Origin of the sequence: Streptomyces glaucosporus, from assembly GCF_039533345.1 — a bacterium.
GTDB classification, from domain to species: Bacteria; Actinomycetota; Actinomycetes; order Streptomycetales; family Streptomycetaceae; genus Streptomyces; species Streptomyces glaucosporus.
In genome coordinates this window covers 337228-393010 of sequence record NZ_BAAATJ010000002.1, presented here as the reverse complement: position 1 = coordinate 393010, position 55783 = coordinate 337228, and the positions used below count along the sequence as shown (strand labels likewise).

The 55783-nt window shown below is 73.0% G+C and carries 52 protein-coding genes, 1 tRNA gene and 2 pseudogenes (2 of these 55 running past the window's edge); 30 read left to right on the top strand and 25 right to left on the bottom strand.

What is annotated here, in order from left to right; translation table 11 throughout:
* From ygfZ to ABD358_RS03945, 6 genes are all read right to left on the bottom strand, one after another.
* On the bottom strand, positions 1 to 622 hold the 5' portion of the coding sequence (ygfZ, locus tag ABD358_RS03970; protein WP_344629391.1) for a CAF17-like 4Fe-4S cluster assembly/insertion protein YgfZ. The gene continues 350 nt to the left of window position 1, outside the view; only the first 622 of its 972 coding nucleotides appear in the window; the start codon lies at positions 620 to 622; its stop codon lies beyond the left edge, outside the window.
* Positions 623 to 631: 9 nt separating this feature from the next.
* Complete coding sequence (locus ABD358_RS03965; protein ID WP_344629390.1) at positions 632 to 1159, bottom strand: Fur family transcriptional regulator; 528 nt, start codon at positions 1157 to 1159, stop codon at positions 632 to 634.
* Positions 1160 to 1232: 73 nt separating this feature from the next.
* Positions 1233 to 1796, bottom strand: coding sequence for a heme-binding beta-barrel domain-containing protein (locus ABD358_RS03960; RefSeq protein WP_344629389.1), 564 nt, complete (start codon positions 1794 to 1796; stop codon positions 1233 to 1235).
* Positions 1797 to 2087: 291 nt separating this feature from the next.
* Entirely contained in the window at positions 2088 to 3065 is a 978-nt protein-coding gene (locus ABD358_RS03955) for a hypothetical protein (RefSeq protein WP_344629388.1), read from the bottom strand.
* Positions 3062 to 3886, bottom strand: coding sequence for a hypothetical protein (locus tag ABD358_RS03950; protein WP_344629387.1), 825 nt, complete (start codon positions 3884 to 3886; stop codon positions 3062 to 3064). Before ABD358_RS03950 ends, ABD358_RS03955 begins: the two co-directional genes overlap by 4 nt.
* Positions 3883 to 4722, bottom strand: coding sequence for a hypothetical protein (locus ABD358_RS03945; protein WP_344629386.1), 840 nt, complete (start codon positions 4720 to 4722; stop codon positions 3883 to 3885). Before ABD358_RS03945 ends, ABD358_RS03950 begins: the two co-directional genes overlap by 4 nt.
* 105 nt (positions 4723 to 4827) lie before the next feature.
* Here ABD358_RS03945 and ABD358_RS03940 point away from each other — a divergent pair, with 105 nt between their 5' ends.
* Positions 4828 to 5199, top strand: coding sequence for a DsrE family protein (locus ABD358_RS03940; RefSeq protein ID WP_344629385.1), 372 nt, complete (start codon positions 4828 to 4830; stop codon positions 5197 to 5199).
* 157 nt (positions 5200 to 5356) lie between these two features.
* Here ABD358_RS03940 and ABD358_RS03935 read toward each other — a convergent pair whose 3' ends face one another.
* From ABD358_RS03935 to ABD358_RS03910, 6 genes are all read right to left on the bottom strand, one after another.
* A complete protein-coding gene (locus ABD358_RS03935; RefSeq protein WP_344629384.1) occupies positions 5357 to 5644 on the bottom strand; it encodes a DUF1416 domain-containing protein in 288 nt (95 codons plus the stop codon).
* A gap of 57 nt (positions 5645 to 5701) precedes the next feature.
* Positions 5702 to 6544, bottom strand: coding sequence for a sulfurtransferase (locus ABD358_RS03930; RefSeq protein WP_344629383.1), 843 nt, complete (start codon positions 6542 to 6544; stop codon positions 5702 to 5704).
* A 455-nt stretch (positions 6545 to 6999) separates the two neighbouring features.
* A complete protein-coding gene (locus tag ABD358_RS03925; RefSeq protein WP_344629382.1) occupies positions 7000 to 7686 on the bottom strand; it encodes an LmeA family phospholipid-binding protein in 687 nt (228 codons plus the stop codon).
* A 121-nt stretch (positions 7687 to 7807) separates the two neighbouring features.
* The gene (locus ABD358_RS03920; protein ID WP_344629381.1) at positions 7808 to 8896 is read right to left on the bottom strand and encodes a hypothetical protein; all 1089 of its coding nucleotides are present in this window, start codon (positions 8894 to 8896) and stop codon (positions 7808 to 7810) included.
* Entirely contained in the window at positions 8893 to 9159 is a 267-nt protein-coding gene (locus ABD358_RS03915; protein ID WP_344629380.1) for a MoaD/ThiS family protein, read from the bottom strand. The genes ABD358_RS03920 and ABD358_RS03915 overlap by 4 nt, the downstream gene beginning before the upstream one ends.
* Positions 9160 to 9172: 13 nt before the next feature.
* Positions 9173 to 10201, bottom strand: a complete 1029-nt coding sequence (locus tag ABD358_RS03910; RefSeq protein ID WP_344629379.1) for an alpha/beta hydrolase — start codon at positions 10199 to 10201, stop codon at positions 9173 to 9175.
* Positions 10202 to 10329: 128 nt separating this feature from the next.
* On the opposite strand from ABD358_RS03910, the gene ABD358_RS03905 reads away from it, so the two are divergent.
* The 6 genes from ABD358_RS03905 (at position 10330) to ABD358_RS03880 (ending at position 17367) form a co-directional block, all read left to right on the top strand.
* Positions 10330 to 11154, top strand: a complete 825-nt coding sequence (locus ABD358_RS03905; RefSeq protein WP_344629378.1) for a winged helix-turn-helix transcriptional regulator — start codon at positions 10330 to 10332, stop codon at positions 11152 to 11154.
* Between the two features lie 24 nt (positions 11155 to 11178).
* Positions 11179 to 12204: a LacI family DNA-binding transcriptional regulator gene (locus ABD358_RS03900; RefSeq protein WP_344629377.1), complete on the top strand. Its 1026-nt coding sequence runs from the start codon at positions 11179 to 11181 to the stop codon at positions 12202 to 12204.
* A 90-nt stretch (positions 12205 to 12294) separates the two neighbouring features.
* Positions 12295 to 13281 (top strand): S1C family serine protease, encoded by a 987-nt coding sequence (locus ABD358_RS03895; protein ID WP_344629376.1) that lies wholly within the window; start codon positions 12295 to 12297, stop codon positions 13279 to 13281.
* A 16-nt stretch (positions 13282 to 13297) separates the two neighbouring features.
* Positions 13298 to 14038, top strand: coding sequence for a response regulator transcription factor (locus ABD358_RS03890; protein WP_344629375.1), 741 nt, complete (start codon positions 13298 to 13300; stop codon positions 14036 to 14038).
* Positions 14035 to 15453 (top strand): HAMP domain-containing sensor histidine kinase, encoded by a 1419-nt coding sequence (locus ABD358_RS03885; RefSeq protein ID WP_344629374.1) that lies wholly within the window; start codon positions 14035 to 14037, stop codon positions 15451 to 15453. Before ABD358_RS03890 ends, ABD358_RS03885 begins: the two co-directional genes overlap by 4 nt.
* A gap of 87 nt (positions 15454 to 15540) precedes the next feature.
* On the top strand, positions 15541 to 17367 hold the full coding sequence (locus ABD358_RS03880) for a serine/threonine-protein kinase (protein ID WP_344629373.1): 1827 nt from the start codon (positions 15541 to 15543) through the stop codon (positions 17365 to 17367).
* An 81-nt stretch (positions 17368 to 17448) separates the two neighbouring features.
* On the opposite strand, the gene ABD358_RS03875 is transcribed toward ABD358_RS03880, so the two are convergent.
* Positions 17449 to 17973, bottom strand: a complete 525-nt coding sequence (locus ABD358_RS03875) for a hypothetical protein (protein WP_344629372.1) — start codon at positions 17971 to 17973, stop codon at positions 17449 to 17451.
* 114 nt (positions 17974 to 18087) lie between these two features.
* On the opposite strand from ABD358_RS03875, the gene ABD358_RS03870 reads away from it, so the two are divergent.
* On the top strand, positions 18088 to 18933 hold the full coding sequence (locus ABD358_RS03870) for an arylamine N-acetyltransferase family protein (RefSeq protein WP_344629371.1): 846 nt from the start codon (positions 18088 to 18090) through the stop codon (positions 18931 to 18933).
* Positions 18934 to 19083: 150 nt separating this feature from the next.
* On the opposite strand, the gene ABD358_RS03865 is transcribed toward ABD358_RS03870, so the two are convergent.
* A complete protein-coding gene (locus ABD358_RS03865) occupies positions 19084 to 20898 on the bottom strand; it encodes a bifunctional metallophosphatase/5'-nucleotidase (protein ID WP_344629370.1) in 1815 nt (604 codons plus the stop codon).
* Positions 20899 to 21034: 136 nt separating this feature from the next.
* Here ABD358_RS03865 and mshD point away from each other — a divergent pair, with 136 nt between their 5' ends.
* Entirely contained in the window at positions 21035 to 21961 is a 927-nt protein-coding gene (gene mshD / locus ABD358_RS03860; protein WP_344629369.1) for a mycothiol synthase, read from the top strand.
* 901 nt (positions 21962 to 22862) lie between these two features.
* Here mshD and ABD358_RS03855 read toward each other — a convergent pair.
* Positions 22863 to 23069 (bottom strand): DUF397 domain-containing protein, encoded by a 207-nt coding sequence (locus ABD358_RS03855; RefSeq protein WP_344629368.1) that lies wholly within the window; start codon positions 23067 to 23069, stop codon positions 22863 to 22865.
* A gap of 28 nt (positions 23070 to 23097) precedes the next feature.
* A pseudogene (locus ABD358_RS03850) lies at positions 23098 to 23538 on the bottom strand (Scr1 family TA system antitoxin-like transcriptional regulator); the annotation flags it as partial.
* A 479-nt stretch (positions 23539 to 24017) separates the two neighbouring features.
* Here ABD358_RS03850 and ABD358_RS03845 point away from each other — a divergent pair.
* From ABD358_RS03845 to ABD358_RS03830, 4 genes are all read left to right on the top strand, one after another.
* Positions 24018 to 26231: an RNA degradosome polyphosphate kinase gene (locus ABD358_RS03845; protein ID WP_344629367.1), complete on the top strand. Its 2214-nt coding sequence runs from the start codon at positions 24018 to 24020 to the stop codon at positions 26229 to 26231.
* Entirely contained in the window at positions 26215 to 27369 is a 1155-nt protein-coding gene (locus ABD358_RS03840; RefSeq protein ID WP_425576234.1) for a CHAD domain-containing protein, read from the top strand. Before ABD358_RS03845 ends, ABD358_RS03840 begins: the two co-directional genes overlap by 17 nt.
* Positions 27369 to 27791, top strand: a complete 423-nt coding sequence (locus ABD358_RS03835) for an NUDIX hydrolase (protein WP_344629366.1) — start codon at positions 27369 to 27371, stop codon at positions 27789 to 27791. Before ABD358_RS03840 ends, ABD358_RS03835 begins: the two co-directional genes overlap by 1 nt.
* Positions 27792 to 27968: 177 nt before the next feature.
* The gene (locus ABD358_RS03830; RefSeq protein WP_344629365.1) at positions 27969 to 28391 is read left to right on the top strand and encodes an Hsp20/alpha crystallin family protein; all 423 of its coding nucleotides are present in this window, start codon (positions 27969 to 27971) and stop codon (positions 28389 to 28391) included.
* Positions 28392 to 28415: 24 nt separating this feature from the next.
* On the opposite strand, the gene ABD358_RS03825 is transcribed toward ABD358_RS03830, so the two are convergent.
* Positions 28416 to 29234 (bottom strand): class I SAM-dependent methyltransferase, encoded by an 819-nt coding sequence (locus tag ABD358_RS03825; RefSeq protein WP_344629364.1) that lies wholly within the window; start codon positions 29232 to 29234, stop codon positions 28416 to 28418.
* Between the two features lie 254 nt (positions 29235 to 29488).
* On the opposite strand from ABD358_RS03825, the gene mshA reads away from it, so the two are divergent.
* Complete coding sequence (mshA, locus tag ABD358_RS03820) at positions 29489 to 30814, top strand: D-inositol-3-phosphate glycosyltransferase (protein WP_344629363.1); 1326 nt, start codon at positions 29489 to 29491, stop codon at positions 30812 to 30814.
* Positions 30807 to 31376, top strand: a complete 570-nt coding sequence (locus ABD358_RS03815) for a type III secretion system chaperone family protein (protein ID WP_344629453.1) — start codon at positions 30807 to 30809, stop codon at positions 31374 to 31376. Before mshA ends, ABD358_RS03815 begins: the two co-directional genes overlap by 8 nt.
* Before the next feature lie 66 nt (positions 31377 to 31442).
* Here ABD358_RS03815 and ABD358_RS03810 read toward each other — a convergent pair whose 3' ends face one another.
* On the bottom strand, positions 31443 to 32807 hold the full coding sequence (locus tag ABD358_RS03810) for an MDR family MFS transporter (RefSeq protein ID WP_425576233.1): 1365 nt from the start codon (positions 32805 to 32807) through the stop codon (positions 31443 to 31445).
* Between the two features lie 273 nt (positions 32808 to 33080).
* Between ABD358_RS03810 and ABD358_RS03805 the strand changes: the two genes are divergently transcribed.
* On the top strand, positions 33081 to 33839 hold the full coding sequence (locus tag ABD358_RS03805; RefSeq protein ID WP_344629362.1) for a phosphoglyceromutase: 759 nt from the start codon (positions 33081 to 33083) through the stop codon (positions 33837 to 33839).
* Between the two features lie 1446 nt (positions 33840 to 35285).
* Positions 35286 to 36530 (top strand): extracellular solute-binding protein, encoded by a 1245-nt coding sequence (locus ABD358_RS03800; RefSeq protein WP_344629361.1) that lies wholly within the window; start codon positions 35286 to 35288, stop codon positions 36528 to 36530.
* Positions 36531 to 36908: 378 nt separating this feature from the next.
* Here the strand turns inward: ABD358_RS03800 and phoU are convergent, their stop codons facing one another.
* On the bottom strand, positions 36909 to 37610 hold the full coding sequence (gene phoU, locus ABD358_RS03795) for a phosphate signaling complex protein PhoU (RefSeq protein ID WP_344629360.1): 702 nt from the start codon (positions 37608 to 37610) through the stop codon (positions 36909 to 36911).
* A gap of 240 nt (positions 37611 to 37850) precedes the next feature.
* On the opposite strand from phoU, the gene ABD358_RS03790 reads away from it, so the two are divergent.
* Positions 37851 to 39299: a sensor histidine kinase gene (locus ABD358_RS03790; protein ID WP_344629359.1), complete on the top strand. Its 1449-nt coding sequence runs from the start codon at positions 37851 to 37853 to the stop codon at positions 39297 to 39299.
* Between the two features lie 5 nt (positions 39300 to 39304).
* Positions 39305 to 39976 (top strand): two-component system response regulator PhoP, encoded by a 672-nt coding sequence (phoP, locus tag ABD358_RS03785; RefSeq protein WP_486388647.1) that lies wholly within the window; start codon positions 39305 to 39307, stop codon positions 39974 to 39976.
* A gap of 173 nt (positions 39977 to 40149) precedes the next feature.
* On the opposite strand, the gene ABD358_RS03780 is transcribed toward phoP, so the two are convergent.
* Positions 40150 to 40815, bottom strand: a complete 666-nt coding sequence (locus ABD358_RS03780; RefSeq protein ID WP_344629357.1) for a DUF461 domain-containing protein — start codon at positions 40813 to 40815, stop codon at positions 40150 to 40152.
* A 611-nt stretch (positions 40816 to 41426) separates the two neighbouring features.
* Here ABD358_RS03780 and ABD358_RS03775 point away from each other — a divergent pair.
* The 7 genes from ABD358_RS03775 to ABD358_RS03745 all read left to right on the top strand — a co-directional run bounded on the left by ABD358_RS03775 (position 41427) and on the right by ABD358_RS03745 (position 48619).
* Complete coding sequence (locus ABD358_RS03775) at positions 41427 to 41909, top strand: CarD family transcriptional regulator (protein WP_031508181.1); 483 nt, start codon at positions 41427 to 41429, stop codon at positions 41907 to 41909.
* Between the two features lie 540 nt (positions 41910 to 42449).
* Positions 42450 to 43232: a 2-C-methyl-D-erythritol 4-phosphate cytidylyltransferase gene (gene ispD, locus ABD358_RS03770; RefSeq protein WP_344629356.1), complete on the top strand. Its 783-nt coding sequence runs from the start codon at positions 42450 to 42452 to the stop codon at positions 43230 to 43232.
* Positions 43222 to 43722, top strand: coding sequence for a 2-C-methyl-D-erythritol 2,4-cyclodiphosphate synthase (gene ispF / locus ABD358_RS03765; RefSeq protein WP_344629355.1), 501 nt, complete (start codon positions 43222 to 43224; stop codon positions 43720 to 43722). The genes ispD and ispF overlap by 11 nt, the downstream gene beginning before the upstream one ends.
* 116 nt (positions 43723 to 43838) lie before the next feature.
* On the top strand, positions 43839 to 44249 hold the full coding sequence (locus tag ABD358_RS03760) for a PPOX class F420-dependent oxidoreductase (protein WP_344629354.1): 411 nt from the start codon (positions 43839 to 43841) through the stop codon (positions 44247 to 44249).
* A gap of 77 nt (positions 44250 to 44326) precedes the next feature.
* Entirely contained in the window at positions 44327 to 45736 is a 1410-nt protein-coding gene (gene cysS / locus ABD358_RS03755) for a cysteine--tRNA ligase (protein ID WP_344629353.1), read from the top strand.
* Positions 45737 to 45798: 62 nt separating this feature from the next.
* Positions 45799 to 46752, top strand: a complete 954-nt coding sequence (rlmB, locus tag ABD358_RS03750; protein WP_344629451.1) for a 23S rRNA (guanosine(2251)-2'-O)-methyltransferase RlmB — start codon at positions 45799 to 45801, stop codon at positions 46750 to 46752.
* A gap of 133 nt (positions 46753 to 46885) precedes the next feature.
* Positions 46886 to 48619, top strand: a complete 1734-nt coding sequence (locus tag ABD358_RS03745; RefSeq protein ID WP_425576232.1) for a DoxX family protein — start codon at positions 46886 to 46888, stop codon at positions 48617 to 48619.
* Between the two features lie 204 nt (positions 48620 to 48823).
* Here ABD358_RS03745 and ABD358_RS03740 read toward each other — a convergent pair whose 3' ends face one another.
* From ABD358_RS03740 to ABD358_RS03730, 3 genes are all read right to left on the bottom strand, one after another.
* Positions 48824 to 49567: a nucleotidyltransferase family protein gene (locus ABD358_RS03740; protein WP_344629352.1), complete on the bottom strand. Its 744-nt coding sequence runs from the start codon at positions 49565 to 49567 to the stop codon at positions 48824 to 48826.
* 203 nt (positions 49568 to 49770) lie between these two features.
* Positions 49771 to 50187 carry a hypothetical protein gene (locus tag ABD358_RS03735; RefSeq protein ID WP_344629351.1) on the bottom strand — a complete coding sequence of 139 codons (417 nt, stop codon included), beginning with the start codon at positions 50185 to 50187 and terminating at the stop codon, positions 49771 to 49773.
* Between the two features lie 319 nt (positions 50188 to 50506).
* Positions 50507 to 51625: an ABC transporter ATP-binding protein gene (locus tag ABD358_RS03730; RefSeq protein ID WP_344629350.1), complete on the bottom strand. Its 1119-nt coding sequence runs from the start codon at positions 51623 to 51625 to the stop codon at positions 50507 to 50509.
* 194 nt (positions 51626 to 51819) lie between these two features.
* On the opposite strand from ABD358_RS03730, the gene ABD358_RS03725 reads away from it, so the two are divergent.
* A tRNA-Thr gene (locus tag ABD358_RS03725) sits at positions 51820 to 51892 on the top strand.
* 97 nt (positions 51893 to 51989) lie between these two features.
* Here ABD358_RS03725 and ABD358_RS03720 read toward each other — a convergent pair.
* Together ABD358_RS03720 and ABD358_RS03715 are read right to left on the bottom strand one after the other, a co-directional pair.
* Positions 51990 to 53258 (bottom strand): tyrosine-type recombinase/integrase, encoded by a 1269-nt coding sequence (locus ABD358_RS03720; RefSeq protein WP_344629349.1) that lies wholly within the window; start codon positions 53256 to 53258, stop codon positions 51990 to 51992.
* Positions 53251 to 53829 carry a helix-turn-helix domain-containing protein gene (locus tag ABD358_RS03715; protein ID WP_344629348.1) on the bottom strand — a complete coding sequence of 193 codons (579 nt, stop codon included), beginning with the start codon at positions 53827 to 53829 and terminating at the stop codon, positions 53251 to 53253. The genes ABD358_RS03720 and ABD358_RS03715 overlap by 8 nt, the downstream gene beginning before the upstream one ends.
* Positions 53830 to 53950: 121 nt before the next feature.
* Between ABD358_RS03715 and ABD358_RS03710 the strand changes: the two genes are divergently transcribed.
* The 3 genes and pseudogenes from ABD358_RS03710 to ABD358_RS03700 form a co-directional block, all read left to right on the top strand.
* Positions 53951 to 54190, top strand: coding sequence for a helix-turn-helix transcriptional regulator (locus ABD358_RS03710; RefSeq protein ID WP_344629347.1), 240 nt, complete (start codon positions 53951 to 53953; stop codon positions 54188 to 54190).
* A 140-nt stretch (positions 54191 to 54330) separates the two neighbouring features.
* A pseudogene (locus ABD358_RS03705) lies at positions 54331 to 55156 on the top strand (bifunctional DNA primase/polymerase).
* Positions 55153 to 55783, top strand: the 5' end (the start) of a protein-coding gene (locus ABD358_RS03700; protein WP_344629346.1) for an ATP-binding protein. It continues 1214 nt past the right edge of the window; 631 of the gene's 1845 nt are visible here — the first part of the coding sequence; its start codon is at positions 55153 to 55155; its stop codon lies off the right edge, out of view. Before ABD358_RS03705 ends, ABD358_RS03700 begins: the two are co-directional and overlap by 4 nt.

Sequence of the window (55783 nt, the reverse complement as noted above, 5' to 3'; positions counted from 1 at the left end):
GGTGGTCGGTCTCCAGGCCCAGCCGCGGGCGGTGGGCCTCCACGCGCAGCGCCTCCAGGGCCAGCGCGCCGATCACCGGGCCGTGGGCGGCGGCGAAGGACTCCAGCTCGCCGCGCGGCAGGAACACGTCCCGCCCGTAGGGCGTCTCACGGACGACGGTGCCCTCCGGGACCTCGGCGATGGAGCCCGCCGGGAGGTGGACCACGGCGTACTCGGCCGTCGCGTCCCTCACCTCGACCCGGTAGAAGAACTTCATGCTCTCCAGGTACGAGATCAGCGCGTCCTGGGCGCCCGGCTCGGTGTGGATCCAGACGGTGGAGCCGTCGTCGACGAGGTAGAGCGCGTGCTCGACGTGGCCGTTCGGGGAGAGGATCAGCGCCTCCGTGGCGCGGCCGGGCTCCAGTTCGCTCACGTGCTGGGTGAGCAGCAGGTGGAGCCAGCTCAGCCGGTCCTCGCCGGAGACGGTGACCACGCCGCGGTGCGAGAGGTCCACCAGTCCGCCGCCGTCCGCGAGCGTGCGCTGCTCGCGGAAGAGGTCGCCGTAGTGGGCGGCGACGCCTTCGTCCGGCCCTTCGGCGGGGACGGCACCGGGGAGCGACAGCAGAGGGCTCTTGTACGACATGCGACCAGCCTACGGCTCCGTGCCGGCCGCGCTCCCGCCCGTGCCGCCGGAGCCCTCCTCGTCGGCGGCGTGCCCGCCGTTCCGGCCGCTCCCGGCGTTCCCGCCGTCTCCGCCGGAGCGCTCGGCCGCGCAGCTCTGGCACCGGCCGAAGATCGCGAAGTGCTTCATGTCGGTGTCGAACCCGAACTTCTCCCGCAGCCGGTCGGTGAAGTCGGCGGCCAGCGACATGTCGGCCTCGATCACCTTCGTGCAGTCCCGGCACACCAGGTGCATGTGGTCGTGCCGGTCGGCCAGGTGGTAGGTGGGAGCGCCGTGGCCCAGATGGGCGTGGCTGACCAGCCCCAGCTCCTCCAGCAGCTCCAGCGTGCGGTAGACGGTGGAGATGTTCACGCTCCCCGCCGTGCGCCGCACCTCGGCGAGGATGTCCTCCGGAGTGGAGTGCTCCAGCTTGTCCACGGCCTCCAGCACGAGCTGGCGCTGCGGCGTCAGCCGGTATCCGCGTCTGCGTAGGTCGCTCTGCCAGTCGGTGCTCACCACACGGCCAGTGTAGGAGGACGCCGCCGGGGAGGGGCCGGTGACGGGACGCGCCGGAGCGGCCCGCCGTCCGGGGTCACTTGAAGAAGGCGATCCCGTCGTCCGGGAGGTCCTTCAGGTCCTTCGCCCACTCGCTGGGGTCGACGACCTTCTTCAGGTGGGCCGACATGTACGGGCGCAGCGGAGTGGTGGGGGTGGCGAGCTCGCCCACCCACATCAGGTCGCCCTTGACGTAGCCGTACAGGCGCTTGCCGCCGGAGTACTCCCCGGCGGAGGCGAGCCGGGCGACGGCGTCCGTGGCCAGGTCGATCTGGGGCTTCTTCTCGGCCATCTCGCCGTACCAGACCTCGGCGATGCCGCGGTCGCGGATCATGACGACCTCGACCTTGCGGTCCTTGTCGATCCGCCAGTAGCCGGTCTCGGTCTCCAGCGGGCGGACCTTCTCGCCCTTGGAGTCCAGCTCCCAGCTGTGGGAGACGTACTCCAGGAAGTTCCGGCCGTCGTGGCTGAAGGTGACCTCCTGCCCGAAGTTGCACTGCTCGCGTCCGGGGAAGTCGGCGACGCCGGCGCCCGTCCAGTTGCCGAGGAGGAACGCGAGGGGCACGAGGTCCGGGTGGAGGTCGGACGGGATCTCGATCATGGGGTGCTCAGACGATCTGTCGAGGGCGTGACGGACGGGAGGGCGGTCTGCGGGACGGATCAGCGCTGGCCCTGGTACAGCTTCTTCACGGTCAGCCCCATGAACGCCAGGACGCCGACGCAGACCAGGACCAGCAGGGCGGTGAAGAATGCCTCAAGCACGGGAGCGCTCCTCGCTTCGCACGGACGAACGGGCCGGTGGGCGGCCCGCCGACGAGTCTAGTCGTCCCGCGGCGGGGCGGTGCTGTGAGGTGCGCCGCCCCGCCGCGGGACCCCGGCCGGTGGCGGGGGCTCAGCCCAGGAGCTGGGCCTGGAGGATCACCGTCTGCCGGAACGGCACCGCCGGGGCCGTGCCCTTCCGGGACTGGACGACCAGGGCGACGGTGTCCCCGGCCAGCAGGTAGGCGTGGCGGGTGTGGGTGTCGCCGCGCGGCTTCTTCTCGTCGTAGGCGTACACGAAGACGTTCTCCGGGCGGGCGTCGCTCGGCCAGTCCGCGTCGAGTTCCGACTCCGGGGCCTCGACGAGCGGCGTTCCGGGGACGATCCCCTGGTGCAGGTTCTGGACGTGGAAGTCGTCGGCGACGGCGCCGGTGTTGAACCGCAGCAGGTGGACGCTGGTGCGGGTGCCGTCCGGCATCGTCCAGCCGCGGGCGGCGATGTGCCGCACGGCGTCGTCCACCAGCCGCTGCCGAAGCTTCTCGCCGTCCTCCTCGCCGTAGAGCCCGGTGTAGTCCTCGACCGGGACCCAGCCGCCCTTCAGCGCGGGCAGCCCCTTGTCCTCCTCGGCGCCCTCCGGGGCCGGGATCAGCAGGTCCCGCAGGTCGGCGTGGTGGACCTGGGCCCGGTTGCCCGGTGCGAACGGGCGCGGGGAGCCCGAGGGGAGGGCGGGAAGGGAGAGTTCCGGGTACTTCCAGCGCCCGTCGCTCTCGGTGGCCAGGCCCGGCACCTCGTGGCGCTCCAGCCGGGTGATGCCGTACGCGGTGCCCGCGCAGAACACGCCGAAGGCGGCCACGGCGGCCGTCCACCTCCCGGCGGCCCGCAGGAGGGGGGAGGAGGGGCGGCGCGGCGCCCGGAGCGGTGCGGGGGCCGCGGCCGTCCCCGCCTCGGCGGTCTCCGCCGGAGGCGCCGCAGGTGCCGGGACCTCCGGAGGCGCCGGGTGTTCCGGTGCCTGCGGCGCCTCCGGGGCCTGCGGCGTCGCCCGGGTCTCCGGGGTCCGCGGGGCGGAGTCGTCCCGGGTCCGCCCCGGCTCGTCGGTCACGGACTCGGTCATATGTACTCCCCCGGGGATTCCAGGTGGTCGAGCTGGTCCTTCAGCAGCGCCGCGGCGGCCTTCTCCGGGAAGGGCTTGACGCCGTCCGCGGAGAAGGAGACCAGCAGCCCGTCCTGGTGGGCCGTGCAGAACATCGACTCCAGCTCGGACTCGCCGTCCTCGGGCGGCAGGAAGCACCGGGCGTTCCCGTGCCCCTTGATCCTCGGCCCGTCGCGGAACACCGACAGCGCCTCCAGCAGTTCGGACCGGAATCCGCTCAGGTCCCGGACGGCCTTCTCGTTCGCCATCCGGGCGATCTGGATCTCGGCGGCGAAGTCGCCGGTGTCCGGGACGTACGAGCGCATCACCACGCCCTGGAGGCGCAGCTTCCCGACCTGCGCGCGGTGCTCCCGCCGCTGCTCGGCGGGCAGCCCCCGGACGCTCTCCTCCATCAGGGCCTGGGCCTGCCGGCCGCTCAGCTCGGCGTCGTTGCCGAACTCCGCGATGTCCGGGCCCAGGGAGAAGCCCTCGGGCACCGGGAGCAGCTTCTTCCGCAGCGCGCTGTCGGAGCGGCCGCGCCCGGGGTCCGGGGCGGGATCGTCGTCCGAGGGCGTCTTCGCCGGCTTCTTCCAGATCCTGGTGGGGGAGGAGCGGTCGGCGTTGTCCGCGGTCGTCTTGGTGTAGGCCAGGCCGCCGCCCACCGCTCCGAGGACCAGCAGGGCGGCCAGGGCCGGGAGGAGGGCGCGGCGGGGCCGGGCCGTTCCGGGACGCGGCTCGCCGTGGGGTCCGGCGGCGGTTCCGTGCCCGGTGCCGTGACCGGTGCTGTTCTCCGGTTCGTTCACAGCCGCTCCAGTTGGCGCTCGGCGAGGGAGCTGATGTACCGCTCGCTGATCGGTTCGCTGTCGTAGACGTGGATGTCCATCGCCACGTCCCCGCGCTGGGCGATGGCCCGGACCTGGTACATGGGCAGGTAGCCCGGTTTGCGCCGGGGCTCGTCGTAGACGTAGTACCGGCCGTTGCCCGACCCCTTCAGGGGCTTGCCGCCGTTGCCCGCGTGGTCGGCCCCGGACATGTACGCCTGCTGCTCCGCCACGAAGCCGGCGGCGGAGCGCTCGCGGTCCTCCCGGAACTGGACGAGGTCGATGCGCACCTCCCGGTACCGGCCCTCCTCCCAGGAGACGGACGCGACGCGGCGCAGCCCCTGCCCCTGGACCAGGGTGGTGAACATGTGGTCGGGGTGCTCGAACTTCGAGGCGTAGGCGGACGGGGAGAGCCAGCCGTCGTCGAGGGCCAGGTCCGGCTCCCGCGCGCCCCTGGGCCTCTTCACGAGCAGCTCGCGCAGGTCGCCGTCCGTCCGCACTCGCCGGTCCTGCCCGGCGGTGAGCGGTTCGGGCTCCTTCCCCTTCGGCAGCGGCTTGTCCGGGTACGACAGTTCGGCCTGGGACAGCGGGGGCAGCGGGGTGGGGGCGCGGTCGGCCTGCACGGTGTAGCCGACGGCGGTGCCGGCGACGGTGCCGAGCAGCGCCGCGCAGGCGATCAGCGGGGCGGTACGGCCGCGGCGGCGCGCCGGGGCGCCGGGTCCGTCCTGCGGCCCGTCCTGCGATGGGCCCTGCGGGAGGTCCCGCGGTGGGGGCGGGGGCCCGGAGGACTCCGCCGGGGGAGGCGGGAAGGCGGACATGGTGATCTCCTCACACTTCTTGTCTGTTCGCTGACAAGTCAGGAGACCGGAAGGTTGTGCCCCCGCCGATCACGATCGGATTGCGGCCGGACTACCGTGGTCGGCATGGCAGCCGATTCGAAGAAGCTCGTGATCAAGGTGACGGCCGGGGCGGACGCGCCCGAGCGGTGCTCGCAGGCCTTCACGGTGGCCGCGGTGGCCGTGGCCAGCGGGGTGGAGGTCTCGCTCTGGCTGACCGGGGAGTCGGCGTGGTTCGCGCTGCCCGGCCGGGCGGCGGAGTTCGAGCTGCCGCACTCCGCGCCGCTGCCGGAGCTGCTGGAGGGCATCCTGGCGGGCGGGCGGATCACCCTGTGCACCCAGTGCGCGGCCCGGCGCGGCATCGGGGAGAAGGACGTGATCGAGGGGGTGCGCATCGCCGGGGCGCAGGTCTTCGTCAGCGAGGCCATGGGCGAGGGCGTGCAGGCGCTCGTCTACTGACCGCTCCCGCACGGCGGGACGGCGGCACGGGCAGGCCCGGCGGACGGGTACGGCGGACAAGCGCGGAGGCCGCGCCCGACGGTGTCCAACCCTCGGGGGCGCGGCCTCCGCACGTCCGCGGCGGCGGCCCGTTCCGGCGGGCCGCCGCCGTACCGCGTCACAAGGCGATGGCGACCTCCGTCAGACCGCCCTTCTGGGCGACGACGGTGCGGTCCGCCTTGCCGCCGGGCACCAGGGCGCGCACGGTCCAGGTGCCCTCGGCCGCGTAGAAGCGGAACTGGCCGGTGGCGGAGGTCGGGACCTCCGCGGTGAACTCGCCGTTGCTGTCCAGCAGACGGACGTACCCGGTGACGGGCTCGCCGTCGCGGGTCACCTGGCCCTGGATCGTCGTCTCGCCGGGCCTGATGGTGGAGGCGTCAGGGCCGCCTGCCTGGGCTCCGCACATGTCTGGGTGCTCTTCCTTCTCTGACGGGAAGTGGAGGAGTGGGACGGGAGGGCCGGCTCAGTTGTCGCCGGGGCCGAGCTCGATCGGCACGCCCACCAGCGAGCCGTACTCGGTCCAGGAGCCGTCGTAGTTCTTGACGTTCTCCTGGCCCAGCAGCTCGCGGAGCACGAACCAGGTGAGCGAGGAGCGCTCGCCGATGCGGCACAGGGCGATGGTGTCCTTGGAGAAGTCGACGCCCGACTCCTCGTAGAGGGCCTTCAGCTCCTCGTCCGACTTGAAGGTGCCGTCGTCGTTGGCGTTCTTCGACCAGGGGATGTTGCGGGAGGTCGGGATGTGGCCGGGGCGCTGCGACTGCTCCTGCGGGAGGTGGGCCGGGGCGAGCAGCTTGCCGCTGAACTCGTCGGGGGAGCGGACGTCCACCAGGTTCTTCTTGCCGATCGCGTCGAGGACCTCGTCGCGGAAGGCGCGGATGGAGGTGTCCTGCTCCTTGGCCTTGTACTCGGTCTTCGGGCGGGACGGGACCTCGGTGACCAGCTCGCGGGCGTCCAGCTCCCACTTCTTGCGGCCGCCGTCGAGGAGCTTCACGTCCTGGTGGCCGTAGAGCTTGAAGTACCAGTAGGCGTAGGCCGCGAACCAGTTGTTGTTGCCGCCGTAGAGGACGACGGTGTCGTCGTTGGCGATGCCCTTCTCCGACAGCAGCTTCTCGAAGCCGGCACGGTCGACGAAGTCGCGGCGCACCGGGTCCTGGAGCTCGTTCTTCCAGTCGATCCGGACGGCGTTCCTGATGTGGTTCTTCTCGTAGGCCGTGGTGTCCTCGTCGACCTCGACGATGACCACCTTGGGGTCGTCGATGTGGGCCTCGACCCAGTCGGCGTCCACCAGGACGTCACTGCGGCTCATGTCTCTCCTCCGGAGGGCGGTTCAGGGTGTGCGGTGGATGTGCGCGCGGCGTCGCCGGGCGCCGGCGGGCACGCACGGCGCTGTACGTCGCGGAGCGGAACAGCGGAACGGTGCGCGGCTGCGGTCAGGGCTTCGGAGGCACCGGGTCAGCCGTCAGAGGACGGCGCGACAGAGCATGGCGGCGACGCGGCACAGGTCGACTGTCCGTCGCTTGGTGAGATCCGCCTGTCGCATCATGGGTCCGATCGTAGGGAGGGAGGGCCCGGCGTGTCACCGTCGTTCCGCATCGCAAGACGACACGGTCCGTACGCTGAGACGGTGGCCAAAGGCCCCCGACGCGGCCCCTGGTGCGCGCCGGGACGCCTTCGGAGGCGCTTCGAGGCGTGGACGGGCCCGTCTCGCCTGCCGGACGGCCGGGAATCGGGGGCCGGCCGCGTGCCGCCCGGCCGGACCGGTCACCCGATCAGTTCGACGCCCGTACCCGCCAGGCGCAGCACGACGCCCTTCTCGTCGACCTCGACCTTCTCCAGCTCCAGCCCCGCGGGGAGGCCCGTGATCTCCAGCTCCCGGTCTATCTGCCCCCGGGCGACGTCCTCCGCCACGGGGATCTCGGGGAGGTCCTCGGCGTGGAGCGCGACGGTGGTCCCGTTCCGGACGCTCACCGTGCTGTGGACGGTGAGCTGCGCGATGGCGATGTCCACGTCGACCTTCACCTGGTTCTTCGCCGCCCGCTCCGGGCCGGCGTACTCGACGGTGGCGCCCTTCGCCCCGGCCGCGGTCAGGTCCGCGTAGCTGATCCGGGCGCTGCCGGTGGCCCGGTCGGCGACGGCGGAGGAGAACCCGCTCCCCAGCCGTACGCCCTCCAGCTCGACGTCCACCTCGCTGACCTCGACGTCCCGGCCGCCCACCTGGACGGTCAGACCGTTCAGCGTGGCGTCGACCGAGTCCAGCTCCTTGCCCAGCACCTGGGTGAGGAACGGGAAGCCGTGGATCTCCACGGAGGGCTGCTCGTCCAGCCCCTTGGCACTCTTGATCTTCGCGGCGGCCTCGTCCTCGGCGAGGCCGACCGCGAGCCGGTCGGCGCCGACGAACAGGCCCCCCAGGAGGACCAGAAGGATCAGGAGTGTCCGTAGTGCGCGCATCGTGGTGGTCCCCCCAGGGTGGCCGGGTCGATCAGACCGATCGGAATGATCGGTAAATGACAGACGCTGACGGAAGCCGGTCGAGTTCCGGCGAGCCTAGCGCGCGGGGGCCGGAACAGGTCTAGGCCAGTGCCCTGCCCAGCAGGTACACCGCCGGAACGGCGGCCGTCAGCGGCAGGGCCACGCCCGCCGTCATGTGGACGAAGCGGGAGGGGAAGTCGTAGCTGGCCACCCGCAGGCCGATCAGCGCGCACACCCCGGCGGCCAGCCCCAGCACCGCCCCCGGGGCGCCCAGGGAGGTGAACTCCCCGGCCCCGATGCCCGCGCCCGCACCGGCCAGCAGCGCGGCGCAGAGGGAGACCGGACCCGGCAGCGGAAGCGCCCGGGCGAGCGTCGCGGCGGCCACGGCGAGGGCCCCGGCCGTCACCGCGTCGGGCTCGGCGGCCAGGTGCCCGGCGGCGAGCACGGCGAGCGCGGTGGAGGCCACCCCGGCGGTCAGGGCGTACAGCCGCTCGTCGGGGGAGCTGTGGTTGCGCAGCTGGAGGGTGAGGACCAGGACGGTCCAGACGCCGAGCGTGCCGACGAGGGCCGCGGGGGCGTGCTCGGCGCCGGCCGTCAGCAGCGCGATGTCGGCGGTGACGCCGCCGAGGAACGCCAGCGCGATGCCCTGCCGCGCCGGCCACATCCCGTTGAGCCGGTACCAGCCCGCCGCGGTGACGGCCTGGAGCAGTACCACGGCCACGGTCGTCACCGGGCGCGGGAACTGGGCGCCGGCCGCGAGCAGCACGGCGAGGACGGCGGTGAGGGCGGCGGGCAGCAGGCCCGGCGCGATGATCGGGTCGCCGGTGCGGTGCGCGGCGGGGGAGGGGGCCCCTGCCGCCGGGGCCGGCGCGGTGGCCGCCGCCGTCGCGGCGGCCCCGACGGCCGGACCGCTCGGCTCCGGCGGCAGGGGCCCGGGGCCGGGGTACTGCGGAGGCAGGGAGGCGGCGCCCCGGCGGACGTCCTGGGGGACGCCCTGGGAGGCGGAGGGGCCGTGGGGAACGCGGTGGCCGTCGGAGCCGCCGGGGACCTGCCCCGGGGCGGGCCGGCCGCCGTACGGGTCGTACGCGCCGTGGTCGTGGGAGCCGTACGCGTCGTACGACTGCTGGGGCGGCAGGGGGTGCTGCGGATACCCCTGGGGGTACTGGTGGGGATACTGCTGGTCGCTCATCGGGAGCCTCCCGCGAAGGGAGGGAGCACCTCGACGGTGCCGCCCTCGGTCAGCCGGACGATGGTGTGGTCACGCCTGCCGACCGGCTCGCCGTCCACCAGGAACGAGCAGCGCGCCAGCACCCGGCCGAACTCCGGCCGGGCGGCGTGCCTGTCGCGCGCCGCGTCGAGAGCCTCGGCGAGCGTATGGGCGTCGTACCGTTCCTCGGTGGTCCCGGCGGCGGCCTTGGCCGCGGCCCAGTAGCGGATCGTGCCGCTCGGCATGGTGGGTTCCCTCTCAGCCGTCCGTCGTGCCGCCACCATGATGGCGTGCCGCCCGGCCGGCCCGTGCCGCCGCCCAGGAGGCGATCCGGTCCAGGAGCTCCGGGGACGCGGCGTTCTCGGCGTGTCCGAAGCCGTGCTCCAGCCACAGTTCCGCGGTCGCCGGGTCGGCCGCGTCCGCCAGCGACCGGGGGTGGTCCAGCGGGAAGTAGGCGTCCCGGTCGCCGTGCACGACCAGCAGCGGGGTCGGGGCGATCAGCGGCGCCGCCTCCACCGGGGACAGCGGCACCGGGTCCCAGTCCCGGTGGTGGACGCGGGTGCGCAGCCCGTAGCGGGAGACCAGCCGCCCGAGGGGACGCTGTATCACCCAGTGGACCCGGCGCATGGCCGCGGTGCCGCGGTAGTACCAGCGGGCCGGAGCGCTCACGGCCACGACGGCGTCGGCGTGTGCGCCCGTACGCCCCCCGTGCGCCGTCCCGCCCGCGGCGCCCGCCGGACGGACGCCTTCCGCCCGGCCGTCCGCCCCGGCCTCCGTCCGGCCGTCCGCCCCGGTTCCCGGCCGGTACAGGGCCGCGTGCCGCAGCACCACCGAGCCGCCCATCGAGAAGCCCACCGTCGCCACCGCCGAGTGCCCCAGCGAACGGGCCCAGCGCACCGCCGCCGCGAGGTCCAGCACCTCCTTGTCGCCGACCGTGGAACGCCCTCCGGAGCGGCCGTGACCGCGGAAGGAGAAGGTGACCACGCCCGCGTACCGGGAGAACGCCCGCGCCGTCCGCCGCACCGCGGGACGCTCCAGCGAGCCGGTGAACCCGTGCGCGACGACGATCGCGAGCCCGCCCGGAACCGGGCCCTCCGAGTCCGTGCCCAGGCCCTGCGCGGAGCCGTCGCGGGGCTGGTACAGGGCGTCGACGCCCACCCCGTCGTCCGTCCTCAGGAACCTCCGCAGAGGGGCCCGCGGAACCGTCCTCGCCACCGTGCGCCCGTCGCCCTCGGTGACCGCGCCGCCACGGAAAAGCTCTTCCGGCCCCTCTGCTCCGTCGTCCATGTGGGATATTCTCGACCACGAGAGGATCCGGGCAGTGCCGCCCCCGGGTCCTTTTGTGCTTTTCGGAGTGCCGTACGAAGCAGTGCCGCCACACGCCCCTCACGGGGCCGGGGAAGGAACTCGACGTCATGAGCTCGCTACTTCTGCTGACCAACGCCCTCCAGCCGTCGACCGAAGTCCTGCCCGCCCTCGGCCTGCTGCTGCACAACGTCCGGGTGGCCCCGGCCGAGGGGCCGGCGCTCGTGGACGCCCCCGGCGCCGACGTCGTCCTCGTCGACGGCCGCCGCGACCTGCCGCAGGTGCGCTCCCTGTGCCAGCTCCTGCACTCCACCGGGCCGGGCTGCCCCCTGCTCCTGATCGTCACCGAGGGCGGACTCGCGGCCGTCACCGCCGAGTGGGGCGTCGACGACGTCCTGCTGGACACCGCCGGACCGGCCGAGGTCGAGGCCCGGCTGCGCCTGGCCCTGGGACGCCGGCAGATCGCCGGCGACGACAGCCCCATGGAGATCCGCACCGGCGACCTGTCGGTGGACGAGGCCACCTACAGCGCCAAGCTCAAGGGCCGGGTCCTGGACCTGACCTTCAAGGAGTTCGAGCTGCTGAAGTACCTGGCGCAGCACCCCGGCCGGGTGTTCACCCGCGCCCAGCTCCTCCAGGAGGTGTGGGGCTACGACTACTTCGGCGGCACGCGCACGGTCGACGTCCACGTCCGGCGCCTGCGGGCGAAGCTCGGTCCCGAGCACGAGTCGCTGATCGGAACCGTCCGGAACGTCGGCTACCGCTTCGTCCTCCAGGAGAAGAAGGAGCCCACCGCGGAGGAGCGGAAGGCCAAGGAGGAGGCCAGGGCCGTCACCGACGCCGCCGAGAGAATGGCCCAGGACGCGGTATCCGGCGGCGCGGCGGGAAGGGGACGGGCGGCCTCCGCGGCCTCGACGGGACAGGGGGGAAACTGACGCACCGCGCGTAGACTGCCCGCTGTGGCGAAGGTGACGCGGGACGATGTGGCGAGACTGGCGGGTACGTCGACCGCTGTCGTCAGCTATGTGATCAACAACGGTCCGCGGCCGGTCGCACCGGCCACCCGCGAGCGCGTCCTCGCGGCGATCAAGGAGCTGGGATACCGGCCGGACCGGGTCGCCCAGGCGATGGCCTCACGGCGCACCGACCTCATAGGGCTGATCGTCCCGGACGCCCGGCAGCCGTTCTTCGCGGAGATGGCGCACGCGGTCGAACAGGCCGCCGCCGACCGCGGGAAGATGGTCCTCGTCGGCAACTCCGACTACCTCGACGAACGCGAGGTGCACTACCTGCGCGCCTTCCTCGGCATGCGCGTCTCGGGCCTGATCCTCATCAGCCAGGGCCCCAGCGAGCGCGCCGCCGCCGAGATCGAGGCGTGGGACGCCCGCGTGGTGCTGCTCCACCGGCGGCCCGAGGCGATCGACGACGTGGCCGTCGTCCTCGACGACGTCGGCGGCGCCCAGATGGTCACCCGCCACCTGCTGGAGCACGGACACGAGTACGTGGCCTGCCTGGGCGGCGTGGAGTCCACCCCCGCCTACGGCGACCCGGTCACCGACCACGTGGAGGGCTGGCGGCGCGCGATGAAGGAGGCGGGCCGCTCCACCGAGGGCCGGCTCTTCCAGGCCCCCTACAACCGCTACGACACCTACCGCGTCGCACTCGGCCTGCTCGCCGCCCCCGACCGTCCGTCCGCGCTGGTGTGCGCCACCGACGACCAGGCCATCGGCGTGCTGCGCGCCGCCCGCGAACTGGGCATCGACGTGCCCGGCGAACTGGCGGTGGCCGGCTTCGACGACGTCAAGGAGGCGGCGCTGACCGACCCGCCGCTCACCACGGTGGGCTCGGACCGCGAGGCGATGGCCCGGGCGGCGGTCGACCTGGTGCTGGACGACGGACTGCGGGCCGCGGGCTCCCGGCGCGAGCGCGTCCGCCAGTTCCCCGCGGGCCTGGTGGTGCGCCGCTCCTGCGGCTGCGGCGGCTGACACCCGCCCCGCCCGGGGCCGCCCGGACTCTTCCCCGGGTCTCAGCCGGTTCTCATGGAACTCTCATACCGGGCGCGCACAGTCGTCGGTATGAGCGACCACGAGACGAACCCCGCGTATCCGCCCCGCCCGGCGTACGACCCGGCGGGGCACGAGCCCCCGTTCGCCCCGCCCGCGCCCCCGCCCGCCCCGGCGCCCCCGGCACGCACCCGGCGCCGGGCCCGCCGCCCGGCCGGGCTGCTGACGGCCGTGGCGGTCGTGGCGGCGGCCGTCGGCGGCGGATCGGCCGCCCTGGTGGGCACGGCGTTCGACGACGCCTCCGCCTCCCCCGGCGTCTCCGTGATCCAGGGGACGAACGCCTCCTCCGAGGCCGGCGTCTCGGACGTGGTCAGGGCCGTCGGCCCCAGCGTCGTGGAGATCAGCGCCACCTCCTCCTCCGGATCCGCCACCGGCTCCGGCGTGGTGATCTCCGAGGACGGCGAGATCCTCACCAACAACCACGTCGTCTCCGGCGCCGACCGGATCGAGGTCGTCTTCGGCGACGGCAGCAGCGCCCGGGCCGAGATCACCGGCACCGAACCCGGCCTCGACATGGCGCTGATCGAGGTCGACGGCGTCGACGGACTCACTCCCGCGGAACTCGGCGACTCCGACGCGGTCGCCATCGGCGACCGGGTCGTGGCGTTCGGCTCGCCCCGCGGCCTGTCCGGCACGGTCACCAGCGGCATCGTCTCCGCCAAGGACCGCGAGGTCACCGTGGAGCGGGAGGAGGGGGAGAGCGGCGGGCCGCGCGACGACGGCTCCTGGCCGTTCGAGTTCGGCGGCGGCCGGTACAACGGCGAGGTCGGCCGGGACACCACCACCTACAAGGCCATCCAGACCGACGCCTCCCTCAACCCCGGCAACTCCGGCGGCCCGCTGGTCACCCTGGACGGCAAGGTGATCGGCATCAACTCCGCCATCTACAGCAGCGGTTCCTCCTCCGCCGAGGCGGGCAGCGCCGGCCTGGGCTTCGCGGTCCCGGTCAACGACGTGAAGGAGGTCCTCGACGACCTCCGCGCCGGCGGCGAGCGGTGATGCGACACTCGCGTCCATGACCTCCACATCCCCCGCCCCCGCGCCCGCGCGCGTGCTGATCGTCGACGACGAGCCGGCCGTACGGGAGGCCCTGCGCCGCAGCCTGGCCTTCGAGGGATACGAGACCGGGCTCGCCGCCGACGGTCTGGAGGCCCTGCGGCAGGTCGAGGCGTACCGGCCCGACCTGGTGGTCCTGGACGTGCTGATGCCGCGCATGGACGGGCTGACCGCCGCCCGGCGGCTGCGCGCGGCCGGCGCCACCGTGCCCATCCTGATGCTCACCGCGCGGGACACCGTCGGCGACCGCGTCACCGGCCTGGACGCGGGCGCCGACGACTACCTGGTCAAACCGTTCGAGCTGGACGAGCTGCTGGCCCGCGTCCGCGCCCTCCTGCGCCGCAGCTCCTACGCGCGGGAGCAGGCGGGCGCGGAGGACACCGAGGTGCTGGCCTTCGCCGACCTGCGGATGGACCTCACCACGCGCGAGGTGGTCCGCGGCACACGCCCGGTGGAGCTGACCCGCACCGAGTTCACGCTGCTGGAGATGTTCATGGCGCACCCGCGCCAGGTCCTCACCCGCGAGCAGATCCTCGAGACCGTCTGGGGCTTCGACTTCGAGCCCTCCTCCAACTCCCTGGACGTGTACGTGATGTACCTGCGCCGCAAGACCGAGGCGGGCGGCGAGCCGCGCCTGCTCCACACCGTGCGCGGAGTCGGCTACGTGCTGCGCGAGGGCCCGGGGGGCGCCGCCCGGTGAGCCGCTGGTTCAACGCCCTGCCGCTGCGGTCGCGCCTGGCCCTGCTGGTGGCGGCGGCGGTCGCGGTCGCGGTGGCGGTGTGCGCCGCGTCCGCCTGGCTCCTGACCCGCGCCCAGCTCGTCGACTCCCTCGACGACGCCCTGCGCCGCGTCCGGGTCGACCGGCTGGCCCTGGACTTCGTACGGGCCGGGGGGCAGTGCAGGGCGGTGCCGGAGGAGGAGCGGCGGTCCCAGCCCAACGTCTTCGACTCCACGGTGCAGCTCGTGGACGGCAACGGCACGAGCTGCATGCTCTTCGGCGAGCAGCCGCTGCCGGTCTCCCCGTCCGACGTGGCGGTGGCCCGCGGCGAACGCCCGGAGGCCCTCCACACCGTCACCGCGGGCGGCGCCGAGTACCGGGTGCTGACGACCCCGCTGGCGGGCACGAGCGTCGCCGTCACCGTGGCCCGTCCGCTGGGCGAGGTCGACGACTCCCTGGACACCCTCGGCCTCGTCCTCGGCCTGGTCGCCGCCGCCGGCGTGCTCGGCGCGGCCGGCGCCGGCGTCGGACTCGCCCGCGCGGGCCTGCGGCCGGTGGACCGCCTCACCGAGGCGGTGGAGCACGTCGCCCGCACCGAGGACCTGGCCGTCCGCATCCCCGTCGAGGGCGACGACGAGATCGCCCGCCTGTCGCGCTCCTTCAACGCCATGACCGCCGCCCTGGCCACCTCCCGCGACCTCCAGCAGCAGCTCATCGCCGACGCCGGACACGAACTGCGCACCCCCCTCACCTCCCTGCGCACCAACATCGACCTGCTGGTGCGCAGCGAGCGGACGGGACGCGCCCTGCCGCCGGAGGACCGCCGGGCCCTGCTGGAGTCGGTGCGGGCCCAGATCGCCGAACTGGCGGCCCTCATCGGCGACCTCCAGGAGCTCTCCCGCCCCGACGCCGGCGCCGGCGGACCCGTCGAGGTGGTCGCCCTCCACGACACCACCGAGCGGGCCGCCGAACGCGCCCGCCTGCGCGGCTCCGGCATCACCGTCACCACCGCCCTGGCCCCCTGGTACGTGCGCGCCGAACCGGCCGCCCTGGAACGGGCGGTGGTCAACCTCCTGGACAACGCCGTGAAGTTCTCCCCGCCCGGCGGGACGGTCGAGGTGGCCCTCGCCGACGGCGTCCTGCGGGTGCGCGACCACGGACCGGGCATCCCCGAGCACGAACTGCCCCACGTCTTCGACCGGTTCTGGCGCTCCCCGTCCGCCCGCAGCCTTCCCGGCTCCGGTCTGGGGCTGTCCATCGTGGCCCGGACGGTCCGCCGCTGCGGCGGCGAGGTCGCCCTCCGCCCGGCCGAGGGCGGCGGCACCGAGGCGGTCCTCCGCCTCCCGGGCGCGCCCACGCCCCCGCCGGAGCACCCCGGCCTCCCGCCCGGCCCCTGAGCGGCCGTCCGCCGACACGGATAACATCCCGTCCGGACAAGGCCGTTGAAGCCGATGGGGCCGATGGGGCCGATGGGGGAGGACGCGATGGCAGGTCCCGAGCAAGCCGCACTCCGCCCGCTGGGGCCGGACGACCCGCGGGAGATCGCGGGCTACCGGCTGACCGCGCGGATCGGCGAGGGCGGCATGGGCTCGGTCTACCTCTCCAGCACCCGCGGCAATCAGCCGGTGGCGCTGAAGGTGATCAGGCGGGAGTACGCCCGGGACCAGGAGTTCCGGCGCCGCTTCGAGCGCGAGGTGCAGGCCGCCCGGCGGGTCCGGGGCTACCACATCGTCCCGGTGCTGGACCACGACACCACCGGCGAGCAGCCCTGGCTGGCCACCGCCTACGTGCCGGGCGTCCCGCTGGACGAGGCGCTCACCCTGTACGGCCCCCTGCCGCTGCCCGCGGTGCTCCAGCTCGCCGGCTGCACGGCGCGGGCGCTCCAGGCGGTGCACACCGCCGGGGTGGTGCACCGCGACCTCAAGCCCAGCAACATCCTGCTGGGCACCGACGGCCCCTGGATCATCGACTTCGGCATCGCGCGGGCCGCCGACACCACCCAGCTCACCCGCAGCGGCGGGTTCGTGGGGACCCCGCAGTTCATGTCGCCGGAGCACGCCTCCGGCGAGACCGTCACGCCCGCCTCCGACGTCTTCTCCCTCGGTCTGGTCGCCGCCGTGGCCGCCACCGGGCGCCACCCGTACGGGGACGGGCCCGCCCTCACCGTCGCCGCCCGGATCGCCAACACCGCCCAGCGTCCGCCGGACCTCTCCGGCCACCCCGACGGGCTGCGGTCGCTGCTGGAGCGCTGTCTGGCGGCGGCCCCGGAGGACAGGCCGGCGCCCGGCGAACTGGCCGAGCTGTGCGAGGCGGCGTCCGGGCGCGCGGCCCGGGACTTCGACGGCTGGCTGCCCGCCCCCCTCACCGAGGCGATCGGCGGCCGGGCGCGGGCCGTCCAGGTCCCGGCCCCGCCGCCCGAGCCGTCCCGGCAGCCCGCGTCCCCGCCCGTGCAGTCGCCGTACGCCTACACGCCCACCCAGACGCCCGGCGGCGCGTACGGCGGCCCCGCCGCGTACACGCCCACCGCGTACACGCCCACCGCGTACGCGTCCGCTCCGAGCGGCCCTTACGGTGCCCCGACGGCCACCGCGCAGGCTTCCCCTACCGCACCCGCCGGGCCCACCGCGCCGCCGTACGCGCCGGGGCCGCCGTACGGAGTGAACGGGCTTCCGCCCCGGCGCGACCGCTCCGGGCTGTGGGCCGCGGGCGCCGCCCTGGCCGTGGTCGCCGCGCTCGCAGGCCTCTGGACGGTCGTCGCCGACGGGAACGGGGACGCCGACGGCAGGGCCGCCCCCGGACCGTCGGCCTCCCGGACGGCGGACGCCGCCCGGGGGAGCGGGGGGAAGACGTCCGGGTCCCCGGACGGGGAAGCGGGGAAGCCCCGTTTCGAGCCCGTCTTCGAGAAACGCCGGATCACCACCGTCACGCCCTTCTCCTCCCTGGACGCCACCGACGTGGACATGGACGAGGGGACGGTGGACCCGGAGGGCGACCTCGAGCCGAGCGAGACGGAGCTGGACATCCGCGAGGGCCACGTCTCCTTCCTGAAGGCGGTGGGGAAGAGCAGGGGCAGGACCCCCGAGGAGTGCGAGGCCGCCGCCGTGACCGACCCGATCCCCAAGTGGGTCGAGGGAGGGGACATCAACAGCGGCAAGGTGCTGGACGAGGGCGACCTGGTCTGCACGAGGACGAGCGAGGGCAACCTGGCGATGCTGGAGATCGTCGAACTGAAGCCGGTCGGACCGGACTTCGACCCGGAGCTCACCGTGCCCGCCGTCGTCGGGGACCTGACGGTCTGGAAGACCGGCTGATCCGTCCGGCACCCCGCCGATCCCGCCGACGCCTCCGCCGGCGTTCCCCCCGGCATTCCCCGCCGACGCCCCCCGCCGGGATCAGCAGTAGTCCTCGGCGACGGTGGTCCTGAGCGTGTAGCGCGGGTCGAAGGAGTCGCCGGGCGCCCCGCCGTACTCGTACGGGTCGGGTTCGGCGTCCTCCTCGGAGATGAAGGGGGACCACTCGACGCGCAGGCAGAACACGGCGGTCGTGTCGGTGGCGGTGACCTCGTAGCGGCCGGCTTCCTCCACGTACTCGACGCGGGGACCGGGGGCGGCGTTCACGCCGCCGGCCTCGTGGACGGCCTCCTCGATCCTGTCCGCCACCCACTCGGAGGGTTCGAGGCGGGAGGGGAAGGGGTGCGGCTCCTCCGCCAGGACGCCCGTGGCCTCGTGGACGGCGTCGCGCAGTTCGTCCTCGGTCCACGAGGAGCTGTCGGACACGTGGAAGAAGAAGAGGACCACGAGGGCCAGGGAGAGCACGATGAACGTCATGCCCACCGGGCTGTCCGGGTTGTAGACGTAGCGGTTCGTCCCCCACTCGCTGCGGACGAAGACGGGCTCGTGGTCGTCGTCGTGGCGCATGCGCCCACCCTAGGAGGTCGGTGAAGACGTCACCGGGTCCGCTGCCGACGTGCCTGCCCGGAAGGGGAGTTCACGGGGACGGAGGTCATCGCTCCGGGCTTAGGGTGGAACGCCATGACACCGGAAGACCTCCGCCGCCACCTGGACAGGCTGGGCGTGTCCGACCCCGGACTCCCTTCCGCCGACGGGCTGTTCGCACTGCAGCGTGCCCACCTTGAACGCGTGCCCTACGAGAACATCGGCATCCAGCTCGGCCGCCCGCCGGGCATCGACCCGCTGCTCTCCGTCCGCCGGTTCGCCGCCGGGCAGGGCGGCTACTGCTTCCACCTCAACGGCGGCTTCGCCGCGCTGCTCCGGGCGCTGGGCTACGACGTCACACTCCACCTCGGAGGCGTCCACCAGTCCCCGGAGGGACGAGGCGCGAGCGGCGACCACCTGGCCCTGACGGTGCGCGTCGGCGGCGAGGAGTACTTCGTCGACGTCGGGCTCGGCGACGGCCCGTACGACCCGCTGCCGCTGCGCGCCGGGACCTACCGGCAGGGGCCCTTCACCTACCGGCTGGAGCCCTCCGCCGACGAACCCGGCGGCTGGGTCTTCCACCACGACCCCGCCAGTTCTTTCACGCACATGGTGTTCCGCGGGGAACCGGCCCGCATGGACGACTTCGCCGACGAACACCGGCGCCTGTCGACCGCGCCCGACTCCCCGTTCCTGAAGGTCCTCACCCTGCTGCGCCGCGACGCGAAGGGCGTGGACCTCCTGCGCGGCCGGGTCCTCGCCCGGATCGACGCCGCGGGCACCGCCGAGCGCACGCTGGACGACATGGACGAGTGGTTCGCCGTCGTCACCGACCTCTTCGGCCGCGATCCGAGCGACCTGGACGCCGACGACCGCACCGCCCTGTGGGACCGCGTCACCCGCGCCCACGAGGCGTGGTCGGCCTCACGCGGGGAGCCGTGACCCGGCTCCGTGCCGGGCCGGGAGGAAGCGGAGGAGAGCGTCACCGAGAAAGCGCGCCGCCGACCGGCTTCCCGGTCGGCGGCGCTGTGGGGGGAGTTCCGCGGGCCGCTGAGGACGGCCCGCGGAGGGAGAGTCATCCGGTGGTGCGGCTCACCGGACGACCTTGATCCGGTCCGCCGCCGGCGCGTCGAGCGGGTCGGAGGCGGAGGAGTTGGCGGTCAGGTACTCCTGGAGGGCCGCCAGGTCGTCGCTGCCCACCAGCGGGTCGGTGCCCTTCGCGAAGGTGCCGAAGCCGTCGCCGCCGCCCGCCAGGAAGGAGTTCGCCGCGACGCGGTAGGAGGCCGACGGGTCGATCGGCTCGCCGTTCAGCCGCACCGAGTCGGTGACGATCCGGTCCGCGCCGGACTTGGTGAGGTCCAGCGTGTAGGTGAGGCCGGACGAGACCTGGAGGAACTTCGGGGACGCCTCGTTGGCGCCGCTGACCTGCTCACGCAGCACCGACAGGAGCTGCGCGCCGGTGAGGGTGGTGAGGTTGACGGTGTTGGAGAACGGCTGGACGGTGAAGCCCTCGGCGTACGTCACCACGCCGTCGCCCTCGCCGCCGGAGGCCGTGTACACCAGGTCCGCGCGGATGCCGCCGGGGTTCATCAGGGCCAGGTCCGTCTCCGGGTCCAGCGTCTTGGCGTGGGCGAGCTGCGCGTCGGCGATCAGGTCGCCCAGCGGGGACTCGACGGCGGTCCGGTCGGCGGGGATGTCCTCGGATATCCAGCCGATGGGCCGGTTGGCGACGGGCTCGGCCAGCGCCTTCCAGTAGTCGACCAGGCCGGTGAGGTCGGCGGCCTTCTCCCGGTTGCGGTGGACGACGTGGTTGGTGCCCTCGACGGAGGTCCGCACGATGTCCCGGGTGCGGTGGTCGTACTCCATGTTCAGCTCGGTGAACAGGCGGCCGAAGGAGGCGGCGGAGGTGACCAGGCGGTCGTCGCCCCTGGGGTCCGGGATGGAGCAGACGTACGGCTGGTGGGTGTGGCCGGTGATCAGCGCGTCCACGCCCGCGTTCGTCCTCCGGGCGATGTCGACGATCGGGCCGGAGAGCTTCGCGCCGTCCTCGCCGCAGTCGGCGTTGTAGGCGGCGGAGGCCGGGGTGCCGCCCTCGTGGACCAGCGCGATGACGGCGTTGACGCCCTTGCGCCGGAGCTCCTTGGTGTACTTGTCGATGGTCTCGGCCTCGTCGAGGAACTTCAGACCCTTGACGCCCTCGGCCGAGACGATGTCCGGCGTCCCCTCCAGGGTGACGCCGATGAAGCCGACCTTGACGCCCTTCATCTTCTTGACGGTGTAGGGCGCCATCAGCGGCCTGCCGGTCTTCTCGTCGACGACGTTGGCCGCGAGGATCGGGAAGTCGGCGCCCTCGAAGACGCGGCCCTCGTCGTAGCAGCCGTCCTCCGGGTGGCAGCCGCCCTTCTGGAGGCGCTTCAGCTCGGCCGCGCCCTCGTCGAACTCGTGGTTGCCGACGCCCACGACGTCCATGTCCAGGGCGTTCATCGCCTCGATGGTGGGCTCGTCGTGGAAGAGGCCCGACAGCAGCGGGCTGGCGCCGACGATGTCGCCGGGCGCGACGGTCACCGAGCGGGGGTGGCCCTTCCGGGCCTCGCGCAGGGCGGTGGCCAGGTACTCGACGCCGCCCGCGTCGATCTGCTCGGTGGTGCCGTTCGGGTGCTGGTGGGTCACACGGCCGGAGGAGCCGGTGGGGGGTTCCAGGTTGCCGTGGAAGTCGTTGATGGCCAGCACCTGGAGGTCGACGGTGCGGCCGTGGTGCTTGCCGTGGCCACCGTGCGCGCCGGGGGCCTTCTCCGGCGTGGCCTGCGCGGCGGGCATGGCGGCGGCGAGCGCGCCGACGGTCACCAGACCGGCGGCAGCGGCGGTGAGTCTGCGGGAGAGAGCGGGCCGCCTGGGTGGAGTGGACACTGTCTGTCCCCTTCTGTTCCCTTGTCAGGGCCGTGGGTCGGCCTATGTGGGCGAGGGGCAGCCTAGGTCAACGCGCGTAGCGTGTCATGGTGACGGAGGTAACCGACATGTTTCGATGCTGCGTAGGCTTCTCCCCATGAGCGACGTGGTGGTTGTGGACGAGGTGTCGGCCGAGGTCGTCCGGCGCGCTCAGGAGCTGATCGACGAGGCGGCCCGAGTGGACGGGCAGCCCGCCGTGTCCGAGCAGGGCCGCCTCCAGCTGCGCGGCGGACGCCGGGAGGGCGTGCGCCACCTGCTGGTGTGGGAGAGGGGCGAGCTCGTCGGGTACGGCCAACTGGAGGACACCGACCCGATCGAGGCGCCCGCCGGGGAGTTCGTCATCCACCCCGCTCACCGGCGCCAGGGGTACGGCCGTGCGCTCGGCCGCGCCCTGCTGGACGCCTCGGGCAGGCGGCTGCGGGTGTGGGCGCACGGCGGGCATCCGGCCGCCCGGCACCTGGCCCGGCTCCTGGGCCTCACGCTCTTCCGCGAACTGCGGCAGATGCGGCGCCCGCTGACCGGCCTGGAGCTGCCCGAGCCGGAGCTGCCGCCGGGGATCCGGCTGCGGACCTTCGTCCCCGGGCAGGACGACGACGCCTGGCTGGCCGCCAACGCCGCCGCCTTCGCCCACCACCCCGAACAGGGCGGGATGACCCAGCGCGACCTGGACGACCGCAAGGCCGAGCCGTGGTTCGACCCCAAGGGCTTCTTCCTCGCCGTGCGCGGCGGCGAGGAAGGCGGGGACGGCGGGGACGGCGAGGAGATCGTCGGCTTCCACTGGACCAAGGTCCACAGCGCCGACCAGCTCGGCGAGGTCTACGTCGTCGGCGTCACCCCCGAGGCCCAGGGACTCGGTCTGGGGAAGGCGCTGACGGTGGTGGGCCTGCGCTACCTCGCCCGCGACCGCGGCCTGCCGACCGGGATGCTCTACGTGGACGCCGACAACAAGGCGGCCGTGGCGCTCTACGACCGGCTGGGCTTCCGGATCCACGAGGTGGACCTGATGTACCGCACGGAGAGCTGAGGCGGGACCGGCCCGCCTGCCGGCCGCCCACCGGTCCTTCCACCTGCCCGCTCACCCGCTCTGCCGCCGGACGGAGGCCGGCCGTCCGCCGCGCCCGCCCGTGCCGGCTCCGCGAGCGAGGCGGGGCCGGAACGGGCGACGCGCTCACCGGGCCGTCCGCCGCGCAGCAGCCGCGACAGGCAGCCGTCGAGCAGGGCGGTGCGGTCCAGGCGCCCCTCGGCGGCGAGAGCGGCCAGGGCGGCGGGCCAGGAGACGGCGCCCCCCCGCCAGCAGCCCGCCGACACCGTCCACGTCGAACAGGCGCGGGACGAGCGCGTCCAGGAACGGATCGCCGCGCAGCCGGTCGGCGAGGGGACGGGACCGCATGTCGCGCGCCGAGGGGCGCGGCCCTGGTGCGCCGTCCACGACGGTGGGCCAGACCTGCCTCCGGTGGGGCCACGTCCGTTCCCCGGCCCAGCCGCTCGGTCAGGAGGTAGGGGTGGCCCTGGGCACTGCCGGACCGGGGGCGGTCGGCGAGACGCCGGGCGACGTCCCCCGGCCACGGCGCCGGACGGCCGGCCAGGACATCCAGGAGCAGGACGGTGTCAGAGGGCTGGAGCGTGTCCAGGTCGTCGTGCGCGAGCCACTGGGCGACGGCCGCCGCGCCCGTGCGGCAGCCGGCGCCCGCGATCACCAGGGCCTGCTTGCGGGGCCGGGTCTCCACGCCCCATTCGCGGAGCAGCCGGGCACGCCACGCCTTCAGGTGGGGCACGCAGGAGCGCCGCTGCGCGTCGGAGAGCGCGGCGAGGAGTTCGGGCAGCCGCTTCCGGTCGTCGGCGGCGACCGCGAGCAGCACCGCGTACGCGTCCGGATCGAGCGTGCGCCCGGCCTCCGAACGGGCGTGGGGCTCCGGGTGCCGGCGTCAGCGGTCTGCGGCGTACGCCAGGAAACCGGCCCAGGCGTTGGGGGCGATGGCGAGGTGCGGCCCCTGTATGCGCTTGGAGTCGCGAACGTGGACGGTTGCGGGGGTGGCCGCGACCTCGACGCATGCGGGGCCGTCGTCGGCGCTGTGGCTGCTCTTGATCCACGTCAGCGTGGAAGCGTCTTCGGCCGAGGATGTGAACGTCACGTCGTCCCCCCAGCACTTTCTCGATGAAGGCCAAGGGCTCACGCGGGGTGAGTGCTTGGGCGCGGATCATTCCATAGCGCATCTCAAGGGTCTGCACTTCTCTGGGATCGGAGACGAAGCGGTTGGTGAGCCGGACCTCGTTCTGGGCAACCGCCGTGCCGTCCTTGAGTCTGCGCACTCGCGGCGAGCCTCCGAGCCCGGCGCGCTCCCCGGTGCCGGTGGGCATCACCTGGATTGCGACACGGGGCAACCTGCCGATCTTCAGCAGGTGTTCGAGCCGGCGACGCAGTACGCGTCTGCCTCCGATCGGACGCCGGAGCGTCACCTCTTCCTGGACGAGGGCCGGCGGGGGGAAGGGCCGCTCGAAGACCCCCAGCCTGGCCGGGTCGCGGACCTTCTTGGAGTGGCGGGCCTCCGCCACGGCGTCCCACTCGGGCTTCCGGGACGTGCCGTCCACGCCGTCCGTCATGTAATCCGTGCGTGCCGGACGCTCCACGCCGTCGCCGTCCGCGCTCATGCGCCCCCACCTCCTTCGTGTCCGTGTCCAACGGCTGCCGCCTCCGGCCCGTCGCCCCGTACAGGCCGTACAGAACAGGGCCGCGCCCATACAGCCGTTCGCTGCCCGGGTACCGCCTCCCATGACACTAGGCGAGGAAATGTGACTCTGTGTAGCCGTATTTCGAAAATCACTCGAACTGGAAATTCCACATCTTCCGGGCCCCCGGCGTGCCCGTTCGCCGGGGCGAATCCCTGGAAGCCTGTGCACCCAGGTGAAGCGCGGGGCTCGCCTGGCGGCCATGTCCGCTTAACCGGCGATTCAAACTCGCTTGCGAGCATCGCGGAATGCAGCCCGTCGTGCCGAACGCGCAGAACGCGCCGGACCGCAGGTCACGACCGGCGACGTTTCCCGACGCGCCGGTGATCCTCGCGGCGCGGAACAATGGAGGAATGAGCCAGCCCGCCCAGCCTTCCGTCGGTTCCATCGCCGCTTCGCGCCCGAGCGTGGCGGCCCCGCCCGAGTCCGCCCCGGAGCCGGGCATCGACCTCGACGTGGACGCCTACCCGGAGGGGGAGGGTCCCGGGGAGCGGGACGAGGAGCTCCCGCAGGGACGTTTCCTCGACCGCGAGCGGAGCTGGCTGGCCTTCAACGAGCGGGTGCTGGAACTGGCCGAGGACCCGAGCACACCGCTGCTGGAGCGCGCCAACTTCCTGGCGATCTTCGCCAACAACCTCGACGAGTTCTTCATGGTGCGCGTCGCCGGCCTCAAGCGGCGCATCGCCACCGGCGTGGCCACCCGGTCCGCCTCCGGGCTCCAGCCGCGCGAGGTGCTGGACCTGATCTGGACGCGCTCCCGGGAGCTCATGGCCCGGCACGCCGCCTGCTTCCAGCAGGACGTCGCCCCGGCGCTCGCCGAGGAGGGCATCCACCTCATCCGCTGGCCGGAGCTGACCGAGGAGGAGCAGGCCCGCCTGTTCACCCTCTTCCGGCAGAAGATCTACCCGGTGCTGACCCCCCTGGCGGTCGACCCGGCGCACCCCTTCCCCTACATCTCCGGGCTGTCGCTGAACCTCGCGGTGGTCGTGCGCAACCCGGTCAGCGGGCACAACCACTTCGCGCGGGTGAAGGTGCCGCCGCTGCTCTCGCGGTTCCTGGAGGCCTCCCCGCAGCGGTACGTGCCCATCGAGGACGTGATCGCCGCCCACCTGGAGGAGCTGTTCCCCGGGATGGAGGTCCTCGCCCACCACATGTTCCGGGTCACCCGCAACGAGGACCTGGAGGTCGAGGAGGACGACGCGGAGAACCTCCTCCAGGCGCTGGAGAAGGAGCTGATGCGGCGCCGCTTCGGGCCGCCGGTGCGCCTGGAGGTCGAGGAGAGCATCGACCCGTACGTGCTGGACCTGCTGATCAGGGAGCTGAAGGTCACCGCGGCCGAGGTCTACCCGCTGCCCGGCCCGCTGGACCTCACCGGCCTGTTCGCCATCGCCGGGCTGGACCGGCCCGAGCTGAAGTACCCCAAGTTCGTCGCCGGGACCCACCGCGACCTCGCCGAGGTCGAGTCGGCCTCCCCGCCCGACATCTTCGAGGCGCTGCGCCGGCGGGACGTGCTGCTCCACCACCCCTACGACTCCTTCTCCACCTCCGTCCAGGCGTTCCTGGAGCAGGCCGCCGCCGACCCGGACGTCCTGGCGATCAAGCAGACGCTCTACCGGACCTCCGGCGACTCCCCGATCGTGGACGCGCTCATAGACGCGGCCGAGTCCGGCAAGCAGGTGCTGGTGCTGGTCGAGATCAAGGCGCGCTTCGACGAGCAGGCCAACATCAAGTGGGCGCGGAAGCTGGAGGAGGCCGGCTGCCACGTCGTCTACGGGCTGGTGGGGCTGAAGACCCACTGCAAGCTGTCGCTGGTGGTGCGGCAGGAGGGCGACACCCTGCGGCGGTACAGCCACGTCGGGACCGGCAACTACCACCCCAAGACCGCCCGCCTCTACGAGGACCTGGGCCTGCTCACCGCCGACCCGCAGGTCGGCGCGGACCTGTCGGACCTGTTCAACCGCCTGTCGGGCTACTCGCGGCGCACCACCTACCGCCGGCTGCTGGTCGCGCCCAGCTCGCTGCGCACGGGGCTGATACAGCGGATCAACCGGGAGATAGCCCACCACCGGGCCGGACAGCCCGCGTGCGTCCGCATCAAGGTCAACTCGATCGTCGACGAGGCGATCGTCGACGCCCTCTACCGCGCCTCCCGCGCCGGCGTCCCGGTCGACCTGTGGGTGCGCGGCATCTGCGCGCTGCGGCCGGGAGTGCCGGGGCTGTCGGAGAACATCCGGGTGCGCAGCGTGCTCGGGCGCTTCCTGGAGCACTCGCGGGTCTTCGTCTTCGGCAACGGAGGCGACCCGGAGGTGTGGATCGGCAGCGCCGACATGATGCACCGCAACCTCGACCGGCGGATCGAGGCGCTGGTGCGCGTCACCGACCCCGGCCACCGTGCCGCCCTCGACCAGCTGCTGGAGACGGGAACCTCGGACACCACCGCCTCCTGGCACCTGGGACCGGACGGCGAATGGACGCGGCACGCCACCGACGCCGAGGGGCGGCCCCTGCAGCACATCCAGGAAATGCTCATCGACGCCCGGAGGCGCCGACGTGGTCCATCGACATGACCTGTCCGTCGGGACGACCGGTGGGGGAGGGGACTCCGGGAACGGGCCGGAGCCGTGCCCGGCGTTCCGCCCCGAACTGCGGAACGCCACGGCGGGCGAGGTGCTGGCGGAGTACCTCCACCGGCAGGCGACGGAGTTCCTGCGCAGTCTGCGCCTGCACGACGAGAGCGCGGGCAGCGCGGAGTCGGCGGCCGTCGCGGCCGAGGCCGTACGGCTGATGCGCCGCTCCGCCCGCCGGATCAGCGCCGTCCTCCAGGTCTACCGGCCGCTGACCGACGGCGCCTGGGCCGATCAGCTCTCCGGCGAGCTGGTGTGGCTCTCGGGGGTGCTGGGCCGGGAGCGCGCCTACGAGACGAGGCTGCACCGGCTGCTGGCCGCGCTGCACCGGCTGTCCTCCGTGCCAGCCGATCCCGTCCCCTCCGCGGAGCCGCCCCTCGCTTCCGCCGGGCCGCCGGGCCGGCGCGGCCCGTCGTCCGCCGGGGGCGGTCTGGGCGCGGGCGCCGCCCGTGCCGGGGCGCTGCTGGAACGGCAGCTGACGCTCGCCCGGACCCGTGCCCACTCCGCCGCGCTCCAGGCGCTCGGCTCCTCCCGCTTCCACGCCGTCGCCGACGCGGTGGCCGTCCTGGCCTCCGAGGCGCCGCCGGCCGCCGAGACCGCCTCCCGCCCCGCCGCCGGGGTCCTGCTGCCGCTGGCCGAACTGGCCCACCGGCGTGCGGCGGAGGCGGTGGACGCGCTGCCCCTGACCCGGGCGCGCCAGTCGTACAACGGCGAGGCGCTGGCCCACACCCTCGCCGCCGGCGGGGAGCACGACGCGGCCTGGAACCAGGTGCGGCTGCTGGTGCGGCTGCGCCGGTACGCCCACGAGGTGGTCGGGCACGACGATCCCGCGCTGGCGGCTGCCGGCCGGGCGCTGGACCGGCACCGGGACGCGTCCGAGGCGGCGTCCGCGGCGGCGGCGGCCGCCCGCACTCCCCGTATCGCGCCCGCCACCGCCTACGCGCTGGGGGTGCTCCACGCGGACCAGCGGCATGAGGTGGAGGCCGCGCGGTTCAGCTTCGGGCGGCTGTGGCGTCCGGCGGTGGTGCCGCCGCAGGACGCGGTGGCGGCGGTGCCGTCCGGGGCCGAGGGGGGCCGCTGATGGCGGGACCCCGCGTGATCCGTGCGGCGGGTTGTGTGCTGTGGCGCCGTTCGGGTTCGGGCGCGGGAGTCGAGATCGCCGTCGTCCACCGTCCCAGGTGGGACGACTGGTCCCATCCGAAGGGGAAGTGCAGGAAGGGCGAGGGGGCCCTGGTCGCGGCGGTGCGGGAGGTGCGCGAGGAGACCGGCATGGACTGCCGGCCGGGCGCGATGCTGTCCACCGTCCGGTACGCGGTCAAAGGCGTGCCCAAGGAGGTCCACTACTGGGAGGCCGAGGCGACCGGCGGGGCGTTCGAGCCCGGCGACGAGGTCGACCGGCTGCTGTGGCTGCCCCCGGGGGAGGCCAGGGAGCGGCTCACCCGGGAGCAGGACCGGGAACTGGTCGACGCCCTGCTGACGGTGCTCCCCCCGGAACTGGTCTGACGACTCCCGCCCGGACTTTCCCGTCCCTGCCCGACCCCTGAGAACCACCCCCGACCTGCCGATTCGACCAACCGTCGCAACTAAGTTGAGCTAACATTTGTCAACTTTCCTCCGCGGAGTTATATAGGAATCAGAGGACATCACGGGATGGCGACTCAAGGAGGGAGATGGTCCGTGATGCTGATGCGCACCGACCCGTTCCGTGAGCTCGACCGCCTCACCGAGCAGCTCTTCGGCACCGTCGCCCGCCCCGTCGGGATGCCGATGGACGCCTACCGCACCGACGACCAGGTCGTGGTCCACTTCGACCTGCCGGGCATCGACCCGGAGACCGTCGACCTCGACATCGAGCGGAACGTCCTGACCGTCAGCGCCGAGCGGACCTGGCCGGGTCCGGAGGAGGCCGAGCGGCTCGCCGCCGAGCGGCCGACCGGGCGGTTCAGCCGCCAGCTCTTCCTCGGCGACACCCTGGACACCGAGCGGATCGAGGCCTCCTACGACGCGGGTGTCCTGACGCTGCGCATCCCGGTGGCCGAGCAGGCCAAGCCGCGCAAGATCCAGATTACCGGCGGCTCGGGCCGGAAGGAGCTGACGAACTGACGCCGAGGGCCCGCGTCCTCGCGGTCACTTCCCCCTCCCGCGCGGCGCCAGGGCGTCCCACCGGACGGTGACCTCGCCCTGGCGCCAGCGCCGCGGTCCGTCCACGACCGGCCAGCCGCCGCGGACCTCCTGCACGGTCCGCATCCACCGCTGCCGGGCCCCCAGCGCGGCGTACGGGGCGGCCGCCGCCCAGGCCCGGTCCATGTCGCGGAGGAAGGCGTGCACCGGCTCGCCCGGGACGTTGCGGTGGATGAGCGCCTTCGGCAGCCGTTCGGCCAGGTCGGACGGGGTGCCCAGGGAGCCGAGCCGGGTCGCGAAGGTCACCGTCCGGGGCCCCTCCGGGCCGATCGCCACCCACACGTGGCGCCGCCCCACCTCGTCGCAGGTCCCCTCGACCAGCAGCCCGCCGGGCGCCAGGCGCGTGCGCAGCCGGTCCCAGACGGGCGCCACCTCGTCCTCGTCGTACTGCCGCAGGACGTTCGCCGCCCGGATCAGCATGGGCCGCCGCCCGCCGGGCAGCGGCACCTCGAAGCCGCCGTGCGCGAAGGTCAGCCCCTCGCGCTCGTACGGCAGCGCGGCCTCGACGCGTGCCGGATCGATCTCGATCCCGACGACCTGTACGTCCGGGCAGACCGTCCGCAGCCGCCCCAGCAGTTCGACGGCGGTCCAGGGCGCGGCGCCGTAGCCGAGGTCCACGGCGACCGGGCCGGCCGGATCGGCGGTGCGGCGCAGCGCGGCGCCGTGCGCGGCGGCGATCCAGCGGTCCATCCGCCGCAGCCGGTTCGGATTCGTCGTTCCCCGCGTGACGGCCCCCACGGGCCGCTCCACCGCACGCCTGCCCATGGCGGCAACCCTACGCGCGCCCCACACCGGGACCGGACGCGACCAGGTGTGACCGGAGGCGACCGCGTCCATGCCGTGCCGGCGCCATGCCGGTGCCATATCGATGCCGTGTCGACGCTGTGTCGATGCCGTGTCGCGTCAAGATTCGGTAAAGCATGGTGTGGAACGGAAATGGGACCGGGCCTACCGGTGGTTGTAGGCGGTCAAGGAGCGGACCGTCGCTCGGCCACCCACTCCGGAGGAGGCATCCGCAGGTGAGCCCGTACTCCACCAGGCTCGGTCGGCGGCGGCACCGCTTCACGCGACGGCCGCGGCGCGTTGCCATGCTCAGCGTCCACACCTCCCCGCTGCACCAGCCGGGCACCGGCGACGCCGGCGGGATGAACGTCTACATCGTCGAGCTGGCCAAGCAGCTCGCCGCCATCGGCATCGAGGTCGAGGTGTTCACCCGGGCGACCGCCGCCATGCTCCCGCCCACCGTCGAACTCGCCCCCGGTGTGCTGGTGCGGCACGTGGACGCCGGCCCCTACGAGGGGCTGGCCAAGGAGGACCTGCCCGCGCAGCTCTGCGCCTTCACCCACGGCGTGATGCAGGCCTGGGCCGGCCACCGGCCCGGCCACTACGACCTGGTCCACTCCCACTACTGGCTCTCCGGGCACGTCGGCTGGCTCGCCGCCGAACGCTGGGGCGTCCCCCTGGTCCACGCCATGCACACCATGGCCAAGGTCAAGAACGCCGCGCTCGCCGAGGGCGACACCCCCGAACCCGCCGCCCGCGTGATCGGCGAGACGCAGGTCGTACGCGCCGCCGACCGGCTCATCGCCAACACCGCCGAGGAGGCGGGCCAGCTCGTCCACCACTACGACGCCGACCCCGCCCGCACGGCCGTCGTCCACCCCGGCGTCAACCTCGAACGCTTCCGCCCCGCCGACGGCCGTGCCGCCGCACGGGCCCGGCTCGGGCTGCCCGCGGACGCCTTCATCCCCCTGTTCGCCGGGCGGATACAGCCCCTGAAGGCCCCCGACGTCCTGCTGCACGCCGTGCGGCTGCTCCTCGACGCCGACCCCTCCCTGCGCGAACGCATCGTGGTGCCCGTCGTCGGCGGACCCAGCGGCAGCGGCCTGGCCAAGCCCGAGCGGCTCCAGAAGCTCGCGGCCTGCCTGGGCATAGCCGACGTCGTCCGCTTCCGCCCGCCGGTCGGGCAGGACCTCCTCGCCGACTGGTACCGCGCGGCGAGCGTGCTGGTGATGCCGTCCCACAGCGAGTCCTTCGGGCTGGTGGCCATCGAGGCCCAGGCGTGCGGCACCCCGGTCGTCGCGGCGTCCGTCGGCGGACTGCCGGTGGCCGTGCGGGACGGCGTCAGCGGCTTCCTGGTGGACGGGCACGACCCGGCCGACTACGCGCGGGCCCTGCGCCGCCTGATCGACGACAAGGAACTGTCCGCCCGGATGGGCGAGGCCGCGGCCCGGCACGCCGGCGGATTCGGCTGGGACACGGCCGCCGCCGCCACGGCCGAGGTGTACGCCGAGGCGACGGCCGAGCACCGCCGCCATCTACGATCGGCCCATGCCCATGGATGACACCCCTCCGTCCGCGGACCCTTCCGCCGGACGGCCCGCCGACCCGTCCGCCGACCCGTCCTCCAAGGCCAGGGCCGCGATCGAACAGGCGCTCAAGGACGCCGAGCTGACCTGGGAGAACCCCTCCGAGGGCAACTACGTCGTCACCCTCCCGGGCACCCGCAAGCTCTCCACGACCTGCTCGCTGATCGTCGGCAGGCACTCCCTGTCCGTCAACGCCTTCGTCGTCCGCCGCCCCGACGAGAACCACGCCGAGGTCCACCGCTGGCTGCTGGAGCGCAACACCCGGCTGTACGGGGTGGCCTACGCCGTCGACCGGCTCGGCGACGTCTACCTGGTGGGGAGGCTCCCGCTGGCCGCCGTCACCCCCGAGGAGGTGGACCGGCTGCTCGGGGTGGTCCTGGAGAACGCCGACGGGGCGTTCAACACGCTGCTGGAGAAGGGCTTCGCCTCGTCGATCCGCAAGGAGTACGCCTGGCGGACCTCCCGCGGCGAGTCCACCCGCAACCTGGATGCCTTCGCGCACCTGCTGCGCGACGAGCGCGACGAGCGCGGCGAGTGAACCGGTGAGCTGACGAGCCGGCGCGCGCTTCCGGCCGCCGGCGCGCACCGGCGGCCGGAAGCGCGCTCAGCCCTCCGCCCGCGCGGCGGGCTCCGACTTCTCCGGGGCCGCCGCCGTACCGGACCGGCCGTCCCCGGCCCCGCCGCCCGCGCCGTCCCCGGCCGTGTCGCCCGCGCCCTCGCCGTCCCCGCGCGCCGAGACCCGCAGCAGCACCAGATAGCCCACCGCCGCCACCGCGCCGACCACCGCGCTGAGCCCCCACAGCGTTTCCGGACCCCCGTGGTCGAGCACCACGCCGCCCACCAGCGGCGCCACCAGCGCCGCCACCGACCAGGACAGCGTGTACATCCCCTGGTACCGGCCCCGCCCGTGGGCCGGGGCCAGCCGCGTCACCAGGCCCGTCTGGGTGGGGGCGTTGACCATCTCGCCCAGCGTCCAGACGCAGATGGTCAGCGCGTACGCCCCCACCGACCCGGCGAAGGCCGTCAGCCCGAACCCGCCTCCCGTCAGCAGCGAGGAGACCACCAGCAGCCGGGCCGGGTCCCGGTGCTCGATGAAACGGGTGACGGGGATCTGGAGGGCGACGATCAGCACGCCGTTCGCCGCGATGGCCAGCCCGTAGTCGGAACTGCTCAGCCCCTTGGCGGCCATGTCCACCGGCAGGGCGACGTACGCCTGCATGAACAGGGTGGCGACCAGGAAGCTCAGGCCGACCACGGCCATGAAGGGGCCGTCCCGCAGCACCGTCGCCATTGACACCCGCTCCCCGTCGTCCTCCGTCCCCGGGCTCTGCGGCCGCTCGGGCCGCGACTCCGGCAGCCGGACGAAGACCAGCACCGCGCACACCAGCGTCATCGTCGCCTCGCCGAGGAAGAGGAGCAGGTAGCCGTGTTCGGCGATGAGGCCGGCCGCGGACGCCGAGACCGCGAAACCCAGGTTGATGGCCCAGTAGTTGAGCGAGTAGGCCCGCACGCGGTCCTCGGGCGGCACGATGTCCGCGATCATCGCCTGCACCGCCGGGCGGGAGCCGTTGCTGGCCATGCCGACGGCGAAGGCGACCGCCGCGATGGCCACCGGATGCTCCACGAAGCCCAGCAGCGCGACGGAGGCCGCGGTGCCCACCTGCGCCACCAGCAGCGTGGGACGGCGGCCCAGCCGGTCGGTCAGCACCCCCGCGCCGATGGAGGACACCACTCCGCCGAGCCCGTGGAGCGCGGCGACGAGGCCGGCGTACGTCGCCGAGTAGCCGCGCTCCACCGTCAGGTACATCGCCAGGAAGGTGGCGACGAAGGAGCCGAGCCGGTTGACGAGGGTGCTCGTCCACAGCCACCAGAACGTCCGGGGCAGCCCCGAGACGGTCTCGACCGCCGCCCGCCCCAGTCCCCTGGCGGATCTGGCGGCGGACCCCTTGACGGATCCGGTTTCGGACACGGCGCGCCTCCCGGCGGTGAGTGACTGAGGTGTGGTTCTGCGGAGCGCGACGCACCCCCTTGTGTAAGGGGTACGTCCGGATACCACACGTTACGCAGCGCTCCTCCGGCCTCGCCACCGGATTGACGCCCGCCGTCAATCGTCCCCGTCCTCCGGTGCGGACGGCCCTCCCGCACCGCGCCCCGCACCGTCCCGGCCGGTCAACACCCCGGCACGTCTCGCCAGTCGGCCGTGCCGCGCCCGGCGTCCCCGTGGTCGATTAGGCTCGGGCCCATGGCCGACGCACCGTACAAGCTGATCCTCCTCCGCCACGGCGAGAGCGAGTGGAACGCGAAGAACCTGTTCACCGGCTGGGTGGACGTCAACCTGACCGAGAAGGGCGAGAAGGAAGCGGCCCGCGGCGGTGAGCTGCTGAAGGACGCCGGCCTGCTCCCCGACGTCGTCCACACCTCCGTCCAGAAGCGCGCCATCCGCACCGCGCAGATCGCGCTGGAGGCCGCCGACCGCATCTGGATCCCCGTCCGCCGCTCCTGGCGCCTCAACGAGCGCCACTACGGCGCGCTCCAGGGCAAGAACAAGGCGCAGATCCGCGAGGAGTTCGGCGAGGAGCAGTTCATGCAGTGGCGCCGCTCCTACGACGTCCCGCCGCCGGAGCTGGAGGACGGCGCCGAGTGGTCGCAGAGCGACGACCCGCGCTACGCGATGATCCCCAGCGAGCTGCGCCCGCGCACCGAGTGCCTCAAGGACGTGGTCGCCCGCATGCTGCCGTACTGGTACGACGGCATCGTCCCGGACCTGCTGACCGGCCGCACGGTCCTGGTCGCCGCGCACGGCAACAGCCTCCGCGCGCTGGTCAAGCACCTGGACAAGATCTCCGACGAGGAGATCTCGGGCCTCAACATCCCCACCGGCATCCCGCTCGCCTACGACCTGGACGCCGACTTCCACCCGGTCAACCCGGGCGGCACCTACCTCGACCCGGAGGCCGCCAAGGCCGCCATCGAGGCCGTGAAGAACCAGGGCAAGAAGTAGCCGTACGGCACGGACGGGCCCTCCGCCGGCGGTTTTCCCGCCGGCGGAGGGCCCGTTGCACGTTGCCCGCCGTGCGCGGCCGTCCGTGTACGGCGTCGATGTGCGGCCGGTGTCGTCCCGTCCGTTCCCGCTTTCCGTCCGGGCCCGGGGGGTAGGGGCGTGGGCGCCGAGCGGCCGTCCGGTCCGGCGAAGGGGGCACTGGCAGGCTCCGCGGCGGATCAGGGGGCACGACACGCCCCACGGACCGTTTCCGGCTGCGAGCAGGGGCGGTGGGTGCGGGATTCGCTGCCCTCGGCACCGGCCGTGAGAGGGCGGGCCGGTGCGGCGACGCCGGGCCCTTGCGGGCGCGTCATGCAGATGACCTACGAGACGGGCTCCCTGCGCCGGCATTGTCCGGATCAGGTGATGGGGGTCGCCTTCCGGTCTTCCGACCTTCAAGCCTCTCAGCCCGACCGTCGACGTCGGCCCCAGCGGAGACCACAGCCTTCCGCCGAAGTCGGCTACTCCGGTCGAACTCCCTCGCTCGTCCCGTAGGCCCAATTCCATATTAACGCCCTGGAGCCTGGATGGAAGACCTTAAAAGGGAAATCTGCTGGTAATGCCGGACAGGGTCTCCTGTTGGCCGGCGGGCGGGCCGTACGCCGTCGGCGCCGGACGAGCGGACCGGACGAGGGCACGGGCCGCGTCGGGATCCCCTTCTCCCGCGAAGAACTCCTCGGCGTCCATGCCGTGCATCCGGACCGGGACGCCCCGGGGCCACGCGTCGCCGAACCCGGAGACGGGGAGGCAGGCGTGGAACAGCAGCGCGCCCCTCCCCCGGGACGTGTCCGGGCCAGTGCCTGCGCCGGCAGGACGCCGAGCGGGAAACCGGCGAGGACGAGTCCGCCGGGCAGCCCGTCGGCGGCTGCCCGGCCGCGCTCGACGAGCGTGCCGAAGCCGACCTCCCGGGCGTGGGCGGCGCCCTCCCCGAGGGACTCGAAGACCCGCTCCTCGTACAGGTCGGGGGGCGTGGACGGTGTGGCCGGCCCGCCGGAGGACCTCGGCGAACCGGCGGACGCCGGACGTCGGTCCGTGCCCAGGGCGGAACAGCAGCACCTCGGCCATACGGCCCCCTGTGCGTTTCGGCCGGGCGGGACGGTCCTGCCGCGGGACGAATGTCGCGCGGGGCACCGACACCCCTTCACCGCTTCCTGTGCCGCCCTCAGATCCGCCCGCTATCCGGACATCGGACTCGGTTATGTATCGGTCCGTCCCCGGAAGGCTGCGGAGTGTCGGCGGAACGTTACGTTTCAGCCACCTGTGGTGGCTTCCCGCGGGAACGTCCCGCTCTGGTTTCCGGTCCGGTCCCGGTGCGGCGTTCCGTGAACGCCGACGCAGGAGCAGTACCGGTTCAGTGATAGGGGTGGCGCGATGCGGCGAAGACGGTTCCTCGGTCTGGCTTCTGGGGTGGCCGGTTCTCTCGCTTGGACGGCGACGGGGTGCGGCGGGAGCGGGACGGCCAAGACCGGGAACGGCACCCTGACGGTGATCGCCACCGACTACGGCGACCGCGGGGAGATGGGCCTCACACAGAGGTACTGGGACGAGATGGCCGCCGGCTTCGAGGGGAAGAACCCGGGCGTCAGGGTGAAGGTCTCCCTCCACGCCCCGGGGAAGGCAGAGGAGAAGGCGGCGGACCTGGCGGCCAAGGGCACGCCCCCCGACCTCGCACAGCTCCCCGAACGCGCCGACCACACGCCCGACCTGCTCTACCGGGCCGACGAGCTGCTCTCCATCCGGGTGCAGGCCGACTTCGTCCCCGCGCTCGCCTCACTCGGCGAGATACGGCACGTGCAGTACGCGCTGCCGTTCGCCGCCGACCTCCAGCTCCTCTACTACAACCGCGCGCTCTTCACCGCCGCCGGCCTGGACCCGGACGATCCGCCGCGGACCTGGCAGGAGCTGAAGCTGGCCGCGACCGCCCTCAAGGGCGCCGGCGTCGGCGTTCCCTACGGGCTGCCGCTCGGTCCCGAGGAGGCCCACACCGAGGCCATGACGTGGATGGTCGCCAACGGCGGCGGCCTCACCGGGGACGAGGGCCTCTACGCCATCGACTCGCCGAAGAACGTCCAGGCCATGAAGTGGCTCCGGAGGGAGCTCGTCGGGAGCGGCCTCACCACGGCCGATCCGTCCGCCACCGGACGGCGGGAGATCTTCGAGCGGTTCACACAGGGGCAGGTCGGCATGCTCAACGGCGACCTGTCGCTGATGCGGCAGGCCGAGGAGAGGAAGGTCGACTACGGGATGGTGCCCCTGCCCGGCAACGGCAGGCGCGCCGAGACCACCACGGGGACCGCCCACTGGATGGTGGCGTTCCGCAAGGAGGGCAACCAGGAGGTGGTCAGGGCGTTCCTCGACCACGTCTACACGGAGGAGAACCACTACGCGTTCGCCAACCGCCACCACATGCTGCCCGTGACGGTCTCCGCCACCGACCGGATGCGCGACGACGAGCGGCACAAGCGGATGCGCCCCTTCCTGGAGCAGTTGGGGGCCGCGGTGTTCCACCCGGCGAGCAAGGGCTCCTGGGCGAGGGTCCGCGAGGAGATCGGGAAGGGCGTCGGGCAGGCGGTACTGGCCGGCAGCGATCCGGCGGACGTGCTCGGCGCGCTCCAGCGCACGGCGGCGCGGGAGGAAGCCGCGCAGGGGTGACGCCGCGCACCCGGCGGGACCCGGCCGACGGTATCGGCCGGGCTCCGCCGGACGTCTCGCCCGGTCCGCGTCCGCGGCTCAGCCGCAGCAGCCGCCGCACTGGCAGCTGCCGCCGGACTGGCATCCGCACGAGCACCCTGACCCGCAGCCGCAGGCTCCCAGCACGGGGAGCGAGGGCCGTTCGTCCGCCCGCTCGGCCGTCGTGGACGGGGTCGGGAAGTCCGCCATGAGTACCTCCTCAGCCGGTTCTCACCGGTTGTCGCCGGTGCTCCTCCGCCCCCCATTGACGTCCTCCCCGGCCGGGCGCGTCAACGGCGCGCGGAGGCACGCCCGCGCCCCCCGGGCAGGCCGGGGGGCGCGCGGACGGAGCCGGGGGCGTCAGGCGTTCCCGTCCTGCGTGCCCTCGGTGGCGGTCACACCGGTGGCCGGGTCGACCTCGTCCGCGTAGTCGCCGGTGACGAGGTAGACGACGCGGCGGGCGACCGAGACGGCGTGGTCGGCGAAGCGCTCGTAGTAGCGGCCCAGCAGGGTGACGTCCACGGCCGTCTCGATGCCGTGCTTCCAGCGGTCGTCCATCAGGTGCTGGAAGAGGGTGCGGTGGAGGAGGTCCATCGCGTCGTCGTCCTGCTCGAGCTGGAGTGCCAGGTCGACGTCCTTGGTGATGATGACCTCGCGCGCCTTGGCCATCAGACGCTGCGCGAGCTGGCCCATCTCCAGGATGGTCGCCTGGAGGTCCCGCGGCACCGCGGACTCGGGGTAGCGCAGCCGGGCCACCTTGGCGACGTGCTGCGCCAGGTCGCCGGAGCGCTCGAGGTCGGCGCTCATCCGCAGGGAGGTGACGACGATCCGCAGGTCGGTGGCGACCGGCTGCTGGCGGGCGAGCAGCGTTATGGCCTTGGTCTCCAGTTCCCGGTGGAGGTTGTCCACCTTCTCGTCCGCGGCGATCACGCTCTCGGCGAGATTGAGGTCCGCGTCCAGCATCGCCGTCGTGGCGCGGCCGATCGCGGAGCCGACGAGCCGGGCCATCTCGACGAGGCCGTCGCCGATCGAGTCCAGCTCCTCGTGGTACGCGTCCCGCATGACTGTCCTTCCCCTCGCATGACGTGATCGTCGGGGCCCGGCCCCATGGGGGTCCGGGGACCGGTGGGAGCACCGGGCCCCGTCCTTCCCCCTACGCTCCCACGTTCTGTCCGAAACACGTCCGGCTCCGCCCGCCCAAGTGAACCGGTGCCGACACCGACGTGAACTCTCGGAGACGAGTGTTCGAGTAGCCCCCCGAACAGCTACGGCCGTCTTCCGGTGCCTGCTTAACCTGGACACATGGACGTGAACGCGGCAGTCGCCGCAGTGGCTGCGATCGCCGGGGTGTGCACCGGGGTGGTCGCGATGCTCGCGTTCCGCTGGAGCGAGCGCGAGCAGGCCCGTCCCACGCGCAGCTCCTTCCCCACCGAGGCCGTGCTGCCCCCCGGTGTGGACACCGTGCTGTCCGTGCTCCGTTCGTCCGCCGTGGTGCTGGACGAGTCCGACGCCGTGGTCAAGGCCAGCTCGGCCGCGTACGCCCTCGGGCTGGTGCGGGGCGGGAAGCTCGCCGTGGAGCCGATGCTCCAGATGGCCCGCGACACCCGCCGCGACGGCGAGATCCGCCAGGCCGACCTGGAACTGCCGCGGCGCGGCACCGGCCGGGGGGAGGCGCTGGCGGTCTCCGCGCGGGTGGCGCCCCTGGGCTCCCGGCTCGTCCTGCTGCTGGTGGAGGACATGACCGAGGCCCGGCGCATCGAGGCGGTGCGCCGCGACTTCGTGGCGAACGTCAGCCACGAGCTGAAGACCCCGGTGGGGGCGCTCTCGCTGCTGTCGGAGGCGGTGATGGACGCCGCCGACGACCCGGAGGCGGTGCAGCGTTTCGCCGGCCGCATGCAGAACGAGGCGACGCGGCTGACCAATCTCGTCCAGGAGCTGATCGACCTCTCGCGGGTGCAGAACGACAACCCGCTGGAGGACTCCGAGCCCGTCCGGGTGGACGAGCTGGTGGCCGAGGCCATCGACCGCTGCCGCCAGCAGGCGGGCGCCAAGCAGATCACCATCGCCACGGGCGGCACCGCCGGCCTGCACGTGTGGGGGAACCGCGGCCAGCTCGCAGCGGCGCTCGGCAACCTCGTCGAGAACGCGGTGAACTACTCCCCGTCCCGCACCCGGGTGGGCATCTCCGGGCGGAGGGTCGCGGCCCCGGGCGGGGACATGATCGAGATCGCGGTGACCGACCAGGGCATCGGCATCTCCGACAAGGACAAGGACCGGATCTTCGAGCGCTTCTACCGCGTCGACCCGGCCCGCTCCCGGGCCACCGGAGGCACCGGCCTGGGCCTGGCCATCGTCAAGCACGTGGCGGCCTCGCACGGCGGGGAGGTCACCGTGTGGAGCGCGGAGGGACAGGGCTCCACCTTCACCCTGCGCCTGCCGGAGGCCGGCAGCGCGCGGGAGCGCGAGGAGGCCCGGCGGCGCGAGCGGCAGCGGACGGCCGGCGCGCTGCGCGACCCGGCGGACTTCGGCGACACTGACGACGACACCGACGATCCCCACGCCTCCGACGACCGCCACGACACCGACGGTTTCCACGCCCCCGACGCCTCCCGTGCCACCGGCGGCGGGGACCGTGCGGACGGCACGGACCGCGGCGCCGGACACCCGTACGGCGCCGCCCCCCGAACCCCCACATCCCCCCACGACTCCTACGATCACCATTCCGCTCCAGCCCCGGAGGTCCTCCCGTGACCCGAGTGCTCGTCGTCGAGGACGAGGAATCGTTCAGCGACGCACTGTCGTACATGCTGCGCAAGGAAGGCTTCGAGGTGGCCGTCGCCTCCACGGGCCCGGACGGCCTGGAGGAGTTCGAGCGCAACGGCGCCGATCTGGTGCTGCTCGACCTGATGCTGCCCGGGCTGCCCGGCACGGAGGTGTGCCGGCAGCTCCGCGGCAGGTCCAACGTCCCGGTCATCATGGTGACGGCGAAGGACAGCGAGATCGACAAGGTCGTCGGCCTGGAGATAGGGGCCGACGACTACGTGACCAAGCCCTTCTCCTCCCGCGAGCTGGTCGCCCGCATCCGGGCCGTGCTGCGGCGGCGCGGCGAGCCTGAGGAGACCGCCCCGGCGGCGCTGGAGGCCGGGCCGGTGCGGATGGACGTGGACCGGCACGTGGTGACGGTCGGGGGCACCAAGGTCGACCTGCCGCTGAAGGAGTTCGACCTGCTGGAGATGCTGCTGCGCAACGCCGGCCGGGTGCTGACCCGGATGCAGCTGATAGACCGGGTCTGGGGCGCGGACTACGTCGGCGACACCAAGACGCTGGACGTGCACGTCAAGAGACTGCGCGCCAAGATCGAGCCGGACCCGAGCGCGCCGCGCTACCTGGTGACGGTGCGGGGGCTGGGCTACAAGTTCGAGCCGTGACGGCCATGGTCGTCAGGACCGCCGGGACGGCCGTGACCGTCGGGACGGCGGCCGGGACGGCCGTGGGCCGAGGGCCGCGGCACGGCGCGTCCGGCGCGGAGTGACACGAGTGGGGGCCGCCCCGTCGGGGCGGCCCCCACTCGTCGTGTGCCGGGCTGCCGGCCGGGGCGGGATCAGGGCTGGTGGGTCTCCTCGTTGCCGATCTCGCCCTGGGTGTCGTCGTCCCCGGTGTCGTTCGAGGCCTCGGACTCCTCGGCCTCGATCTCGGGGGAGTCCTCGGACGTCCCCGGCGAGGTCTCCGGGCCGGGCTCCGTGGCCTCGGCGGTGGGCTGGGGGGCGCCGCTGGGGCCGAACTCCGCCCAGGCGTCGGTCGCCGGGACGACGGTCGCGCGCAGTTCCACCTTGCCGGTCGAGCTGAGCTCGAAGACGATCTCCTGCGCCTCGCCGTTGTGGATGTCCGCCGCGGCGGGGTCGGGGATCAGAGCGGAGGCGTTGTTCTCGCCGCCGAGGATCAGCGAGCCGCCGGCCGGAACGGTGAGGTCGTCGCCCTCGGCCGGGCTGAGCTCCACCTCCCGGCCGGAGATCTTGATGGACTCCAGCCTTTCGTCCTCCGTGCCCTGGTTGAAGAGGCGGGCGCTCACGGAGGCGGGGCCGGACTCGTCCTCGGACGTGATGATGTTGACGTTCTGGACCTTGATGTCCTCGACGGTGACCGAGGCGTTGTCGGGCTGGATGTTCAGGCTCTGCGCGTTGGGCCCGGCGCCGCAGGCGGTCAGGGCTGCGATCGAGAGCGCAAGGGCGGAGGCGGCGAGGGCGCCGCGTCGAAGGCTGCTGCTCACGGCGGCGGCATCTCCTAGCGGGTGGGTGGTCTGTCGGCGAGGCTCAGCGTACCGACCCCCTTTACGGCATCCTCACCCGACCCGCCTCGAAGCGCTCCGGCGGTGTGGTCCGAACCGGTGTCCGGGCGCCCGCCGGGGGAGTGGAGCGCGGCCGGGGGTGCGGGGCGGGCCGCCGGGGGCGCCCGGCGGAATATCAACTGCACGTCCGTACGAGCGATTACGCGCATTCCGCGGAAGGGCGCGTGGAAGGCTTCGGGGAAGGGCCCGGGAAGGGTCTGGGAAGGGGCCGGGGGAAGGTTCACCGGAAATCGGTGGGAGGGGGGTTCGCCGGGTCGCGATCAATATCGGGCGGGGTCGTTCGCCCGGATCGGGGATTCCGGCAAAACGGACGTACGGGTGTTTCGGGTGCTCCCTTCGGGGGTGGTGGTGCATGCGAATCGCACCCCGCGCATAACCCCTCTCACCTGCGAATTCCCGCTCCAACAGGTCCCCCTCAGCACGATCCGGGCACTGTTGTCAAGCCCCGAGATATGCCCTGACCTGCGAAAACGCCATTCAGAAGAGGGCGTTCCCGTGTTACCCTGGATAGCCACGGAAGGGGTACCTGTCACATGACGTTCAAGGTTGGCGACACCGTGGTCTATCCCCATCACGGGGCCGCGCTGATCGAGGCCATCGAAACTCGCCAGATCAAAGGCGTGGACAAGACCTACTTGGTTCTGAAGGTCGCGCAGGGCGACCTGGAGGTGCGCGTACCGGCGGAAAACGCGGAGCTCGTCGGCGTGCGTGACGTGGTCGGCCAGGACGGTCTCGACCGGGTCTTCGAGGTGCTCCGCGCGCCCTACGCCGAGGAGCCGACCAACTGGTCCCGTCGGTACAAGGCGAACCTGGAGAAGCTCGCTTCCGGTGACGTGATCAAGGTGGCCGAGGTCGTGCGCGACCTGTGGCGCCGGGAGCGCGAGCGCGGACTCTCCGCGGGTGAGAAGCGGATGCTCGCCAAGGCCCGGCAGATCCTGGTGAGCGAGCTGGCTCTCGCGGAGAACACCAACGAGGACAAGGCGGAAGCGCTGCTCGACGAGGTGCTGGCGTCCTGACCCGGCGCGCGGGCCGCCGCACAGGCCCCGCGACGGTGGACGTCCGACACCTGTCGGCGGAACCGCCCTGTGAACACGACCGCTTCGGTGAACAGTCGGAACAGGACGTACGAACCAAGCCGGTGAGAACCGCACAGCCGGTGAGAACCGCACGGTGAGAGTGCCCCGCACCCCCCGCGCCGACGCAGGACGCGGCCGGTGGGCGTGGAGCGGACGTGAGCGGTGCCGCGGTGCCCGAGCGAGGACGTGAGTGCTTCGCCGGGCGCTGCGGTATGTCCGGGCCGGTACGTCCGTACGAGGACGCCTGTCACGGGGCGCTCCGGGTGGAAGCCGATCGCTCGCCGGGCCGTGGACCGCTCGCTGAGCCGCCGGCCGATGCCCCGGCGCCGCCTGCCGCCACTGCCGTACCGGGCCCGGGTGCTGTTCGACCGGCCGTCACGGAAGGGGTCGGTCGGTGCGCCGCGCCCGGCACGCTGTGTGCCATACCCACCCCCACCGAGGACACAAACCCTGAACGTGCAGCCAATGCCAGATGAATCGATGTCCGCCGAAGCCGCGGACGCGGTGCCCCCGCCCGTGCCGGGCGGCCGCACCGCCGTCGTCATCCCCGCCGCCGGCCGCGGCGTACGGCTCGGCCGCGGCGCCCCCAAGGCGCTGCGGCCCCTGGGGGGCGTCCCGATGCTCGTCCACGCCGTACGCGCGGTGGCCCGCGCCCGGACGGTCTCCCTCGTGGTCGTCGTGGCCCCGCCGGACGGCGCCGCGGCCGTCCGGACCGTCCTCGACGAGCACCCCCTGCCCGACTCCGCCGGCGCCACCGAGGTGGTCGTCGTCCCCGGCGGGGAGACCCGGCAGGAGTCGGTGGCCCGGGGCTTGGCCGCGCTGACCGGCGACGTCGACGTGGTCCTCGTCCACGACGCCGCCCGTCCGCTGGTCCCCGTGGAGACCGTGGAGGCGGTCGCCGCCGCCGTACGGGCGGGGGCCCCCGCCGTCGTCCCCGCGCTGCCCGTCGCCGACACGGTCAAGCGGATCGCCCCCGGCGTGCCCGCCGGGGAGCCGGAACCGGTGGTGGACACGCCCGAGCGGTCCCTGCTCCGTGCCGTGCAGACCCCCCAGGGCTTCGACCGGGCCACGCTCGTCAAGGCGCACGAGAGCGCGCCCCGTGAGGGCGAGGGCGCCACCGACGACGCCGGGCTGGCCGAGCGCATGGGCGTCCCCGTGGTGCTGGTGCCCGGCCACGAGGAGGCGTTCAAGGTCACCCGCCCGCTGGACCTCGTGCTCGCCGAGGCCGTGCTCGCCCGCAGGAGGGCCACCGATGGCTTCTGACTCCCCGCTGCCCGCCGTCCCCCTGGTCGGGATCGGCACGGACGTGCACGCCTTCGAGGAGGGGCGCGAGCTGTGGTGCGCCGGCCTCCTCTGGGAGGGCGAGACGCACGGCCTGGCCGGGCACTCCGACGGCGACGTCGCCGCGCACGCCGCCTGCGACGCCCTGTTCTCCGCGGCCGGCCTGGGCGACCTCGGCGCCCACTTCGGCACCGACCGCCCCGAGTGGGCCGGCGCCTCCGGCGTCACCCTGCTCGCCGAGGCGGCCCGGATCGTGCGGGCCGCGGGCTTCGGGATCGGCAACGTGGCGATCCAGGTCATCGGCGTACGGCCCAAGATCGGCAAGCGGCGCGAGGAGGCGCGGAAGGCGCTCTCGGAGGCGGTCGGCGCACCCGTGTCCGTCTCCGGCACCACCACCGACGGGCTGGGCCTGACCGGCCGGGGCGAGGGTCTGGCCGCTGTGGCGACGGCGCTGGTCGTCCACCGCCGCTGAGCGGTCGTTCCGGTGACCCGCCCGGCGCGCGTCGGGCACGGGCGGCGGTGGGTCGGCTACGGTGCGGAAGGCACCCGCGGGCAACCGCCGACCGCTTCCGGAGGAAGGAAGTCACCGTGGCAGCGTCCCTGCCGGACAAGCTCAGGCAACTCCTCGACCGTCCCGTCTTCGTCACCGTGGTCACCGTCCAGCCCGACGGCCGCCCGCAGGCCTCGCCGGTGTGGGTCAAGCGCGACGGCGACGACGTGCTGGTCTCCACCACCGTGGACCGGCGCAAGGCGAAGAACCTCGAACGCGACCCGCGCGTCTCGGTGGTCGTGGTCGACCCCGACGAGCCGTACACCTACGCGGAGATCCGCGGCACCGCCGCCATGACCACCGAGGGCGGGCGGGAACTGATCGACGAACTGTCGGTGAAGTACAGCGGCAGGACCTACGAGCAGTTCAACCCCGCCTCCGTGAACGACGCCCAGCGCGTCGTCGTCCGCATCACCCCCGAGAAGGTCGTCGGCACGCTCTCCTCCTGACCGCGGCCCTCCGCTCCCGCGCCCCGTGTCGCCCGATCGGCACGGGGCGCGCCGGGTTTCCGACTACCCTTGGGCCCGTGACTCTTCGCCTGTACGACACCAGCGCCCGGCAGATCCGTGACTTCACCCCGCTGACACCGGGCTGTGTCTCGATCTACCTGTGCGGTGCCACCGTGCAGGCTCCTCCCCACATCGGTCACATCCGGTCGGGACTGAACTTCGACATCATGCGCCGCTGGTTCGCCCACCGCGGCTACGAGGTGACGTTCGTCCGCAACGTCACGGACATCGACGACAAGATCATCGCCAAGTCCGCCGAGCAGGACCGCCCCTGGTGGGCGATCGGCTACGCCAACGAGCGCGCCTTCGACGACGCCTACACCGCGCTCGGCTGCCTGCCGCCCACCTACGAGCCGCGCGCCACCGGCCACGTCCCCGAGATGGTCGAGATGATGCGCGCGCTGATCGACGCCGGGCACGCCTACGCCGCCGACGGCAACGTCTACTTCGACGTGCGCTCCTTCTCCGGCTACCTCCAGCTCTCCAACCAGGACCTGGACGACCTGCGCCAGCCGTCCGGCGAGGGCGAGACCGGCAAGCGCGACCCCCGCGACTTCGCGATGTGGAAGGCCGCCAAGCCCGGCGAGCCGAGCTGGGAGACGCCGTGGGGACGCGGCCGCCCCGGCTGGCACCTGGAGTGCTCGGCGATGGCCCACAAGTACCTGGGCCGCTCCTTCGACATCCACGGCGGCGGCATCGACCTGGTCTTCCCGCACCACGAGAACGAGATCGCGCAGTCCAAGGCGTACGGCGACGAGTTCGCCCGCTACTGGGTGCACAACGCCTGGGTGACGATGAGCGGCGAGAAGATGTCCAAGTCGCTGGGCAACTCGGTGCTCGTCTCCGAGATGGTCAGGCATTGGCGGCCCATCGTGCTCCGCTACTACCTGGGCACCCCGCACTACCGGTCGATGATCGAGTACAGCGAGGAGGCCCTCCGCGAGGCCGAGGCCGCCTTCGGCCGGATCGAGGGCTTCGTCCAGCGCGCCGTGGAGCGGGCCGGGTCGGTGGAGCCGGCGGCCGAGGTGCCGGAGGACTTCGCCGCGGCGATGGACGACGATTTCGGCGTCCCGCAGGCGCTCGCCGTCGTCCACACCACCGTCCGGCAGGGCAACGCCGCCCTCGCCGAGGACGACAAGGACGCGGTGGCCACCGCGCTGGCCGACGTGCGCGCGATGCTGGGCGTGCTCGGCCTCGACCCCCTCGACCCGCACTGGGCGGGCGGCGGCGACGGGCGCGGCGAGGAACTGAGCGGAGCCGTGGACGCCCTGGTCGGCCTGGTGCTGGAGCAGCGCCAGGCGGCGCGGGCCCGCAAGGACTACGCCACCGCCGACGCCATCCGGGACCAGCTCCAGCAGGCCGGCCTGGTCATCGAGGACACCCCCTCAGGGCCCCGCTGGGAGCTGGGCCCGCGGGACGCCCGCTGAGCCCCGCCCGCACCCCCGACACGTCCAACCCACCGAGCAGCAAGAAGAGATGAGTGATCCCGATGGCCGGGAACAGCCAGCGCCGTAACCGCCGCACGTCCAACAAGAAGGGCGCGCAGGTCGGCAGTGGCGGCAAGCGGCGCCGCGGCCTGGAGGGCAAGGGCCCCACGCCGCCCGCCGAGATGCGCAAGGGCCATGTGAAGAACCGCCTGGCCAACGCCAAGTCCCGGCAGGCCGCCCGCCGCCCCGCCGCCCGGCGCGGCGCGGGGAAGGGCACGACGGAGCTGGTCGTCGGCCGCAACCCGGTGGTCGAGGCGCTGCGCGAGGGCGTCCCGGCGAACACCCTCTACGTGCAGCAGTTCATCGACAACGACGAGCGCGTCCGCGAGGCCCTCCAGCTCGCCGCCGACCGCGGCGGCATCCACCTGATGGAGGCCCCGCGCCCCGAGCTGGACCGGATGACCAACGGCCTCAACCACCAGGGCCTGGTCCTCCAGATCCCGCCGTACGAGTACGCACACCCCGAGGACCTGTCCGCGGCGGCCTACGACGAGGGCGAGGACCCGCTGATCGTCGCCCTCGACGGCGTCACCGACCCGCGCAACCTGGGCGCGGTGGTCCGTTCGGTCGCCGCCTTCGGCGGCCACGGCGTGGTCGTCCCCGAGCGGCGCGCGGCCGGCATGACCGCCGGCGCCTGGAAGACCTCCGCGGGCACCGCCGCCCGCACCCCCGTCGCGCGGGCGACGAACCTCACCCGCGCGCTGGAGGCGTACCAGAAGGAGGGGCTGTTCGTGATCGGCCTGGCGGCCGACGGCGAGGTCGAGATCCAGGACGTGGCGGCACTGGACGGTCCGCTGGTGATCGTGGTCGGCAGCGAGGGCAAGGGCCTGTCCCGCCTGGTCGGCGAGACCTGCGACCTGCGGGTGCGCATTCCGATGCCCGGCGGCGCGGAGTCCCTCAACGCGGGCGTCGCCGCGAGCGTGGCCCTCTACGAGGCCGCCCGCCGCCGTTCCTGACGCCCGGACTCCTCCCGTACCACGGGCGGCCCGCCGGAATCCTCCCGGCGGGCCGCCGCGATCTTGACGGGCCCCCGACACATCGGGACGGGCCAGGCAGTGTCCTATGCGTCCGTCACTCGGTTAGAGGAGTGTGGACACCAGAACACCCGGCACACAGTCCCCCGGCTCGGGCCGCCGCCCCGAGGAGGCCCCGGGAGGAAAATCGCGCGGTTTCTTCGACGACGAGCCGGTGCTGAGCACGGTCAAGGTGCCCAGCGACCCGGCCGAGGTCGTCGTCAACCACGCGAGCTTCAGGGTGCGGCTCGCCTCCCCGCCGTCCCGGCTGCCCCGCGCCCGCGTGCCGGTCGGAGCCGAGACGCTGTCCGCCGTCCGCGGGGCCGTCCCGGTCAGGCGTGCGGCCAGGCGCCGCACGCCCGTGGTGTGGAGCGGCCGGACGGAGCCGGGCGACGTACGGGCCACCCGGCTGCTCCAGGCGGTCCGCCGCGCGAACATCGAGGGCGAGGCGCTCAACGCCACGACCCAGGTGCTGCCGCGCGTGGTGCCGGGCGCCGCCCCGCCCCCGGACGACGGTCCGCGCACCGCGGCCGTCGCCACCGACGACGGCCCGCCCACGATCATCGCCCCCCGAGCGCCGCAGCCGCCCGAGCACCTCCCGCTCGGACGTCCGCTGCTGGACGGCGTCCGGCCCGCCGAGGGCGCGTACGACCTCCCGGACGACGAGCCCCACGACGGGCGGGACGACCTCTCCTACGGCCCCCACCACCCCTACGACCTCTACGAGGCGGACGACGGGGAGGACGGGGACGCCGGGGGGAGCCCCCGCCGCGAGCTCCCGCGGCACGGCTACTACCCCGGCCGCCGGATGAACCTCGGCGTCGTCCTGCTGCCGCTGCGGATCTTCCTCGGCTTCATCTCCGTCTACGCCGGGATGGGCAAGCTCTGCGACCCCGTCTACTTCGACGGCGGCGAGCGCGGCTCGCTGGTGAGCTGGCTGAACTCCCTCGAACCGTGGGCCGTGGCCGAGCCGCTGCACGCCTTCGCGCTCGCCCACCCCGTCGGCGCCGGGCTGTTCGTCGCCTTCCTCCAGATCGTCGTGGGGGTGCTGACCGTCCTGGGCCTGTGGCAGCGGGCCGCCGCGGGCGCCGGGGCACTGCTGTCGGTGACGCTGATCGTGACGGTGAGCTGGCGCACCGTCCCGGTGTACGACGCCCCGGACATCATCTACCTGGCCGCCTGGAGCCCCCTGGTCATCGCGGGCGCGCCGTACTACTCGCTGGACGCGCGGCTGGCGGGCGAGGCCTGGCGGACGCTCGGCCCGCGCGTGGAGGTGTGGGAGCTGCGGCGGCGCGTGCTGCGCCGCGGCGCGGTCGTCGCGACGGTCGTGCTGGGTCTGACGCTGCTGATCGGCTCGGTGATGGGCAGCGCGGTGCGCTCCGCGCGGGTCGCCACCGTGCCCGAGCCGGGCGGTCCGCTGACCAACAACCAGCCCGGTTCGCCCCTGCCCCGGAAGTCCGGTGAGCGTCCGAGTCCGTCCACCTCCGGTACGGGTTCCGGGCGGCCGGACGCGAGCGCCTCGGCGGAACCGAGCCCGTCCGCGTCCTCTCCGGGAGCCACCGTCCCCAGCGCGGGCGACACCGGCGGCGGGGCCCAGCCGGACTCGCCGAGCCAGCAGCAGACGGTGCAGGCCCCGCAGCGTCCCGCCCCGCCGGTCCCCGTGCCCGACACCCCGGCGGACCCGGGCGGCACCGGAGGCAGCGGCGACACCGGCACGTCCGGCGGGACCGGTGGCGGAGACGACGGCGACGACGGCGCGGACAGCGGCGACGGTGGCGGTGGCGGCGCGCTGGGCGGCCTGCTGGGCTGACGGCGGACCCGTGGGACAGAACCGCTGCCCCGCCCCTCCTCAAGAGGGGCGGGGCAGCGGTGCCGTGCCGGCTCGTGCAGATCCTCCGAACGCCCGGTGGCAGCCCTTTCACGAGCCCAGTGAGCCCTGCGGGACCCGTGGGCCGTACAGCCCACGCGAACCCGCGGGCCTGCAGGCCTCTGTCGTCGGCCTCCGCGGGCGGGACTACCGGGAACGGCTGTGGCCCGCCAGCTCCCTGGCGGCCTCGGTGAGGTCCTTGGCGGTGTCGATGGCCCGCCAGTAGGCGCCCTGCGGGATCTGGTAACCCGCCAGGGCGCGTTCGCGCGCCAGGCGCGGGAAGGTGGTCCGCTCGTGGTCGCCGCGGTCGGGCAGCATCGCGGTGAAGGGCGCGGAGAACACGTAGACGCCCGCGTTGATCAGGTACGGCGAGGGCGGAGCCTCGATGAAGTCCAGGACGTGCCCGAACTCGTCGGTCTCCACGGCCCCCCAGGGGATGCGCGGACGGGCCAGGGCCACGGTGGCGGTGGCGTCGCGCTCGGCGTGGAACTCGGACATCTCACGCAGCGAGAAGCGCGTCCAGATGTCGCCGTTGGTGGCGTACCACGGCTCGTCGGGGCGGGGGAGCGAGGCGGCGGCGTACTTCAGACCGCCGCCGCGGCCCAGGGGCTCCTTCTCGACGACGGTCGTCACTTTGAGGGGGAGTTCGGTGGTGTCCAGCCACTCCTGGAGCACCTCGGCGAGATGGCCGCAGGAGATCACGACATCGGTGACGCCCTCGGCGGCCAGCCAGTCGAGCTGGTGGCCGATGATCGGGGTCCCGGTGCCGGGGATCTCGACCATCGGTTTGGGACGGTCGTCGGTGTACGGGCGCAGCCGTGACCCCTGGCCACCGGCCAGGACCACGGCCTGAGTCGGGTGGATGTGTGCGAACTGGGCGTCGAGAGTCATGCGGAGACGATATGCGCAGCCGTTTCCGCGTCCACCCGGTACCCGGGATTCCCCGGGGCGCCCGGCTCTGCCAGGGGGCGCCCGGGGCGCACATCGGCCGACGGGACCCGAAACCGGACCGGCGGTTTCCGGATCAGCGGGACCCGGACGAGCCCGGACGGACAGGACCCGGGGCGGAGGGTTCCGGGTCAACGGGACCCGGATCAGCGGGACTCGGCGATCCCCGCGGCGAAGGAGGTGTCGCACACCGGCCGGGAGTAGGCGTGGGCGCGGTGGGCGCTCCCGTACTTCCGCACCGCGGCCCGGCCCAGGGCCCGTGCGATGGAGGTGCAGTGCTTCGCCAGGGACGGCCTGCGGTTCATCTCCTCCTGCAGGCTCGTCAGGGCGGCGCCCGGGTCCTTCTCCTGGAGTTCCGCGACGAGCCGGTCGCGCACCACCTCGTGCGGAGCGCGCGGCTTCCCCCGGTCCGCCGTCCGCTCGGAGGAGGCGGTGAGGACCTGCGTCTCGTACGGCGAGGGCGCCCAGGAGACGCGGGTGACGGCGAGGGTCCCGGACAGGACCAGGACGACCGGGAGGACGAGGGCGAGAGTCCTGCCGATGTGGCGCGCTACCGGATTCACTAGTGGAGCCTTCCTCGCGAGGACGGTTTCGGGAGCCCGCTGAGGGGCGATTGCGATCGTAGCGAGGAGTAGTGATATGGCGACATTTGCTCACACTCCCGAGTGAAGGGGAATCCCGTATCACCTGGGACGTGTTGACGAACGGCCCCTTTTTCGCCTTTTCTTCCTTTTTGGCCTTCCTTCTTCTCGGGACCCCATCCCCCGCCCTCGGCTCCCCGGTGTTCCCGGACAAGCGGCAGGGGCCCGCACCCCCGCGTGCTGCGGGAGGTACGGGCCCCTGTCGGCCGTTGCGCGGAACCCGGGCGTGCCCGGGCCCGGCTCAGTCGCTCAGACGCGCACCGGTGGAGGTGGAGAACACGTGGGTCTCGCCGACGCGCGGCACCACGTGGATCGTCGAGCCCTTCTCCGGGATCTCGCGGGCGCCGACGCGGACGATGAGGTCCTTCGCCTCGCCGCCGACCTCGGCGGTGCCGTACACGTAACCGTCGGCGCCCAGCTCCTCGACGACGTTGACGGTGACGGCCAGGCCGGCGGGCTGGTCCTTGGCCAGGCCCGTGCCCTCGGCGCTGACGACGTCCAGGTGCTCGGGGCGGATGCCGACGGTGACGGTCTTGTCGCCCTTGCTCGCGGCCTCGGCGACCGCCTCGCGCTCGACCGGGACCACGCTGTTGCCGAACTTCACACCGCCGTCGGTGATCGGCACCTCGACCAGGTTCATCGCCGGGGAGCCGATGAAGCCCGCGACGAAGAGGTTGGCCGGCTTGTCGTACATGTGGCGCGGCGCGTCGATCTGCTGGAGCACGCCGTCCTTGAGCACGGCCACCCGGTCGCCCATGGTCATGGCCTCGGTCTGGTCGTGGGTGACGTACACCGTGGTGATGCCCAGACGGCGCTGGAGGCTGGCGATCTGCGTACGGGTCTGGACGCGGAGCTTGGCGTCGAGGTTCGACAGCGGCTCGTCCATCAGGAACACCTGCGGCTCGCGGACGATCGCGCGGCCCATCGCCACACGCTGCCGCTGACCGCCGGAGAGCGCCTTGGGCTTGCGGTCCAGGTACGGGGTCAGGTCCAGGATCTTCGCGGCGTCCTCGACCTTCGCGCGGATCTGGTCCTTCGGCACGCCCGCGATCTTGAGCGCGAAGCCCATGTTCTGGGCGACGGTCATGTGCGGGTACAGCGCGTAGTTCTGGAACACCATCGCGATGTCCCGGTCCTTGGGCGGCAGGTGGGTGACGTCACGGTCACCGATGCGGATGGCGCCGCCGTTGACGTCCTCCAGGCCCGCGAGCATTCGCAGGGAGGTGGACTTGCCGCAGCCGGAGGGGCCGACGAGGACGAGGAACTCGCCGTCCGCGATCTCGATGTCGAGCTGGTCGACGGCGGGCTTGTCGGAACCCGGGTAGATCCGGGTCGCCTTGTCGTAGGTGACCGTAGCCATGTGTGAGTTGTCTCCTTCACCGGCAGGAACGTGCCGGACGATCCGAGTAAAGGCGGTGTTCCACTGATGAACCCAGGGGAACGCCCGCTGACCGTAACCCGGCGGAGTGCTTGTTGTCAGCAGTTCGCGTACGACGAAAAGTCCGGCGGCTCGCCCGCGGGATGTAGGTAGACTGCGTACGCACGTCAGTGCACGCCGCCTTAGCTCAGCTGGTAGAGCGCCGCTCTTGTAAAGCGAAGGTCGTCGGTTCGAGCCCGACAGGCGGCTCAACGCTGGACCGCTGGTCACAGGCCGGTTGGTCCCTGCCCGTCCGGAGGTCCCCGGGCGGGCAGTACGCATTCTGTACACATGATCTTGTCTCCTGTCACGCCGCGAGCGACGCATCCATGGGCTTCCGTGCGGACGGGACGGTGCCACCGCGCCGGATCACTTCCCGCCGCAGAGCGCCAGCGAACCGGGCCCGCAGCAGCACCCGTTCGCGCCGCATGTCCAGCGCGTCCGCCACCTCGTCGAGCCGGTCCGGCCACAGGTGGCCGTAGACGTTCAGCGTCATGGCCGCGTCCTTGTGCCCGAGCATGAGCTGCACGACCTTCACGTCGGCCCCGGCCGCGATGGCGAGCGTCGCCGCGGTGTGCCGCAGCTTGTGCGGCGTCACCCCGAGCCCGTCGAGCCCAGCCGCCTTCACCGCCTTGTCGAACACCCGGGAGCGGAAGTTCCCGTACCGCAGCGGGCCGCCGTTCGGGGCGGTGAACAGCAGGTCGTTCGGGCCTTTGCCGCGCACCAGCGCGGCGAGTTCGGCGGCGAACGACCGCGGCAGCGGCACCGACCGCTTCTCGTGGTTCTTCACCGGCCCGGCGGCGAGCTTGCCCTTGACGTCGGAGTACGCCTGAACGATGCGGATGCGGCGCTTGTCGAGCTGGACGCGCCCGGCCTTGATGGCGGTGGCCTCGCCCCACCGGATGCCGCAGTACCCGAGCACCAGGACTAGGAGCCGGTAGTCGCCGGCGGCGTTCGCCAGTGCTTCGAGCTGCTCGTGCGACAGGTAGACGTGATCGTCGTCGTCGTCCTTGCGCGGCAGGTCGTGGTCGTGTGCCGGGTTGGCCGCGATGCGGCCGGTCTGCACCGCCCGCTTCATCACCGCAGAGAACACCCGGTAGACCTTCACCACCCGGGCCGGCCCGAGCATCCGCCCGGAGATGCCGGGCTTGTTGCACAGCTCGTCGACCCACTCGGAGACGTCCTCCCACCGGATCGCCCCGACCTGCCAGTCGCGCCACTTCGGCAGCACGTAGGAGTCGAGGCACTCGCGGTAGTCCGCTCTCGTGCGCCGGCTCTGCTTGCGCAGCGAGCCGTGCCACTCCTCGGCCACCGTCGAGAACGCGGCCTTGCCCGACTGCGGGTCGCGGTAGCTGCCCCTGTCGAGCCGGTTCAGCAGCGCGTTCTTCTCGGCCTCGGCCTGCGGCAGCTTGCCGTAGGTCTTCGCCTTCGGTTTCCCGTCCGGGCCGTACCACCGCACCCGCCACCGGCCCGGTGGCTGCCGTTTGGCGCCCTCACGCTTCGCGGCCTGCCACTTCTCCATGGCGGCCTGGTAGTCGGCGTGGTTCGCGCGGTCCTCGATCCAGACCCTAGCCATCGGCGTCGTCCTCCTGCCGCTTCAGCCGGTAGCGGGTCTTCCCGTTCTCCGTGGTGGCCTCGATGCCGGCCGCGCGCATGATGCGGCTGGCACTGGTACGGGGGACTCGGCCCTCGTCTTCCTCGTTCTCCATGTCGACGAGCCAGTGAGGGCGCCCGAAGAGTCGGTACGTCATGACCGCTTCGTACAGCGCGTATGCACCACCGGATACCGGCTGACCGAGCGGTCCGCGTCCGTCAATCCACTCCCATGCCTCAATCGCGTGAACCGGCTTGCTGCCCGTGATCTCGACCTCGTCGAGCGGGTCGGTGTCGACCGGCAGCAGAAGCCCGGAAGGCGCGATGTTCAGCGCGACGGCGAGAGCCATCAGGTCGCCGACGTCCACGCGACGCTCTGCCCTCTCGATCTTCGCAAGCGCTGAGGGCGAGATGGGGCGTCCGGCCTGGCGAAGCAGACCCGACAGTGCGTAGGTGGAAAGCCCTCGTCCTTCGCGGACGCGGCGCACGTTCGCTGCCACGTTCTTTCCGGTGGCGTCGGTGACCTGGGTTCGGGGCCGCTGCTGCTCAGTCATGAGCCTCAGCGTAGGACTCAACTGGATCTTTTGGAGCCCTGGGGGCTCTGGTAGTGTCCTTCGCATGGATCGAATGTATCCTCAAGCGAGTCGCAAAGCAACTCATCTGAGGGGAGAAGCGATGAGTGGGGAGAGCACACCGCAGACGGCGAGGCGAGCCGTCGACGAGCTGCTGACGCCCAAGCAGGTACATGCCGACTACGGGTTCAGTCCGCAGACCCTCGCGAACTGGAGGTGGATGGGCATGGGCCCGGACTACATCAAGACGACCCCCAGCAAGGCGGGAAGGATCAAGTACCGCCGGTCGTCCATCGAGAGGTGGCTCAAGGCCCAGACTGTGAACACCGGAGACGCGGCGTGAGCACCAGCAACGAAAACGCCCCCGGCCTGCGGCAACAGGCTGCGGGGGCGGATGACCAGCGGTGGGGCGGGTCTGAGCACATCGTGCCACACGGCACCCTTTGGCGGAACGCGCTGCGTCACGCCACCACGGCAGCCGATATGGGCTTCCATGTGGGACCGCTCACCCGGAAGAAGCTGCCGGCGATCCGCTCCCCGCATCGCGACGACCCGCCCGGTACGCCGAAGTGCCGCGGCGAGTGCGGCCGACTCGGGCACGGCGTGCACGACTTCTCCAACGACCGGGACCGCGTCGCCGCGCAGTTTGCCGCAGCGCCGTACGCCACGGGCTACGGCATCGCGTGCGGCCGTGCCCCTCACTGGCTGATCGGGCTCGACCTCGACCGGAAGAACGGTGTCGACGGCGTCGAGTCGCTGCGGGCCCTGGCCGACGAGCACGGCTTCACGATGCCGGCCACTGTCGTCGTTGCCACCCCGTCCGGCGGCCTCCACCTGTGGCTGTCCGGCCCGGCCGGGGTGAAGGTCCCCAACTCCGCCAGCAAGCTCGGGCCCGGCATCGACGTGCGGGGCTCGGGCGGGTACCTCGTCGGCCCCGGCTCGTGGACCCCGAAGGGCGTCTATCAGGTGGTGGCCCATGGGTGAGCCGATCGTGGGCCGGGTGCCCGACGAGCTGCTGCGGCTGATGCTGCCGCAGCCCAAGCCGTCACCTGCCAGACCTGTACGGCTTCCCGGACGGCGCCGCTCTGCGGTCCTCACAGGCTTGGTGCGGTTCGTCCTCGAAGCACCCGACGGCGAGCTGAACAACCGCCTGTACTGGGCCGCGTGCCGCGCCTTCGAGACCGACGTCGATGCCGACGCGGTCGCGGCCGCCCTGGTCGAAGCCGCAGTCACCGTCGGCCACCCCGAAGCAGCCGCAGCGCGGACGGTGGCCAGCGCACGCAACGCACCAGCAAGGAAGCGCCGATGAGCGATGACGAGAAGGACAACATCGACGAGAAGGCGCGCGAGATCCTGCGCCGTGCCGGGATCGCGGAAGAGGACAAGGGGCGCGGCCCGTCGCAGGCGTCGCAGCTCGTCGCCCTGGCTCGGGAGCGGTATGAGCTGTTCATGTCCGAGGACGGCCGACCCTACGGCGTGAAGCGGGACGGGCCGAACATCGCCCGGCCGCTGCGTGGGAAGGCTGGCCTGCGGTCCGAGCTGTCCCTGCTCTACACCGATGCCAACAGCGGCAATGCTCCTTCGCAGTCCGCGTTGACTGACGCCATGACCGTGCTGGAAGGCGTCGCTCAGGCTGCTGACCCGCGGGTGCCGCACCTGCGGGTCGCCCGCCACGGCGACGAGATCGTCGTCGACCTGGCGACCGCCGACGGGCGGTGCGTCATCATCGGCCCGGACGGGTGGCACCGGGCGCCGCGCTCCCCGGTGCTGTTCCGCCGGTCCGGCGCCATGAAGCCGCTGCCCGAGCCGATCGCCGACGGCGACGGCCTCGCCAAGCTGCGGAACCTGCTCAACACCAGCGACGAGGGGTTCCGGCTCCTCGTCGCGTGGCTCGTCGCGGCGTTCATCCCTGACCTGCCGCACCCGATCCTGACGT

Bases quoted from the DNA above. Each gene is read 5' to 3' on its own strand.
- ABD358_RS03960 (WP_344629389.1), bottom strand. From the start codon at position 1,796: ATGATCGAGATCCCGTCCGACCTCCACCCGGACCTCGTGCCCCTCGCG.
- ABD358_RS03955 (WP_344629388.1), bottom strand. From the start codon at position 3,065: ATGACCGAGTCCGTGACCGACGAGCCGGGGCGGACCCGGGACGACTCC.
- ABD358_RS03945 (WP_344629386.1), bottom strand. From the start codon at position 4,722: ATGTCCGCCTTCCCGCCTCCCCCGGCGGAGTCCTCCGGGCCCCCGCCC.
- ABD358_RS03940 (WP_344629385.1), top strand. From the start codon at position 4,828: ATGGCAGCCGATTCGAAGAAGCTCGTGATCAAGGTGACGGCCGGGGCG.
- ABD358_RS03935 (WP_344629384.1), bottom strand. From the start codon at position 5,644: ATGTGCGGAGCCCAGGCAGGCGGCCCTGACGCCTCCACCATCAGGCCC.
- ABD358_RS03930 (WP_344629383.1), bottom strand. From the start codon at position 6,544: ATGAGCCGCAGTGACGTCCTGGTGGACGCCGACTGGGTCGAGGCCCAC.
- ABD358_RS03925 (WP_344629382.1), bottom strand. From the start codon at position 7,686: ATGCGCGCACTACGGACACTCCTGATCCTTCTGGTCCTCCTGGGGGGC.
- ABD358_RS03920 (WP_344629381.1), bottom strand. From the start codon at position 8,896: ATGAGCGACCAGCAGTATCCCCACCAGTACCCCCAGGGGTATCCGCAG.
- ABD358_RS03915 (WP_344629380.1), bottom strand. From the start codon at position 9,159: ATGCCGAGCGGCACGATCCGCTACTGGGCCGCGGCCAAGGCCGCCGCC.
- ABD358_RS03910 (WP_344629379.1), bottom strand. From the start codon at position 10,201: ATGGACGACGGAGCAGAGGGGCCGGAAGAGCTTTTCCGTGGCGGCGCG.
- ABD358_RS03905 (WP_344629378.1), top strand. From the start codon at position 10,330: ATGAGCTCGCTACTTCTGCTGACCAACGCCCTCCAGCCGTCGACCGAA.
- ABD358_RS03895 (WP_344629376.1), top strand. From the start codon at position 12,295: ATGAGCGACCACGAGACGAACCCCGCGTATCCGCCCCGCCCGGCGTAC.
- ABD358_RS03890 (WP_344629375.1), top strand. From the start codon at position 13,298: ATGACCTCCACATCCCCCGCCCCCGCGCCCGCGCGCGTGCTGATCGTC.
- ABD358_RS03880 (WP_344629373.1), top strand. From the start codon at position 15,541: ATGGCAGGTCCCGAGCAAGCCGCACTCCGCCCGCTGGGGCCGGACGAC.
- ABD358_RS03875 (WP_344629372.1), bottom strand. From the start codon at position 17,973: ATGCGCCACGACGACGACCACGAGCCCGTCTTCGTCCGCAGCGAGTGG.
- ABD358_RS03870 (WP_344629371.1), top strand. From the start codon at position 18,088: ATGACACCGGAAGACCTCCGCCGCCACCTGGACAGGCTGGGCGTGTCC.
- mshD (WP_344629369.1), top strand. From the start codon at position 21,035: ATGAGCGACGTGGTGGTTGTGGACGAGGTGTCGGCCGAGGTCGTCCGG.
- ABD358_RS03845 (WP_344629367.1), top strand. From the start codon at position 24,018: ATGAGCCAGCCCGCCCAGCCTTCCGTCGGTTCCATCGCCGCTTCGCGC.
- ABD358_RS03835 (WP_344629366.1), top strand. From the start codon at position 27,369: ATGGCGGGACCCCGCGTGATCCGTGCGGCGGGTTGTGTGCTGTGGCGC.
- ABD358_RS03830 (WP_344629365.1), top strand. From the start codon at position 27,969: ATGCTGATGCGCACCGACCCGTTCCGTGAGCTCGACCGCCTCACCGAG.
- ABD358_RS03825 (WP_344629364.1), bottom strand. From the start codon at position 29,234: ATGGGCAGGCGTGCGGTGGAGCGGCCCGTGGGGGCCGTCACGCGGGGA.
- ABD358_RS03815 (WP_344629453.1), top strand. From the start codon at position 30,807: ATGGATGACACCCCTCCGTCCGCGGACCCTTCCGCCGGACGGCCCGCC.
- ABD358_RS03805 (WP_344629362.1), top strand. From the start codon at position 33,081: ATGGCCGACGCACCGTACAAGCTGATCCTCCTCCGCCACGGCGAGAGC.
- phoU (WP_344629360.1), bottom strand. From the start codon at position 37,610: ATGCGGGACGCGTACCACGAGGAGCTGGACTCGATCGGCGACGGCCTC.
- ABD358_RS03790 (WP_344629359.1), top strand. From the start codon at position 37,851: ATGGACGTGAACGCGGCAGTCGCCGCAGTGGCTGCGATCGCCGGGGTG.
- ABD358_RS03775 (WP_031508181.1), top strand. From the start codon at position 41,427: ATGACGTTCAAGGTTGGCGACACCGTGGTCTATCCCCATCACGGGGCC.
- ispD (WP_344629356.1), top strand. From the start codon at position 42,450: ATGTCCGCCGAAGCCGCGGACGCGGTGCCCCCGCCCGTGCCGGGCGGC.
- ispF (WP_344629355.1), top strand. From the start codon at position 43,222: ATGGCTTCTGACTCCCCGCTGCCCGCCGTCCCCCTGGTCGGGATCGGC.
- rlmB (WP_344629451.1), top strand. From the start codon at position 45,799: ATGGCCGGGAACAGCCAGCGCCGTAACCGCCGCACGTCCAACAAGAAG.
- ABD358_RS03740 (WP_344629352.1), bottom strand. From the start codon at position 49,567: ATGACTCTCGACGCCCAGTTCGCACACATCCACCCGACTCAGGCCGTG.
- ABD358_RS03730 (WP_344629350.1), bottom strand. From the start codon at position 51,625: ATGGCTACGGTCACCTACGACAAGGCGACCCGGATCTACCCGGGTTCC.
- ABD358_RS03720 (WP_344629349.1), bottom strand. From the start codon at position 53,258: ATGGCTAGGGTCTGGATCGAGGACCGCGCGAACCACGCCGACTACCAG.
- ABD358_RS03715 (WP_344629348.1), bottom strand. From the start codon at position 53,829: ATGACTGAGCAGCAGCGGCCCCGAACCCAGGTCACCGACGCCACCGGA.
- ABD358_RS03710 (WP_344629347.1), top strand. From the start codon at position 53,951: ATGAGTGGGGAGAGCACACCGCAGACGGCGAGGCGAGCCGTCGACGAG.